This is a genomic window from Saccharothrix sp. ST-888 (assembly GCF_000955975.1).
Classification (GTDB): Bacteria; Actinomycetota; Actinomycetes; order Streptomycetales; family Streptomycetaceae; genus Kitasatospora.
In genome coordinates, this window is the sequence record NZ_JYJF01000021.1 from 1 (window position 1) to 57,671 (window position 57,671).

General features: G+C 72.1%; 46 protein-coding genes and 3 tRNA genes (1 of these 49 running past the window's edge). 35 read left to right on the forward strand and 14 right to left on the reverse strand.

Translation table 11 applies throughout. From position 1 onward, the window contains the following. From UK12_RS10280 to UK12_RS10320, 9 genes are all read left to right on the forward strand, one after another. Positions 1 to 3,210 (forward strand): Rne/Rng family ribonuclease (locus tag UK12_RS10280; RefSeq protein ID WP_045302060.1); only part of this gene is annotated, 3,210 nt, incomplete at its 5' end. A gap of 227 nt (positions 3,211 to 3,437) precedes the next feature. Beyond that, on the forward strand, positions 3,438 to 3,755 hold the full coding sequence (gene rplU / locus UK12_RS10285) for a 50S ribosomal protein L21 (RefSeq protein WP_045302063.1): 318 nt from the start codon (positions 3,438 to 3,440) through the stop codon (positions 3,753 to 3,755). A 12-nt stretch (positions 3,756 to 3,767) separates the two neighbouring features. Continuing rightward, positions 3,768 to 4,025, forward strand: coding sequence for a 50S ribosomal protein L27 (gene rpmA / locus UK12_RS10290; RefSeq protein ID WP_045302065.1), 258 nt, complete (start codon positions 3,768 to 3,770; stop codon positions 4,023 to 4,025). A gap of 113 nt (positions 4,026 to 4,138) precedes the next feature. Beyond that, positions 4,139 to 5,611, forward strand: coding sequence for a GTPase ObgE (gene obgE, locus UK12_RS10295; RefSeq protein WP_045302067.1), 1,473 nt, complete (start codon positions 4,139 to 4,141; stop codon positions 5,609 to 5,611). A 116-nt stretch (positions 5,612 to 5,727) separates the two neighbouring features. Then, positions 5,728 to 6,864, forward strand: a complete 1,137-nt coding sequence (proB, locus tag UK12_RS10300; RefSeq protein WP_045302069.1) for a glutamate 5-kinase — start codon at positions 5,728 to 5,730, stop codon at positions 6,862 to 6,864. A 107-nt stretch (positions 6,865 to 6,971) separates the two neighbouring features. After that, entirely contained in the window at positions 6,972 to 7,472 is a 501-nt protein-coding gene (locus UK12_RS10305; protein WP_045302071.1) for a hypothetical protein, read from the forward strand. Between the two features lie 244 nt (positions 7,473 to 7,716). Continuing rightward, positions 7,717 to 9,033: a glutamate-5-semialdehyde dehydrogenase gene (locus UK12_RS10310; RefSeq protein WP_045302073.1), complete on the forward strand. Its 1,317-nt coding sequence runs from the start codon at positions 7,717 to 7,719 to the stop codon at positions 9,031 to 9,033. A gap of 72 nt (positions 9,034 to 9,105) precedes the next feature. Then, positions 9,106 to 9,732: an SCO2584 family spore wall biosynthesis protein gene (locus UK12_RS10315; protein ID WP_045302074.1), complete on the forward strand. Its 627-nt coding sequence runs from the start codon at positions 9,106 to 9,108 to the stop codon at positions 9,730 to 9,732. 69 nt (positions 9,733 to 9,801) lie between these two features. Beyond that, positions 9,802 to 10,863 carry an SCO2583 family membrane protein gene (locus UK12_RS10320; RefSeq protein WP_045302077.1) on the forward strand — a complete coding sequence of 354 codons (1,062 nt, stop codon included), beginning with the start codon at positions 9,802 to 9,804 and terminating at the stop codon, positions 10,861 to 10,863. A 160-nt stretch (positions 10,864 to 11,023) separates the two neighbouring features. On the opposite strand, the gene UK12_RS10325 is transcribed toward UK12_RS10320, so the two are convergent. Further along, positions 11,024 to 12,064 (reverse strand): M48 family metallopeptidase, encoded by a 1,041-nt coding sequence (locus UK12_RS10325; RefSeq protein WP_045302080.1) that lies wholly within the window; start codon positions 12,062 to 12,064, stop codon positions 11,024 to 11,026. A 195-nt stretch (positions 12,065 to 12,259) separates the two neighbouring features. Here UK12_RS10325 and UK12_RS41110 point away from each other — a divergent pair, with 195 nt between their 5' ends. The 8 genes from UK12_RS41110 to UK12_RS10355 all read left to right on the forward strand — a co-directional run bounded on the left by UK12_RS41110 (position 12,260) and on the right by UK12_RS10355 (position 16,669). Continuing rightward, positions 12,260 to 12,409, forward strand: a complete 150-nt coding sequence (locus UK12_RS41110; RefSeq protein WP_197084725.1) for a hypothetical protein — start codon at positions 12,260 to 12,262, stop codon at positions 12,407 to 12,409. A gap of 146 nt (positions 12,410 to 12,555) precedes the next feature. Further along, the gene (locus tag UK12_RS41115; protein WP_197084726.1) at positions 12,556 to 12,702 is read left to right on the forward strand and encodes a hypothetical protein; all 147 of its coding nucleotides are present in this window, start codon (positions 12,556 to 12,558) and stop codon (positions 12,700 to 12,702) included. A 130-nt stretch (positions 12,703 to 12,832) separates the two neighbouring features. Continuing rightward, entirely contained in the window at positions 12,833 to 13,462 is a 630-nt protein-coding gene (nadD, locus tag UK12_RS10330; protein WP_045302082.1) for a nicotinate-nucleotide adenylyltransferase, read from the forward strand. A gap of 16 nt (positions 13,463 to 13,478) precedes the next feature. Then, positions 13,479 to 15,200, forward strand: coding sequence for a LytR C-terminal domain-containing protein (locus tag UK12_RS10335; protein ID WP_045302084.1), 1,722 nt, complete (start codon positions 13,479 to 13,481; stop codon positions 15,198 to 15,200). 99 nt (positions 15,201 to 15,299) lie between these two features. After that, entirely contained in the window at positions 15,300 to 15,737 is a 438-nt protein-coding gene (rsfS, locus tag UK12_RS10340) for a ribosome silencing factor (protein WP_045302086.1), read from the forward strand. Positions 15,738 to 15,760: 23 nt separating this feature from the next. Then, positions 15,761 to 16,381 (forward strand): histidine phosphatase family protein, encoded by a 621-nt coding sequence (locus UK12_RS10345; RefSeq protein ID WP_269432006.1) that lies wholly within the window; start codon positions 15,761 to 15,763, stop codon positions 16,379 to 16,381. A gap of 105 nt (positions 16,382 to 16,486) precedes the next feature. After that, a tRNA-Ala gene (locus tag UK12_RS10350) sits at positions 16,487 to 16,559 on the forward strand. A 37-nt stretch (positions 16,560 to 16,596) separates the two neighbouring features. Continuing rightward, positions 16,597 to 16,669 (forward strand) — tRNA-Ala (locus tag UK12_RS10355). A gap of 66 nt (positions 16,670 to 16,735) precedes the next feature. Here the strand turns inward: UK12_RS10355 and UK12_RS10360 are convergent. After that, on the reverse strand, positions 16,736 to 17,665 hold the full coding sequence (locus UK12_RS10360) for a helix-turn-helix transcriptional regulator (RefSeq protein ID WP_045302090.1): 930 nt from the start codon (positions 17,663 to 17,665) through the stop codon (positions 16,736 to 16,738). A 113-nt stretch (positions 17,666 to 17,778) separates the two neighbouring features. Here UK12_RS10360 and UK12_RS10365 point away from each other — a divergent pair, with 113 nt between their 5' ends. From UK12_RS10365 to UK12_RS10400, 8 genes are all read left to right on the forward strand, one after another. Beyond that, positions 17,779 to 19,299, forward strand: a complete 1,521-nt coding sequence (locus UK12_RS10365; protein ID WP_082119486.1) for an MFS transporter — start codon at positions 17,779 to 17,781, stop codon at positions 19,297 to 19,299. Between the two features lie 330 nt (positions 19,300 to 19,629). Next, positions 19,630 to 19,702: transfer RNA gene (locus tag UK12_RS10370), tRNA-Ala, on the forward strand. Between the two features lie 140 nt (positions 19,703 to 19,842). Next, on the forward strand, positions 19,843 to 21,141 hold the full coding sequence (locus UK12_RS10375; protein ID WP_045302092.1) for a hypothetical protein: 1,299 nt from the start codon (positions 19,843 to 19,845) through the stop codon (positions 21,139 to 21,141). A gap of 271 nt (positions 21,142 to 21,412) precedes the next feature. Then, positions 21,413 to 24,292, forward strand: coding sequence for a leucine--tRNA ligase (gene leuS, locus UK12_RS10380; protein WP_045302094.1), 2,880 nt, complete (start codon positions 21,413 to 21,415; stop codon positions 24,290 to 24,292). Between the two features lie 250 nt (positions 24,293 to 24,542). Then, entirely contained in the window at positions 24,543 to 25,364 is an 822-nt protein-coding gene (locus UK12_RS10385; RefSeq protein WP_197084727.1) for a hypothetical protein, read from the forward strand. Between the two features lie 182 nt (positions 25,365 to 25,546). Further along, positions 25,547 to 26,392, forward strand: a complete 846-nt coding sequence (locus tag UK12_RS10390; protein ID WP_045302098.1) for a DegV family protein — start codon at positions 25,547 to 25,549, stop codon at positions 26,390 to 26,392. 403 nt (positions 26,393 to 26,795) lie between these two features. Then, positions 26,796 to 27,809, forward strand: a complete 1,014-nt coding sequence (locus UK12_RS43150) for a ComEA family DNA-binding protein (protein WP_082119487.1) — start codon at positions 26,796 to 26,798, stop codon at positions 27,807 to 27,809. 36 nt (positions 27,810 to 27,845) lie between these two features. Then, positions 27,846 to 31,031, forward strand: a complete 3,186-nt coding sequence (locus tag UK12_RS10400) for a ComEC/Rec2 family competence protein (RefSeq protein WP_197084729.1) — start codon at positions 27,846 to 27,848, stop codon at positions 31,029 to 31,031. Here UK12_RS10400 and UK12_RS37740 read toward each other — a convergent pair. Continuing rightward, positions 30,920 to 31,183: a hypothetical protein gene (locus UK12_RS37740; protein WP_231591133.1), complete on the reverse strand. Its 264-nt coding sequence runs from the start codon at positions 31,181 to 31,183 to the stop codon at positions 30,920 to 30,922. The genes UK12_RS10400 and UK12_RS37740 overlap by 112 nt on opposite strands. An 84-nt stretch (positions 31,184 to 31,267) precedes the next feature. Between UK12_RS37740 and holA the strand changes: the two genes are divergently transcribed. After that, positions 31,268 to 32,263 carry a DNA polymerase III subunit delta gene (gene holA, locus UK12_RS10405; RefSeq protein WP_045302102.1) on the forward strand — a complete coding sequence of 332 codons (996 nt, stop codon included), beginning with the start codon at positions 31,268 to 31,270 and terminating at the stop codon, positions 32,261 to 32,263. A gap of 91 nt (positions 32,264 to 32,354) precedes the next feature. Here holA and UK12_RS10410 read toward each other — a convergent pair whose 3' ends face one another. The 3 genes from UK12_RS10410 to UK12_RS10420 all read right to left on the reverse strand — a co-directional run bounded on the left by UK12_RS10410 (position 32,355) and on the right by UK12_RS10420 (position 34,372). After that, entirely contained in the window at positions 32,355 to 33,035 is a 681-nt protein-coding gene (locus tag UK12_RS10410; RefSeq protein ID WP_156178642.1) for a hypothetical protein, read from the reverse strand. A gap of 502 nt (positions 33,036 to 33,537) precedes the next feature. Beyond that, positions 33,538 to 33,795 carry a 30S ribosomal protein S20 gene (rpsT, locus tag UK12_RS10415; RefSeq protein ID WP_045302106.1) on the reverse strand — a complete coding sequence of 86 codons (258 nt, stop codon included), beginning with the start codon at positions 33,793 to 33,795 and terminating at the stop codon, positions 33,538 to 33,540. Between the two features lie 271 nt (positions 33,796 to 34,066). Then, positions 34,067 to 34,372: an antibiotic biosynthesis monooxygenase family protein gene (locus UK12_RS10420; RefSeq protein ID WP_045302107.1), complete on the reverse strand. Its 306-nt coding sequence runs from the start codon at positions 34,370 to 34,372 to the stop codon at positions 34,067 to 34,069. 214 nt (positions 34,373 to 34,586) lie between these two features. Here UK12_RS10420 and lepA point away from each other — a divergent pair, with 214 nt between their 5' ends. Next, positions 34,587 to 36,437: a translation elongation factor 4 gene (gene lepA / locus UK12_RS10425; RefSeq protein WP_045302110.1), complete on the forward strand. Its 1,851-nt coding sequence runs from the start codon at positions 34,587 to 34,589 to the stop codon at positions 36,435 to 36,437. Positions 36,438 to 36,528: 91 nt separating this feature from the next. Here the strand turns inward: lepA and UK12_RS10430 are convergent, their stop codons facing one another. The 3 genes from UK12_RS10430 to UK12_RS10440 all read right to left on the reverse strand — a co-directional run bounded on the left by UK12_RS10430 (position 36,529) and on the right by UK12_RS10440 (position 38,756). Continuing rightward, positions 36,529 to 37,134: a hypothetical protein gene (locus UK12_RS10430; protein ID WP_052681784.1), complete on the reverse strand. Its 606-nt coding sequence runs from the start codon at positions 37,132 to 37,134 to the stop codon at positions 36,529 to 36,531. Positions 37,135 to 37,251: 117 nt separating this feature from the next. Continuing rightward, on the reverse strand, positions 37,252 to 38,145 hold the full coding sequence (gene sigJ / locus UK12_RS10435; protein WP_197084731.1) for an RNA polymerase sigma factor SigJ: 894 nt from the start codon (positions 38,143 to 38,145) through the stop codon (positions 37,252 to 37,254). A gap of 71 nt (positions 38,146 to 38,216) precedes the next feature. Then, positions 38,217 to 38,756: a MarR family winged helix-turn-helix transcriptional regulator gene (locus UK12_RS10440; RefSeq protein WP_045302114.1), complete on the reverse strand. Its 540-nt coding sequence runs from the start codon at positions 38,754 to 38,756 to the stop codon at positions 38,217 to 38,219. A 73-nt stretch (positions 38,757 to 38,829) separates the two neighbouring features. Between UK12_RS10440 and UK12_RS10445 the strand changes: the two genes are divergently transcribed. Further along, positions 38,830 to 39,801: an EamA family transporter gene (locus tag UK12_RS10445; protein WP_063838232.1), complete on the forward strand. Its 972-nt coding sequence runs from the start codon at positions 38,830 to 38,832 to the stop codon at positions 39,799 to 39,801. Here the strand turns inward: UK12_RS10445 and UK12_RS10450 are convergent. Together UK12_RS10450 and UK12_RS10455 are read right to left on the reverse strand one after the other, a co-directional pair. Beyond that, positions 39,777 to 41,675, reverse strand: coding sequence for an ABC transporter ATP-binding protein (locus UK12_RS10450; RefSeq protein WP_156178647.1), 1,899 nt, complete (start codon positions 41,673 to 41,675; stop codon positions 39,777 to 39,779). The two genes, UK12_RS10445 and UK12_RS10450, sit on opposite strands and share 25 nt — an antisense overlap. 119 nt (positions 41,676 to 41,794) lie before the next feature. Further along, the gene (locus UK12_RS10455; RefSeq protein WP_045302118.1) at positions 41,795 to 43,528 is read right to left on the reverse strand and encodes an ABC transporter ATP-binding protein; all 1,734 of its coding nucleotides are present in this window, start codon (positions 43,526 to 43,528) and stop codon (positions 41,795 to 41,797) included. A 306-nt stretch (positions 43,529 to 43,834) separates the two neighbouring features. On the opposite strand from UK12_RS10455, the gene UK12_RS10460 reads away from it, so the two are divergent. Together UK12_RS10460 and hemW are read left to right on the forward strand one after the other, a co-directional pair. Continuing rightward, positions 43,835 to 45,733, forward strand: coding sequence for an AMP-dependent synthetase/ligase (locus UK12_RS10460; protein ID WP_045302120.1), 1,899 nt, complete (start codon positions 43,835 to 43,837; stop codon positions 45,731 to 45,733). A 69-nt stretch (positions 45,734 to 45,802) separates the two neighbouring features. Then, positions 45,803 to 47,032: a radical SAM family heme chaperone HemW gene (hemW, locus tag UK12_RS10465; RefSeq protein WP_045302121.1), complete on the forward strand. Its 1,230-nt coding sequence runs from the start codon at positions 45,803 to 45,805 to the stop codon at positions 47,030 to 47,032. A gap of 72 nt (positions 47,033 to 47,104) precedes the next feature. Here the strand turns inward: hemW and UK12_RS10470 are convergent, their stop codons facing one another. Then, positions 47,105 to 47,953, reverse strand: coding sequence for a DUF3097 domain-containing protein (locus UK12_RS10470; RefSeq protein ID WP_045302123.1), 849 nt, complete (start codon positions 47,951 to 47,953; stop codon positions 47,105 to 47,107). Between the two features lie 144 nt (positions 47,954 to 48,097). Between UK12_RS10470 and UK12_RS10475 the strand changes: the two genes are divergently transcribed. After that, a complete protein-coding gene (locus tag UK12_RS10475; RefSeq protein WP_045302125.1) occupies positions 48,098 to 49,408 on the forward strand; it encodes a C2 family cysteine protease in 1,311 nt (436 codons plus the stop codon). Between the two features lie 39 nt (positions 49,409 to 49,447). Here UK12_RS10475 and pspAB read toward each other — a convergent pair whose 3' ends face one another. Both pspAB and htpX read right to left on the reverse strand, forming a co-directional pair. After that, positions 49,448 to 50,026: a PspA-associated protein PspAB gene (pspAB, locus tag UK12_RS10480; protein ID WP_045302128.1), complete on the reverse strand. Its 579-nt coding sequence runs from the start codon at positions 50,024 to 50,026 to the stop codon at positions 49,448 to 49,450. Positions 50,027 to 50,047: 21 nt separating this feature from the next. After that, complete coding sequence (gene htpX / locus UK12_RS10485; protein WP_045302130.1) at positions 50,048 to 50,971, reverse strand: zinc metalloprotease HtpX; 924 nt, start codon at positions 50,969 to 50,971, stop codon at positions 50,048 to 50,050. Positions 50,972 to 51,257: 286 nt separating this feature from the next. Between htpX and hrcA the strand changes: the two genes are divergently transcribed. The 4 genes from hrcA to UK12_RS10505 all read left to right on the forward strand — a co-directional run. Continuing rightward, the gene (gene hrcA, locus UK12_RS10490) at positions 51,258 to 52,280 is read left to right on the forward strand and encodes a heat-inducible transcriptional repressor HrcA (RefSeq protein ID WP_231591136.1); all 1,023 of its coding nucleotides are present in this window, start codon (positions 51,258 to 51,260) and stop codon (positions 52,278 to 52,280) included. 71 nt (positions 52,281 to 52,351) lie between these two features. Next, entirely contained in the window at positions 52,352 to 53,497 is a 1,146-nt protein-coding gene (dnaJ, locus tag UK12_RS10495; protein ID WP_045302132.1) for a molecular chaperone DnaJ, read from the forward strand. 111 nt (positions 53,498 to 53,608) lie between these two features. Then, complete coding sequence (locus tag UK12_RS10500; protein WP_045302134.1) at positions 53,609 to 54,358, forward strand: 16S rRNA (uracil(1498)-N(3))-methyltransferase; 750 nt, start codon at positions 53,609 to 53,611, stop codon at positions 54,356 to 54,358. A 172-nt stretch (positions 54,359 to 54,530) separates the two neighbouring features. After that, positions 54,531 to 57,671: the 5' portion of a S41 family peptidase gene (locus UK12_RS10505; protein WP_045302136.1), read on the forward strand. The gene runs 75 nt beyond the window's last position; only the first 3,141 of its 3,216 coding nucleotides appear in the window; the start codon lies at positions 54,531 to 54,533; the stop codon falls past the right edge of the window.

Sequence of the window (57,671 nt, forward strand, 5' to 3'; positions counted from 1 at the left end):
GTGGCCGAGAAGCCGGTGCGGGCCCGCCGTACCCGTAAGCGTGTCGAGTCCCCGGCCGGTGCGCCTGAGGCCGCCGAGGTCGTCGTGAGCGCCCCGGAGGCCCCCGCGCCGGTCGAGGCGCCCGCCGAGGCACCCGCCGCCGAGGAGTCCGCCGCGCCCGCGCGTCGTCGTCGTGCCCGCCGAGTGGTCGAGGCCGCGCCGGTCGCCGTCGAGGAGACCGAGGAGCAGCCGGAGGAGGAGGCCGCCGAGGCCCCCGCCGCCGTCGTGGTGGCCCCGGCCCCGGTCGAGGCGCCGAAGCCCGAGCCGGTGGCGGAGGAGCCGACGTCCGCCCCCCGGGCCCGCCGTCGCGCCGTGCGCCCGTCCACCGCGATCTTCCAGGCCCCGGTCTTCCAGGAGCCGGCGCCGTTCACCGCCCCGGCCCCGGCCAAGGCGCAGGCCCCTGCGCAGCCCCCCGTGCAGGCTCCGGCCCCGGCTGCTCCGGCGGCCGTCGAGGCCGAGGAGTCGCACGACGACGAGTTCGAGTACAGCGGTGTCGGCCGTCGCCGCCGCGTCCGTACGCCCGTCCGGGTGAGCACCCCGGGCCGGGCCGGCCGCCCCGCCGCCCGCGCCGCCGCCAAGCCCGAGCCGGTCGCCAAGCCCGAGCCGGTTGCCAGGCCCGAGCCGGTCGCCGTCGCGGAGCCGGCCGAGGAGGCCGCCGTCGCCGCAGGTCCCGAGGCCGAGGGCGAGTGGGAGGACGACCGTCCGTCCCGCCGCCGTCGCCGGGGCGGCCGTCGCCGCCGCCGTGGCGAGGCCGAGGACTTCGAGGCCGAGTCGGCGCAGGCCGAGGCCGAGCAGCCCGCCGAGGAGGAGGCCGCCGCCGAGGTGGACGAGGAGGACGAGGACGACCTGGCTGCGGGTCTGAGCTCCTCGCGTCGCCGTCGTCGCCGTCGTCGCCGGACCGGTGAGACGGGCGTCGAGATCGCCGCCGAGACCACCGAGGACGGCGTCCGCACCGTGGTCAAGGTGCGCGAGCCGCGCCGCCGCTCCACCGAGCCCTCCTTCGACCCGGACGAGGTGCAGTCCATCAAGGGCTCCACCCGTCTGGAGGCCAAGAAGCAGCGCCGCCGCGAGGGCCGCGAGCTGGGCCGCCGCCGGGTGCCGATCATCACCGAGGCCGAGTTCCTGGCCCGCCGGGAGTCGGTCGAGCGGGTCATGGTGGTGCGCCAGAACGGCCAGCGGACCCAGATCGGCGTCCTGGAGGACGGCGTGCTCGTCGAGCACTACGTCAACAAGGAGCAGGCCACCTCGTACGTCGGCAACGTGTACCTGGGCAAGGTCCAGAACGTGCTGCCGTCGATGGAGGCCGCCTTCGTCGACATCGGCAAGGGCCGTAACGCGGTGCTCTACGCCGGTGAGGTCAACTTCGGTGCGCTGGGCGGCCACGGCGGCCCGCGCCGGATCGAGTCCGTGCTGAAGTCCGGCCAGTCCGTGCTGGTGCAGGTCTCCAAGGACCCGATCGGCCACAAGGGCGCCCGCCTGACCAGCCAGATCTCGCTGCCCGGCCGCTACCTGGTCTACGTGCCCGAGGGCTCGATGACCGGTATCAGCCGCAAGCTGCCCGAGAACGAGCGCGCCCGCCTGAAGCAGATCCTCAAGAAGATCGTCCCGGACGACGCCGGCGTCATCGTGCGCACCGCCGCCGAGGGCGCCAGCGAGGACGAGCTGACGCGTGACGTGCAGCGCCTGCAGGCGCAGTGGGAGGAGATCCAGAAGAAGGCCGCCACCGGCAACGCCCCGGCGCTGCTCTACGGCGAGCCGGACATGACCGTCCGGGTCGTCCGCGACATCTTCAACGAGGACTTCACCAAGGTCATCGTCAGCGGTGGCGACGCCTGGAACACCATCCACGAGTACGTCTCCCACGTGGCCCCGGACCTCACCGAGCGGCTCCAGAAGTGGACGTCCGACGTGGACGTGTTCGCCACGTACCGGATCGACGAGCAGCTGATGAAGGCGCTGGACCGCAAGGTCTGGCTGCCCAGCGGCGGTTCGCTGGTGATCGACCGGACCGAGGCGATGGTCGTCGTCGACGTCAACACCGGCAAGTTCGTCGGTCAGGGCGGCAACCTCGAAGAGACCGTCACCCGGAACAACATCGAGGCGGCCGAGGAGATCGTCCGGCAGCTGCGGCTCCGCGACCTCGGCGGCATCATCGTGATCGACTTCATCGACATGGTGCTGGAGTCCAACCGCGACCTGGTGCTGCGCCGCCTGCTGGAGTGCCTGGGCCGGGACCGGACCAAGCACCAGGTGGCCGAGGTCACCTCGCTGGGCCTGGTACAGATGACCCGCAAGCGGGTCGGTCAGGGCCTGCTGGAGTCCTTCTCCGAGTCCTGCGTGCACTGCAACGGCCGCGGCGTGATCGTCCACATGGACCAGCCGCACACCCACGGCGGTGGCGGCGCTGCCGCCGTGACCGGCGAGGCCGTCTCGGGTGGCGGCAAGCGCCGCCGCCGGGGCAAGGGCGGCACCGGGCCGGAGGAGGCGCAGGCCGAGCTCCAGGCGGTCGAGGCCGCTGAGGCCGAGGCCGAGCAGCCGGTCGCGGTCGAGGAGGCCGCCGAGCAGCTGGAGATCGTCGTCCCGGCGCCGGTCGAGGCCGAGGCCCAGCCGAGCCTGGTCGAGATCCCGGCCGCCCCGGCCGCGGCTCCGGCCACCCGTCCCCGCCGCCGCGCGGTGCGCAAGGCGACGGCCCCGGCCGGTACGCCGGGCGAGGCGGAGATCGTGGTGCTCCAGGCTCGTGCCGAGGCTGCGGTCGAGGCCGCCTTCGCCGCGGCCGAGGCCGCGGTCAAGGGCGAGGCCGTCGAGGTCGCCGAGGCTGCCGAGGTCGCCGAGGTTGCCGAGACCCCCGCTGCCGTCGAGGCTGCCCCCGAGGTCCCGGTCGAGGCCGTGGCGGAGGAGGCCGTTCCTGCGGTCGAGGCCGCCGCCGAGGTCCCGGCCGAGCTTCCGGTCGAGGGTGAGGCCGCTGTCGAGGTCGAGGCGCCCGCGCCGAAGAAGCGCGCCGTTCGCAAGACGGCCGCGAAGAAGACCACGAAGACCGCAGCGAAGAAGACCGCCGCCGCCAAGACCACGGCAGCGGCGAAGAAGACCACCGCCCGCAAGACCGCGACCAAGCGGACCAGCGCGGCGGCCAAGAAGGCGGCAGCCGCCGAAAGTGATGGCGCGGCTGAGTGAGCCCACTGCCCGGGGACGGCGTTTCGGTCCGCCCCCGGGCACGTACGGGGTCCGGTTTGCCCATGTGGCGGCTGGTCCGTATTCTTGACCCTTGGCGTGTCTGACGCCATGCTCCCGAGCACATCACCTCCCGAACCTTCGTGAGAAGGGCCGGGAGAGGCCCCTGTGTCCGTACCCAGGCGGCTGGCATCGAGAGTTCCGCACCGAGTATGGAAAGCAGGTACCGCATGTACGCGATCGTTCGCGCCGGCGGCCGCCAGCACAAGGTCGCCGTCGGCGACGTGCTGGAGATTGACCGCATTGACGCCAAGCCGGGTGACTCGGTGGAGCTCTCGACCATCCTGGTCGTCGACGGTGACGCCGTCACCTCCGACCCGTGGGTGCTCGGCGGCGTGAAGGCCCACGCCGAGGTCGTCGACCAGACCAAGGGTGAGAAGCTCGTCATCCTGCGCTACAAGAACAAGACCGGCTACCGCCGTCGTCAGGGTCACCGCCAGCAGCACACCGCTGTGCGCATCACGAGCATCGACTCCGTCAGCAAGTAAGGGGATAGCGAGATGGCACACAAGAAGGGCGCAAGCTCTACCCGTAACGGCCGTGACTCGAACGCCCAGCGCCTCGGCGTGAAGCGCTTCGGCGGCCAGGTCGTCAGCGCCGGCGAGATCATCGTCCGCCAGCGCGGCACCCACTTCCACCCGGGTGCCAACGTCGGCCGTGGTGGCGACGACACCCTGTTCGCGCTGACCGACGGCGCCGTGCAGTTCGGCAGCCGTCGTGGCCGTCGTGTCGTGAACATCGTGGCCGTCGAGGCCTGAGTTCTCTGACACAGCGTCAAGACTCTCTGTGAGGGGTGGACCGGAATGTTCCGGTCCACCCTTCATGCTTTACCGCAGGAAACCTTTTCTTATCTCGTACTGGAGGCACACCAATGACCACCTTCGTGGACCGCGTCGAGCTGTACGTCGCCGCGGGTAACGGGGGCCACGGCTGCGCCTCCGTGCACCGGGAGAAGTTCAAGCCGCTCGGTGGACCCGACGGCGGCAACGGCGGTGAGGGCGGCAGCGTCATCCTCACCGTCGACGCCAACATCACCACCCTGCTCGAGTACCACCACTCGCCCAAGCGCAAGGCCACCAACGGCAAGCCGGGCGCGGGCGGTCACCGCACCGGCGCCACCGGCGAGGACCTGATCCTGCCCGTGCCGGACGGCACCGTGGTGCTGGACAAGCAGGGCAACGTGCTGGCCGACCTGGTCGGCCACGGCACCAGTTTCGTCGCCGCCGCCGGCGGCCGGGGCGGCCTGGGCAACTCGGCACTGGCCTCCGCCCGCCGCAAGGCCCCGGGCTTCGCGCTGCTCGGCGAGCCCGGTGAGTCCCGCGACATCGTCATGGAGCTCAAGTCCGTCGCCGACGTGGCGCTGGTCGGCTACCCGAGCGCCGGCAAGTCCTCGCTGATCTCGGTGCTCTCCGCCGCCAAGCCGAAGATCGCGGACTACCCCTTCACCACCCTGGTCCCCAACCTCGGTGTGGTCACCGCCGGGGAGACGGTCTACACCGTTGCCGACGTCCCCGGCCTGATCCCGGGCGCCAGCCAGGGCAGGGGCCTGGGCCTGGAGTTCCTGCGGCACGTCGAGCGCTGCTCGGTGCTGGTCCACGTGCTCGACTGCGCCACCCTGGAGCCGGGCCGCGACCCGCTCACCGACCTGGAGACCATCGAGGCCGAGCTGTCCCAGTACGGCGGCCTGGAGGACCGGCCGCGCCTGGTCGCGCTCAACAAGATCGACGTTCCGGACGGCCAGGACATCGCCGACCTGACCCGCACCTCCCTGGAGGAGCGCGGCTACCGCGTCTTCGAGGTCTCCGCCGCCTCCCGCAAGGGTCTGCGCGAGCTGAGCTTCGCGATGGCGCAGATCGTCGCCGAGGCCCGTGCCGCCAAGCCGATCGAGGAGGCCACCCGGATCGTGCTGCGGCCGCAGGCCGTGGACGACGCCGGCTTCACCGTCGTCGAGGAGGAGGGCGCCTACCGGGTGCGCGGCGTCAAGCCGGAGCGCTGGGTCCGCCAGACCGACTTCTCCAACGACGAGGCCGTCGGCTACCTCGCCGACCGCCTGGCCCGGCTCGGTGTCGAGCAGGAGCTGTGGAAGGTCGGCGCCAAGGAGGGCGACACCGTCATCATCGGCCCCGACGAGAACGCCGTGGTCTTCGACTGGGAGCCGACCATGGCCGCCGGTGCCGAGATGCTCGGCCGCCGTGGCGAGGACCACCGCTTCGAGACCCAGCGCCCGGCCGTCGACCGCCGCCGCGAGAAGCAGAAGGGCCGGGACGCGGCCGAGGAGGAGTACCTGGCCTTCGAGGCGCTCTCCAACAGCCGCCAGGCCATCGAGGGCGACGAGGACAACTGAGCCCGCCCCTCGGGCCTGCCGAGTCCACGGGCTGAGTGACGTCACGGGCCCGTCGTCGGATCGCGTACATTACGATCCGGCGGCGGGCCCGCCGCATGCACCAGCGGAGGCAAGTGATGACCGTTTCGACACTGCGTCAGGAGGTCCTGACCGCACGGCGGATCGTGGTCAAGGTCGGTTCCTCCTCGCTCACCACCGCGGCCGGCGGCCTGGACGCCGACCGGGTCGACGCACTGGTGGACGCCCTGGCCAAGGCCCGTTCGGGCCCGGACGCCCCGGAGATCGTGCTGGTCTCCTCGGGTGCGATCGCCGCCGGGCTGTCCCCGCTCGGCCTGGAGAAGCGGCCCAAGGACCTGGCCCGCCAGCAGGCGGCCGCCAGCGTCGGCCAGGGCCTGCTGGTGGCCCGCTACACCGCCTCCTTCGCCCGGTACGGCGTGCGGGTCGGCCAGGTGCTGCTGACCGCCGAGGACGCGAGCCGGCGGGCGCACTACCGCAACGCGTACCGGACCCTGGACCAGCTGCTGGCGATGGGCGCGATGCCGATCGTCAACGAGAACGACACCGTTGCCACCGCCGAAATCAGGTTCGGTGACAACGACCGGCTGGCCGCGCTGGTCGCCCACCTGGTCCGGGCCGACCTGCTGATCCTGCTCTCCGACGTCGACGGCCTCTACAACGGTGACCCCAGCAAGCCCGGCACCAGCCGGATCGGCGAGGTCGGCGGCCCGCACGACCTGGACGGCGTCGAGATCGGCACTGCGGGCAAGGCCGGCGTCGGCACCGGCGGCATGGTCACCAAGGTGGAGGCCGCCAGGATCGCCACCGGCGCGGGCATCCCGGTGGTGCTCACCGCCGCCAGCCAGGCCGCCGACGCGCTGGCCGGCCGCCCCACCGGCACCCTCTTCCTGCGTACCGGCAGCCGCTCCGCCGACCGGCTGCTCTGGCTGGAGCACGCCAGTACCCCCCGGGGCGCCCTGCAACTGGACGCCGGGGCGGTCGAGGCCGTGGTCTCGGGCGGGAAGTCGCTGCTGCCGGCCGGGGTCACCCGGGTGGACGGGGACTTCACTGCCGGTGATCCGGTGGACCTTCTTGGCGAAAACGGCCACATCGTCGCCCGTGGGCTGGTCAACTTTGATGCGAGGGAGTTGCCCCGTCTGCTCGGCCGGTCCACCCGGGAACTGGCCCAGGAGCTCGGCGCCGCCTATGAGCGTGAGGTCATCCACCGCGACGACCTGGTCATCCTGCGCGGCTGACCGCCCGTGGGGGCCTGCGTGCGGCCCAGGGGCGGCTCCCGCCAGGGGGAGGGCCGCGCGCGGTCGGCGCGGTCGGCCCGGACACGATGCCGAACAGGAGGCCGTCGGTGGGACGCACGCGCGGAGCGCTGCCCGAAGAGACGCCCCAGCGGAGGCTGACCAGCATCGCGGGCGGCCGGACCGAGGGCGGTCCGGTGGAGGAACGATCCGACAGTGCAAGGGAGTTGGGCCGGAAGTCGGGTGACGGAGAGTGCCCCGAGGCGGAGCAGGCCAGACTCTGGCACGTGGTGCTCAGCGTGGCCGGGCAGGTCACGCCGCTGGCGGAGCTGCGGGTGGCGCTCGAACGGCTGGCGCACGACCACTCCTTCTTCCTGACGGCCCGCTACGCGGCCGACCATGCCGAGATCCGCTACTGGGAGCAGGCCAGGGACCTGCACGACGCGGCGGCGATCGCGCTGCGGCTGTGGGGCGAGCACAAGGCCTCGGCGAACTTACCGCCGTGGGAGATCGTCGGCCTGGAGGTCGTGGACCGGCCCACCTACCACAAGCGGGTGGCGGAGGGCTTCGGCGATCCGCCACCGCAGTTGGGCGGGGTGCACCCGTACTGAGCGGCGGCCGGCGGCAGCGCCCGGGGCACGGGGGGAAGGCGGCGCGGGCCGGGTTCGCGGAGCGGGCGGACCTGGCGTTCCTGAGCCTGGCGCCCTTCAGGGGCAGGGGCCTTCCGTGCTGCGTGGTTCCCCGCCGCCTGAAGGAGGCCCGCCGGCACCGAAGGGGTCGTCTGGCTGCGGACGGCAGTCTCAGCGGCCGAAATGCGGATCGGGTCGGGCCGCCGCAGTCGCTACCCTTTCTCGCATGAGCAGCGACCACGCCACCACCGACAGTCCCGTCCTCGCCGTTGCGCGCCGAGCCCGTGCGGCGGCCGCCGTGCTCGCTCCGCTGCCGCGCCGGGCGAAGGACGCCGCGCTGTCGGCGATCGCCGATGCGCTGGTGGCCCGGAGCGCCGAGATCGCCGAGGCCAATGCCGAGGACGTGGCCCGCGCCCGGGAGGCGGGCACGGCCGAGTCGGTGATCGACCGGCTGACGCTGACCGAGGAGCGGATCGCCGCGATCGCCGCCGATGTGCGGAGCGTGATCGGTCTGCCCGATCCGGTGGGCGAGGTGGTGCGCGGCTACACCCTGCCCAACGGCCTCGACGTCCGGCAGATCCGGGTGCCGCTCGGCGTGGTCGGCATCATCTACGAGGCCCGGCCGAACGTCACGGTGGACGCCGCCGCGCTCTGCCTGAAGTCCGGCAACGCGGTACTGCTGCGCGGCTCGGCCTCCGCCTACCGCTCGAACACCGCTCTGATCGCGGTGCTGCGGGACGCCGCGGCCGCCGCCGGCCTGCCCGCGGACGTGATCCAGCTGGTCCCCGGCGAGAGCCGGGACTCGGTGCAGGAGCTGATGCGCGCCCGCGGCCTGGTCGACGTGCTGATCCCGCGCGGCGGCGCCTCGCTGATCCGTACCGTCGTGGAGGGCTCCACGGTGCCGGTGATCGAGACCGGGACCGGCAACTGCCACGTCTACGTGGATGCCAGGGCCGACCTGGCGATGGCCGTCGGCATCCTGCTCAACTCCAAGGCCCAGCGGGTCAGCGTCTGCAACAGCGCCGAGACCCTGCTGGTCCACCAGGACATCGCGGACGTCTTCCTGCCGCTCGCCCTCGACGCCCTGGCCGAGGCCGGGGTCACCGTGCACGGCGACGAGGCGGTGCTGAAGGCGGCCGAGGGCGGCCGGGCCACCGTCGTCCCGGCGACCGAGGAGGACTGGGAGACGGAGTACCTCTCCTACGACCTCGCCGCCGCCGTCGTGCCCTCGCTGGACGCCGCGGTGGAGCACATCCGCCGCTGGTCCTCCGGGCACACCGAGGCGATCGTGACCACCTCGCAGGCGGCCGCCCGCCGCTTCACCCAGCTGGTGGACTCGACCACGGTGGCCGTCAACGCCTCCACCCGGTTCACCGACGGGAGTGAGTTCGGGTTTGGTGCGGAGATCGGCATCTCCACCCAGAAGCTGCACGCCCGGGGCCCGATGGGCCTGCCGGAGCTGACCTCGACCAAGTACATCGTCACTGGTGACGGGCACGTGCGCGGCGAGCGGACGCAGACCGTGGGCTCGGCCGAGGGCTGAGCCCGGCGGTTCGTCCCAGCCCAACTGACGGGAGCCACAGACAAACGGCGCGCCCGGTAATACCCTGAGTCCGTGGCTGAGGATGTGGGGGGCTCACCGTACCCCGACGGCGCCGACCACGGTGGTGCGGACGACGAGTTCGCCACCGTGGTACTCGACGAGGCTTTCGTCCGGTCCGCCGCCGTACACGAGCCGAGCGCCAGGGAACGCCAGCTCGCCGCCGCCGAGGCGAGGTTCGAACCTGACACCGGCCTGCTCGGCCGGGGCTACGAGCTGACCGTCAGCGGGGAGGGGCTCCCGCTGGAGCTGCGCCCGCACCCGAGCAGCCTGGACGACGACCGCCTCTACCCTGACCCCTGGTCAGCTCCGGGGCGGGCCGGGCGGGCCGCGCGGTGGCGTCGCCAGACCCGGGCCTTCGGGTACGCCCCCGGCGGGCCGGCCCGTGGCCGGTACGTTGCGCAGCAGCGCTGGCACCGTCCGGTGGCCTGGGTGCTCGCGGTGGTGATGGTGATCGGGGTGGCGGCCCTGGCGGTCGCCGCGATCTACCGGGGTGCCGGTGGGGCCGCCGACTCGCCCCGCCGCCCGGAGACCGGCACGAGCCGTCCCGAGAGCGGTACGGCCGTCCCCGGCGGAGCCGGTCCCGGTGCGACGTCGAGTGCCCCGGTGGGCTCCCCGCCGATGGCGTTGCAGACCGGGTGACGACCACCGCCGGGGGAAGTTGCGTCCCAGCCCTCGAAGCGGGCCGCATCCCGGTCTTACTCTGGTGTTATGGGTGACCCGCGCGAACCTCCGGAGGGTACGCCCGACGGAGGTTCCGGAAACGAGGACGAGTACCGATCCGTCGTGTTCGACGAGTCGTTCGTCCGGGCTGCCCGGATCCAGGAGCTGTCGGCCAGCGAGCGGCTCGGCGGTTACTCGCGCGGGGTGCGGCCGAGGTTCGGATTCGGACAGATCGGTTCGCTGCCCCGGCAGGCGGTGGCGCTGCTGCTGATCGTCGTGATGGCCTTCGCGGCGGCCGTCTACTTCGGTGTGAGCTCACCGCGCCGGATCGGGGTCCAGCCGACCGGCAACCAACTGACCGTCAGTGTGGTCGCACTCAGCCCGAGTTCGCCGGTCTCCGCGGTGGCGGACCCGAAGAACCCGTTCGCCGCGCTGCCCTCCGGCTACGCGGACGGCGCGGCCGGTCTCGGCACCCCGGCGGGCGCGGCCACGGCCCACTTCACCCGGGTCGAGGTCACCCGGGCGCTGGACACCGTCCAGCGCTTCCTGGTCGCCTCCTCGATGGACCCCGCGACCCTGGAGCAGGAGGCGACGGGTGCGGTTCGCACCCTGGTGACGCCCGGCGAGCAGGCGCAGTACGACCAGAGCCTGAACTCGCCGAACGACGACCAGCACCACGCCGCCACCGGTTGGCTGGTCCGCTTCGACCCGGGCAGGGTGGCGCTGGCCGTCGACTCGGTCAAGGTCTCCGGTGGCATGAAGGTCACCGAGGCGGACAGCGGGACGCTGGAGATCGACACCGACCACACCTTCGTCTACGCCCTGCGGACCGCCGGGACGGACACCTCCGGGCCGGTGAGCCTGTTCAGTGTCCGCCGCGAGCTGCGGTTCGAGTTCGACCACACGGACATCGGCGCGGCCAGGGTGCGGCTGGTCGACTCCGTCCTGCAGGCCGGGCCCACGGCGTGCGGAGTGCAGCTGGCCGACCACCTGCAGCCGCTGCTGGCCGGGCAGTCGGCCGGCCCGCCGCCCGCGGTGAACCCGGGGGACCACTCGGTGCCGGCCTGGCAGCAGTGCGGGGTGCTCGCGCCGATCACCGCCGAGCACTGACCGCCGCTGTACCGACCGCCGAGCCCTGGCGCCGAGCCCCGGCGGTGCAGGGCCCGGAGCGCGGGGAACGCCGAAGCCCACGGACCGGCCGGGTGCGCACGCAGTCGGTCGAGCGGTTCCCCGCGCCCCTGGGGCGCTGCCTGGTCGTGTGCTGCGGGTGTCAGTCCTGGTCGGAGTTGCGGGAGCCGGTGAAGGTGTCGCGGAGCTTTCCGCCGACGTTGCCGACGCCGCCCGCCACATCGCGGAGCAGGCCCATCAGCGGGTCCTTGCTCTCCTTGACGCTCTTGGAGTACGAGTCCGCGGCGGCCTTCCACTGCTCGCCGACCGAGGCGTCCGGGTCGTCCGCGCGGCGCGGGTAGGCACCGGCGAGGATCGAGCGGTACTCCTCGCTCTCCGCCCACTTCTTCAGCTTGGCCACCCGGACCACCGCGAAGGGGTGGGTCTGCGGCAGCACCTGGAGGAGCTTGAGCACGCCGTCGCGCAGGTCGCCGGCCTTCTCGTACTCCTCGGCCTGCTCCAGGAAGGCGTCCACGTTCATCTCGGCCAGGTTGTGGCCGCCGGCCAGCTTCATCAGACCGCGCATGGAGGCCTGGAGGTCCTGGCCGGCCAGCAGTCCGGCCCGGTCGCAGGAGAGCTCCGCCTTGCGGAACCACTCCTTGAGCGCGGTGATCACGGCGGTGATGGCCAGGTTGCCGAGCGGGAGCCAGGCGATCCTGGTGGCGATGTTGGTGAGGATCAGCAGCATCGTCCGGTAGACCGCGTGGCCGGACATCGCGTGGCCGACCTCGTGGCCGATCACGGCCCGCAGCTCCTCCTCGTCGAGCAGCTCGACCAGGCCGCTGGTCACCACGATGACCGGGGTGTCCATGCCGATGCACATGGCGTTCACCGCAGGGTCCTGGGTCACGTACAGGTCGGGCACCCGCTCCAGGTCCAGGACGTACGCCGCGTCGCGGACCATGGCGTGCAGCTCGGGGAACTGCCGCTCGCCGGTCCGCACGGCGGTGGCCAGGAACATCAGGCGGATGCTGCGCTCGGAGACCAGGCCGGCCAGCTTCTTGAGGACCTCGTCGAAGCCGGAGAGCTTGCGCAGGGAGACCAGGGCGGAACGGTCCGCCGGGTGCTCCCAGGCCCGGGTGGAGATCCCGGGGAAGCGCTCGCGGCGGCGGCTCGGCGTGTTCGGCTTGGTCATGTCGGTCATGTGAGTACCTCCTGGTCGATGCCGGCACCGGTTCCCGTCCGGCCCCCGCTGCTGTTGGCTACAACGCCCGTTCGTCCGTACTCGTCCCCGCCGCCCACGGTACGCCGGGGGTCCCGTCCGCTGTCCGCGTGTGCGGGTCTACGCTGGCTCTACCGGAGGTCCTGCGGGACCGCCCCCTGCCCTGAGGAGCCCACCATGTCCCCTGTCGAGAGCCTGACGCAGCTGGCCGGGCCGATCTCCAGCGAAGCGGGACCGGGGCTGTTCCTGCGGATCGTCCTGGTGGCGTCGTTCGTGGGCGTCGGACTGCTGGTCTGGATCATGGCGCGGGCCTTCCGCAACGACTGAGCCGGCGACCGGCCTTCGGCGGACGCCTACGAGGGGTCAGACGCGGTGGGCCGCCGAGCGGTTGCCGTAACGCCACCCGTACGATAGGGATGCAGGCCACCGGCCCGCGTCCTGGTCCCTCACCGAGCCGAGAAGGTCCGCCGACCATGAGCAATAACGTTCTGCCCGCCGTATCCCGGATCGCCGAGGGTGGCAACCACGAGAGCCTCAACCCGCTGCTGACCGGCGGCTGCGCCTTCCTGATCCTCCTGCTGCTGCTCTACGTGACCACGCGTTTCAACCGCGACCGCTGAGCAGCGCGGGTACCACTGATCGGTGGCGAGGAGCGCCCGGCGGCCGCCGGGCGCTCCTCGCCGTTGCCCCGATATCCGCGGATATCCGCGCGTGTCCGGCGGTAACGAGCGTCGCGTAAGGTGTGGCGGCATGGGACAGCAGGCCGAGACCCCCGGCGGACTGGTGAAGAAGCGCCTCGGCGTGATGGGCGGCACCTTCGACCCGATCCACCACGGGCACCTGGTCGCCGCCAGCGAGGTGGCGAGCGCATTCCACCTCGATGAGGTGATCTTCGTACCGACCGGACAGCCGTGGCAGAAGAGCCACCGCGAGGTGACCTCCGCCGAGGACCGCTATCTGATGACGGTCATCGCCACCGCGGAGAACCCGCAGTTCTCGGTCAGCCGGATCGACATCGACCGCAAGGGCCCCACCTACACCGTGGACACCCTGCGGGACCTGCACGCCCTGCACCCGGACGCCGAGCTGTTCTTCATCACCGGCGCCGACGCACTCGCCCAGATCCTCTCCTGGCGCGATTCGGAGGAGCTTTTCGAGCTCGCCCACTTCATCGGATGCACCCGGCCGGGGCACACTCTGTCGGACGCCGGGCTTCCGGTGGGCGGGGTCTCCCTGGTGGAGGTGCCCGCGCTGGCCATCTCCTCCACGGACTGCCGGATACGGGTCGCCAAGGGCGAGCCGGTCTGGTACCTCGTCCCGGACGGCGTGGTCCGTTACATCCACAAGCGGGCGCTGTACGCGCCGGCCCAGCAGCCTTGATCCCGGGAGGGGCCGCGTGACCGGAACGGCAGACCGCAGGGGACCGGAGGACGGCGGCTGGTACCAGCAGCCGGGTTACGACGGGTACGGGCAGCCGGTGCACGGCCAGGGCCAGGGACAGCAGGACCAGGGGCGGGACCCGTACGGGTACGGGCAGCAACAGGGGTACGCCCAGGAGCAGTACCAGGACTACCAGCAGCCCCAGCCGTACGAGCCGCAGCCGCAGGAGTACTACTACCAGCAGCAGCCGGTGCACGACCCGTACGCGCAGCCCCAGCAGCCGTACCAGCAGCAGCCTCAGCAGCCGCAGGAGTACTACTACCAGCAGCAGCCGGTGGCCCAGCCCGTCGTTCAGCCGGTCGCCGCGCCGCCGCGTCCCGCGGAGCCGGTCGCGGAGCCGGTCCCGCCGCAGGCCCGGCGGCCCGTGCCGCAGCCCGTGCAGCCGGCGGTGAAGCCGCAGGCCGAGCGGGTCGGGGCGGCGCCGGACGACGCCTACGCGACGGGCGAGTTCACCTTCGTCGACGAACCGGCGGAGGAGACCGAGGACGTCATCGACTGGCTGAAGTTCGCCGAGTCCCGCAGCGAGCGCCGCGACGAGCGCAAGCGCAGGCTGCGGACCCGGCTGATCGCGGCCGTGGTGGTGCTGGTCCTGATCGCGGGCGGCGGGGCCGGCTACCTGTGGTGGAGCGGCAAGCTGGGCGGGCCCAAGACCGCGGCGGCGGCGGCCGGGCCGCGGCAGGTGAACGTGGTCCAGCTGCGGGAGCTCAACGGCAAGGTGAGCAGCGCGCTGCTGGTCGACGACGCGTCCGGGCACAAGGGTTCGGTCCTGCTGCTGCCGGACACCCTCAAGCTGCCCAGCAGCGGGGAGTCCGCGACCACCTCGCTCGGGCAGGCGATGGACTCGATCGGCGCGTCCGGCACCAGGGACGGTCTCAGCACCGTGCTCGGCGCGACCGTGGCCGGCACCTGGCGGCTGGACACCCCCTATCTGAAGCTGCTGGTGGCCCAGCTCGGCGGTGTGAAGGTGGACACCAACGTCGAGGTGAAGGGCCCGGACGGCAAGGTGGCCGCCCCGGTGGGCAAGGGCGTCACGCTGAACGGCGACGCCGCCGTCACGTACGCCACCACCCAGGCGCCCGGAGAGGGCCGGGACGCCCAGCTGGCCCGGTTCGGGCAGGTGCTGGACGCGCTGGTGCGGACCATGCCGACCGATCTGTCCGAAGCGCAGGACGACGTGCACCGGATGAACGCGGTGCTCGACCCCTCGCTGCCCGAGCAGGCGCTGGCCGGGGTGCTGGCGCAGCTCGCCAAGCTGGCCAAGGACGGCAGCTTCGGCACCAGCACGCTCAAGGTGCAGCCGGACGGGACGCTGGACGAGGCCACCGCGGGCGCGCAGGTCAAGGAGGTGCTCGGCGGCACCGTGCACAAGGCCCAGAGCAGCGGCGGGACCGCCCGGGTCAGCATCGTCAACGCTTCGGGCAGCGACCAGTCGGCGAACACCGCGCTGGTGGCGGTCGCCAACGCCGGTCTGGACGTGATCCCGAGCGGGGGCAAGGCGAACAGCACCCAGGCGCTCAGCGAGGTCCGCTACACCGACGACTCCAGGGCGGCCGCCGCGAAGTCGCTGGCGATCACGCTCGGGCTGAAGGAGTCGGCGGTGAAGAAGACCACCGACGCGCAGAACGCCGACCTGGTGGTGGTCCTGGGCAAGGACTACCAGCCGGGCAAGGGCCAGTAGCCGCCCGCGACCGAGGGCCCCGGAGAACTCCGCCGGGGCCCTCTCGCGTTCATGAGATCCTGGAAACCGTATCTGTGTACATCGAGCGGGAAGAACACCGTGACTGCCACTGACCGGAGCCAGGAACTGATCACCGTCGCCGCCCAGGCGGCGGCCGACAAACTGGCCCACGACATCATCGCCTTCGACGTCAGCGAGGTGCTGTCGATCACCGACGCCTTCCTGATCGCGTCGGCCTCCAACGACCGCCAGGTCAAGTCGATCGCCGAGGAGATCGAGGACCAGCTGCGCGAGCAGCTCGACATCAAGCCGGTGCGCCGCGAGGGCGAGCGCGAGGGCCGCTGGATCCTGCTGGACTACCTGGACATCGTGGTCCACGTCCAGCACTCCGAGGAGCGCTCCTTCTACTCGCTGGACCGGCTCTGGAAGGACTGCCCCGAGCTGCCGCTGCCCGCCGACGCGCTGGCCACCCGGAACCGCCCGGAGAACGTGATCACCGACGCCGCGGGCAACGCCGTCGCCGAGGACGAGCGCTGAGCGGCGCCGCGGGGGGCCCGCGCATCGTCTTCTGGCGGCACGGTCAGACGTCCTGGAACCTGGAGTCCAGGTTCCAGGGCACGACCGACATCGACCTGACCGATCAGGGCATCTTCCAGGCCCAGCGGGCGGCCAAGCTGCTCGCCGGCCTCCGGCCCGACCTGCTGATCTCCTCCGACCTCACCCGGGCCCGGCGCACCGCCGTCGAGCTGGCCCGGCTCACCGGCCTGGAGGTGGACCACCACGAGGGTCTGCGGGAGACGTACGCGGGTGAGTGGCAGGGCCTGACCAACGCCGAGATCCGGGCGCGGTTCCCGGAGCAGTACGAGGCGTGGGCCAAGGGCGAGCCGGTCCGGCGCGGTGGCGGGGAGCTGGCCACCGAGGTGGCGGACCGCTCCGTCCCGGTGGTGATGGCGGCGGTCGAGAAGCTGCCCGTGGAGGGCACGCTGGTCGTGGTCAGCCACGGCGGCACCATCCGCACCATGATCGGTCGGCTGCTCGGCATGGAGGCGGAGCAGTGGGAGCGCTTCGGCGGTCTCTCCAACTGCTGCTGGTCGGTGCTGGGCCAGGGGGCGCGCGGCTGGCGGCTGCTGGAGCACAACGCGGGCACCCTCCCGCAGCCGGTCATCGGGGACGAGACCTGAGGGCGCCGGTACGACGGGATTTCGCAGTTCCGGGCCTGACCAGCTAGAGTCTTCCTCGTTCGCAGGAAAGAACGCCGCCCGAGAGGGAGGCGGGAAGTCCTCCGAGGGGCTGTAGCTCAGTTGGTAGAGCGCTTGCATGGCATGCAAGAGGTCCGGGGTTCAATTCCCCGTAGCTCCACTCCGCATCGGTGGTCCGTCAGGGCTGCCCGGTTCGCGGGGCTGTAGCTCAGTTGGTAGAGCGCTTGCATGGCATGCAAGAGGTCCGGGGTTCAATTCCCCGTAGCTCCACAACAGACGCCGAAGGGCGCCTTCCCGGTCGGGAGGGCGCCCTTCGGCGTTGTGGTCCCGCTCCGCTCAGCGGGTGTGCACGTGGCCGGGGTCGGTGGCCCGGGCGCTCGGGTTCGCGACGAGCTGCTCCACCAGCTCGCGGTCGCGCGGGCTCTCCGGGGTGTAGACCACCAGGTACGCCTCGGGGGCGGCGGGAATGGTCAGGTACGAGGCCTGGAAGCACATCTCGCCGACCAGGGCGTGCCGGAAGACCTTGCGGGACGTCCGGGGCGGGGCGACCTCCTGGCGGGCCCACAGCTCGCGGAACTCGGGGCTGGCCGCCGCCAGGTCCCGGATGTACTCCTCCCAGGCGGGCTCGCCGACGTGGCGCCCGTACGCGCCGCGCAGCACGCCGACCATCCGGGGCAGCTCCTCGTCCCGGTTCAGGAAGGGGTTGCAGCAGGCCGGGACGGTGAAGGCGCACCACATGCTGTTGCGGCGGCCCTGCGGCGCGCTCGGGCGGGTCGCGCCGGGGAACAGGGCGTCGTACGCGCTGTTGAAGCGCAGCAGGTCGTAGCGGCTGTTGCAGATCGCGGCGGGCAGCGGGCTCAGCTCGTCCAGGATCACCTGGCTGACCGGGTCCAGGATCGGGCAGGGCGTCTCGCCTCGGCGGCTCGGGGTGAGGCCGGCCAGCCGGAACAGGTGCTCGCGCTCGGTGCTGTCCAGCCGCAGGGTGCGGGCCACCGCCTCCAGCACCTGCTCGCTCGCGTTGATCGGCCGCCCCTGCTCCAGCCACGTGTACCAGGTCACCCCGACACCGGCGAGCTGGGCCACCTCCTCGCGGCGCAGCCCCGGGGTGCGGCGGCGCGGCCCGGCGGGCAGGCCGACCGCCTCGGGGCTGACCCGGGCCCGGCAGGCCTTGAGGAAGTTGGCCAGCTCGGAACGGCGCTGGTCCCGGTTGGTGGCAGCGGCGGCGGTCGCGTCGGCGGGTTCGGTACGGGTGTCCAGCACGGTCATTCCCCCATCGTGACGGATCCTCGGACCGGACGGCAGCCCGGTGGGGGGTGCTGCCAGTACCAGGATCAACAGGCTCTAACCACCAGTATCCGCAAGCCAGCACGCTGGTACCCATGACGGATCTCCAGACCCGAACGACCATCGCCGCGACCGCGGCCCCGGGCACGCAGCCCCCGGGCACGCAGTCCCCGAGAACGCAGTCCCCGACCGGCCGGTCCTCCGGCGGCCCGGCCCCGGCCGCGCGCGGCGTCGTCCGCCCGGGGCTGCTGCTGGCCCTCGTCCTGACCGGCCAGTTCATGGCCCTGCTCGACGTCTCCATCGTCAATGTCGCCGTGCCGACCATCCGCACGGACCTGCACGCCTCCGGCGCCGCCCTCCAGCTGGTGATCGCCGGGTACACCATCGCCTACGCGGTGCTGCTGATCACCGGCGCCCGGCTGGGGGCCCGGTTCGGCTACAGCCGGCTGTTCCAGTACGGCCTGGTCGGCTTCACCGCCGCCTCACTCGCCTGCGGGCTGGCTCCCTCCACCGGGGCGCTGATCGGCTTCCGGCTGCTCCAGGGGGTGGGCGCGGCGCTGATGGTGCCTCAGGTGATGAGCCTGATCCAGCGGACCTTCACCGGCGCCGCCAGGACCCGGGCGCTCGGACTGTACTCGGCCGTGCTGGCGGGCGGCATGGCGATCGGGCAGGTGGTCGGCGGGGTGCTGGTGAGCGCGGATCTGTTCGGCAGCGGCTGGCGGCCGGTGTTCCTGGTGAACGTGCCGATCGGCCTCGCCCTGCTGGCCTTCAGCCGGCGGCTGCTGCCGGTGATCCCCGGGGACGCCTCCCGCCGCTTCGACGTGGCCGGCCTGCTGGTGCTGGCGGCGGCGCTCGGGCTGCTGGTGGTGCCGCTGGTGCTCGGGCACGAGCTGGGCTGGCCCGCCTGGGGCTGGGCGATGCTGGCCGGGAGCGTGCTGATGTTCGGGCTGTTCGGCCTGGTCGAGTGGCGGATCGCCGCGCGCGGCGGCCAACCGCTGGTCCCGGCCCGGGTGCTGCGCGCCCCCGGGCTGCTCCCGGCCTCCGGGGCGATCTTCCTGATCATGGCGGGCTTCTCCGGCTTCATGTTCTCCTTCGCCCTGCACCAGCAGGCCGGTCTCGGCCACAGTGCGCTGCGGGCGGGGCTGCTCTCCGCGCCGGTCGCGGTCGGCTTCGGCCTCTCCAGCCTGCACTGGCAGCGACTGCCGCAGCGGCTGCACCGTCCGCTGCCGACGCTGGCCCTGGCCGTGGTGGCGCCCGGCTACCTGGTCTTCGGACTGATGCTGCGCGGCGGCGGCGAGATCGGTCTCGGCTCCGAACTGGTGCTCACGGCCGTGGGCCTGGCGGCCGGGTGCGCGTACAGCCCGCTGTTCGCCCGGGCGCTCGGCCGGGTCGACCCTGCGGACGCCGCCGACGGCAGCGGGGTGATGGTGACGCTGATCCAGCTCGGCCAGGTGGTCGGGGTGGCACTGCTCGGCACGGTCTTCCTCGGCCAGGTCAACTACCCGTCCTCGCACGGCACTTCGGGGCACGCCCTGCTGGTGGCCACGGCGGCGATCGCAGCCGCCTTCGCACTGGCCACGGTCTTCTCGCTGCGCACCCGGCGCGCCGCCGTCTGACGGGCGGCGGATCCGTCACGCCGGCCGGCGCTGCTCCATGGGGGTGAGCAGCGACGGCCGGCGGCATTCCGGGTGGCCCCCCGGCGTGGCGGTCAGCCGGGGGTCCGGGAAGCGTACGGGGGTCGGTCGGGTAAACGGAAGGCACTCCTCCGTGAAGCTTTCATGGTGATTTCCGGGGTGGCCGTGCGGCGACCGTCCGTGACCGCCCGCGCGCCGGAGCCCGTGGCGCCGGGCCGAAGAGCGGATTAGGGGACTGCCCGCAGGAACGTGTACAGTTGTCCACGTCGCCGAGGGAGACCGCAGGGAAACCGCCGGAGACAAGAAGAACAAGGGGCTGTAGCTCAGTTGGTAGAGCGCTTGCATGGCATGCAAGAGGTCCGGGGTTCAATTCCCCGTAGCTCCACAGTTGGAAGGCCGCCTCCCGGACCGGGAGGCGGCCTTCCGCGTTGTGTCCCCGGGCTCGGCCGAAGTCCCGTACCGCGCCGCCGCGTTCAGTCCGCGGTGGCCTACCCGGCTGCCCGGCTCGGCAGTTACGGTCGTGCCATGGCGGATCTGGCGCGCAAGCGGAACGAAGAACTGGCCCGGATACTCCACCAGCTCGGCTGGAGCCCCGAACGCCTCGCCCGCGAGGTCAACACCGGCCTCCCCGCCCAACTGGCGATCAGCTCGACCGCCCCCTACAAGTGGCGCGACCGCGGCATGGTCCCCAGGGCGCCGCACGACCAGACGGTCTGCGAGGTGCTCAGCCGGGCCGTCGGCATCGCGGTGACGTACGAGCAGCTCTGGGGCCGGATGGGCAGCGGGCGCGGCGCCAAGATCCTCTCGCCCCGGCTGCTCACCGACCCGTGGACCGCGGACACCGCCCAGACCGCCCTGCACGAGGCCGGCGCCGACACCACGCCGGTCCGCCTCACCGACCTGTTCCGCGGCGCCGAGCTCGAACAGGCCGCCCGCCACTGGGCCTCCCCGCCGCCCGAGGTCACCGGCGGCGAGGGCGCCCTGCGGATCGCCCCCGCGCACCTGGCCGACCTGCGGATCTCCTACGACAGCAAGCAGCGGCTGGAGCGCACCTACGGCGGCGGACTGATCCTCGGCCCCGCCAAGGCCGAACTGGCGCTGGTGGGCAAGCTGCTGGAACTCGGCTCCTATGACGAGCAGCTCGGCCGGGACCTGTACGGCGTGGCGGGCCGACTGGCCAGGCTGGTCGGCTGGGCCAGTTACGACCTGGGCAACGATGCGGCCGCCCAGCGTGCCTTCGTCGCCGCACTGCGGGCCGCCCACGTCTCCGGCGACCCCAGGCTGGGCGTGAGCGTGGTGGGCTGCCTGGCCGCGCAGGCCACCCACAACTCCGGCGGGCGGGGCCTGGACCCGGTCGCGATGCTCTCCACCGCGCTGCGCGCCGCCGACGAGGTGCTGACCCCGGCCGAACGGGCGCTCCAGCTCGGCCGGATCGCGCGGGCGCACGGCAAGAAGGGTGAGCCGATCAGCGCCGAGGCGGTCGCCGAACGGGCCTTCCAGGCGCTGGAGGAGGCGGAGGCGGGCGAGGACGACCGCCAGGAACGCGCCGACCTGGAGGGCATGGTGGGGGAGGGTTACCTCTTCCTCGGCGACCACGAGCGGGCCCGCTACCTGCTGCTGGCCGCGACCGGCGCGCTCGCACCGGACCGGGCCAGAACCAAGGCGCTGCTGATGGTCCGGCTGGCCGACTCCTACCGGCGGACCGGCGAGCACGGGGCCGCCGCGGAGACCGCCGACCAGGCGAGGATGCTGGCGGCGGGCATGCAGTCCGGGCGGGTGGCCGCGGCGCTGCGCGAGTTCGACGCGGCGGTCAAGGCCGGATAACCCGACGGGCGCCGCTTGACCGTGCGGTACCCTGAGCCCATGCGAACCGTGCGCCTGCTCCTTAGCCGGCCGCGCTGACCAGGACCGGCTGAGCCTTCGGGCGGTTGCCGGAGTCGGCGTGGCGTCCCCTCCTGCGAGGGGCTTTTTTGTTTTACGGCTTTGTTCTACGGCTTTGCTTTACGGCACCGCCCGGTTTTACGGCGCCGCCCGCTTCCCGGGCTGCCGCTCGGCTGACGATTCGCTAACCGACATCGATGGAGCTTGAAGGACCATGAGCGAGACGACACCTGCTTCCGCCGCCGTCGAGGCTGCCGGCGAGCCCTTCCGGTACAGCGCGGCCCTGGCCGCGGAGATCGAGTCCCGCTGGCAGGACGTCTGGGAGAAGGAGGGCACGTTCAACGCCCCCAACCCGGCCGGTGCGCTGGCCGACCCGACCGCCGGTGACGTCACCGCGAAGCCGCACAGCTTCATCATGGACATGTTCCCGTACCCCTCCGGCGCCGGTCTGCACGTCGGCCACCCGCTGGGCTACATCGCCACCGACGTGTACGCCCGCTACCAGCGGATGACCGGCCACAACGTGCTGCACACCCTGGGCTACGACGCCTTCGGCCTGCCCGCCGAGCAGTACGCGGTGCAGACCGGCACCCACCCCCGGGTGTCCACCGAGGCGAACATCGCCAACATGCGCCAGCAGCTGCGCCGCCTGGGCCTGGGCCACGACTCGCGCCGCTCGATCTCCACGATCGACCCCGAGTACTACCGCTGGACCCAGTGGATCTTCCTGCAGATCTTCAACTCCTGGTACGACGCGGACGCGGCCAAGGCCCGCCCGATCGCCGAGCTGGTCGCGCAGTTCGAGGACGGCTCGCGCGAGGTTCCGGGCGGCCGTGCCTGGTCCGAGCTGTCCGGTGCCGAGCGCGACGACATCCTGGGCGAGTACCGCCTGGCGTACGCCAAGGAGGTGCCGGTCAACTGGTGCCCCGGCCTGGGCACCGTCCTGGCCAACGAGGAGGTCACCGCGGACGGCCGCTCCGAGCGCGGCAACTTCCCGGTGTTCAAGTCCAACCTGCGCCAGTGGATGATGCGGATCACCGCGTACTCCGACCGGCTGATCAAGGACCTGGACCTGCTGGACTGGCCCGAGGCCATCAAGCTGCAGCAGCGCAACTGGATCGGGCGCAGCGAGGGTGCCCGGGTCGACTTCGCCGTCGACGGCGACGCGATCACCGTCTTCACCACCCGTCCTGACACCCTGTTCGGCGCCACCTACATGGTGCTGGCGCCCGAGCACGGCCTGGTCGACTCGATCGTCCCGGCCGCCTGGCCCGAGGGCATCCGCGAGGACTGGACCGGAGGCGCCGCCACCCCCGCCGAGGCCGTCGCCGCCTACCGTGCCGAGTCCGCCGCCAAGTCCGACGTCGAGCGCCAGGTCGACGCCAAGATCAAGACCGGTGTCTTCACCGGCGCGTACGCGGTGAACCCGGTCAGCGGCGAGGACGTTCCGGTCTTCATCGCCGACTACGTGCTGATGGGCTACGGCACCGGCGCCATCATGGCCGTCCCCGCCCACGACCACCGCGACTTCGCCTTCGCGCGCGCCTTCGGCCTGCCGATGCGCTGCGTGGTCGAGCCGACCGACGGCCGCACCGAGAACCCGGCCGAATGGGACGACGCCTTCGACACCTACGACTCCGTCATCGTCAACTCCGCCCACGACGGCCTGGCCCTGAACGGCCTGAGCGTCGTCGAGGCCAAGGCCGCGGTGACGTCCTGGCTGGCCGAGCAGGGCATCGGCGAGGGAACGGTCAACTACCGCCTGCGCGACTGGCTGTTCAGCCGCCAGCGGTACTGGGGCGAGCCCTTCCCGATCGTCTACGACGAGGACGGCGTGATGCACGCGCTGCCCGAGTCGATGCTGCCGGTCGAGGTCCCCGAGGTCGACGACTACTCGCCGCACACCTACGACCCCTTCGACTCCACCTCCTCGCCGAAGACCCCGCTGTCCCGCAACGAGGACTGGGTCACCGTCGAGCTGGACCTGGGCGACGGCGTGAAGACGTACCGCCGCGAGACCAACACCATGCCCAACTGGGCCGGTTCCTGCTGGTACGAGCTGCGCTACGTCGACCCGGTCAACGGCGAGCGCGCGGTCGACCCGGCCAACGAGCAGTACTGGCTGGGCGCCACCGCCGAGAAGCCCGCCGGTGGCGCCGACCTGTACGTCGGCGGTGCCGAGCACGCCGTGCTGCACCTGCTGTACGCCCGGTTCTGGCACAAGGTCCTGCACGACCTGGGCCACGTCTCCTCGGTCGAGCCGTTCCACAAGCTGTTCAACCAGGGCATGATCACCGCCGACGTCTACCGCGACGAGCGGGGCTTCCCGGTGCCCGCCGCCGAGGTCGAGGAGCGCGACGGCAAGTACTTCTGGCAGGGCGAGCCGGTCAAGCGCGAGGCCGGCAAGATGGGCAAGTCGCTGAAGAACGCGGTCGCCCCGGACGAGATCGCCGACGAGTACGGCGCCGACACGCTGCGCCTGTACGAGATGTCGATGGGCCCGCTGGACGTCTCCCGCCCGTGGGACACCCGGGCCGTGGTGGGCTCGTACCGCTTCCTGCAGCGGCTGTGGCGCAACATCGTCTCCGAGGACACCGGCGAGCTGGTGGTGACGGACGAGCCGGCCGACGAGGCCACCCTGCGCGCGCTGCACAAGGCGATCGACGGCATCCGCGGCGACATGGCCAACCTGCGCTTCAACACCGCGGTCGCCAAGGCGATCGAGCTGAACAACTTCCTGGTGAAGCGCGGCTCCACGCCCCGCGCCGTGGCCGAGCAGATCGTGCTGCTGGTCGCCCCGCTGGCCCCGCACATCGCCGAGGAGCTGTGGCGCAGGCTGGGCCACAACGGCTCGCTGGCCTACGCCGACTACCCGGTCGCCGACCCGGCGTACGTGGTGGACGAGACGGTCACCTGTGTGGTCCAGATCAAGGGCAAGGTCAAGGCCCGGCTGGAGGTCGCGCCGTCGATCTCCGACGCCGAGCTGGAGACGCTGGCACTGGCCGCCCCGGCCGTCGTCGCGGCGATCGGTGACGCGCCCGTGCGCAAGGTCATCGCGCGGGCACCGAAGCTGGTGAACATCGTCACGGGCTGACGGGTTCGGCTTGTTCGAAGGGTGGCCCTTCCCGGGTGCTTGGTCTCCGGGGGAGGGTCACCCTTCTTGCTCGCCTGCGTTCTCTCCGTGGGTGTTCTGTGTGAGGTGTTCTCCGGGGACGGCTGTCGTTGCCGTGGGGGATGTCCCTGAAGGTTCCCTGATCTCGGGTGGAATGTCCGTTCTGTGGAGGCCTGCGGACAAGGGTGCGGCTACCGTGGAAGCCCTTGGTGGGTGGCGGAAGGTGGCTGGTGTGATGGACGCGATCGGCATGGTGTTCGGCGTGGTTCTGCTCTTCGTGGTGGCTGCCTTGGCCATGCTGGTCGTCGGGGCGGTGAAGGCCACCAGGCGGGTGGCGGCGAGGGTCGGCGAGCACGAGGCGAACGCCCGTCGCGCCGTCGAGAACGCCGCGCTGAAGGCCAAGACCTTCACCAAGCCCGGCCCCGTGGGCAGGATCTCCGCAGTCCGCCTCTCACTGCGGACCTCGCTGGAGGGCACCCGCAAGGTGTTGGAGGCCGGTCTGCCCGAGGACGGCCAACTCGCCGAAGCCCTCCAGCTGCTGACCAGGCTCGAGGCGCACGCGGCCGAGCTGGACGGTGAGTTGCGGATCCTGGAGCGCGAGCCCGACCAGGGCCGGGTCGCCGCCAAGCTGCCCGAACTGGCCGAGCGGGCCGAGCGGATCACCCACTCTGCGGAGTCGATGCGCTGGGCTGCACAGGACCGGATGCACCGTTTCGCGGACGACGAGCTGGCGCGGCTCAGCGAAGCGTGTGAGACCGAGGCGGGGTCGTTGCGGCACTGGGAGTCGGCTGGTGGTGCTGGTGGTGCCGGTGGTGCCGGTGGTGCTGCGGGTGCAGGTGGTGGCGATGGCTCGGTGCCGGCCGGGGGTACGGGGTTCACGCCCTCCGCTCAGGGGCAGGCGGGGCGCGGCGCGGAGCGCAAGGGGCTGGGCGCAGGGCGTCAGCAGAGTGCCGAGGACGTGCTCGGGCTGGCCGCCGAACCGCTCGCCCGGCTTGCCCAGCGGCTGCGCAAGCCCTCGGCCGGTCCTTCGGCCGGGAACCCGTCCGCCGGCTGAGCCCTGTTTCCGGCCGGCCGGCGGGCCGCTGCCGGGGCACGGGGCCGGCCGTGTGCCCGGCCGTATGCCGGGTGGCACGGGTCGCGCGGGGTGTGTGGGGCCGGCCGTGTGCACGGTCCGGGCACGGTGCTCGCGAGTGGTAGCGCTGTCTTCTGTGCCGGACGGGGAGTAACCTCCGGCTCATGCCCGACCGCCTCGCACTCGTCACCGACTCGACGGCCTATCTGCCGCAGGAAGCCATCGACCGGCATCGGATCGCGGTGGTCCCACTCAGCGTCGCCGTGGGCGACGAGGTGCTGGCGGAAGGCGTGGAGATCTCCCCGAAGGACGTCGCCGAGGCGCTGCGCGCCAAGCGCAGGGTCACCACCTCCCGCCCCAGCCCGGAGACCTTCGCCGCCGCCTACCGTGCCGCCGCCGAGGCGGGTGCTTCCGGGGTCGTCTCGGTGCACATCTCGGGTGAGCTCTCCGGTACGTACGAGGCCGCCCGGCTCGCCGCCGGCGAGGCCGGGATCCCGGTCCGGGTCGTCGACAGCCGTCTGGTCGGCATGGCCCTCGGACATACCGTGCTGGCCGCCGCCCGGGCACTGGAAGCAGGTCTGGGTCTGGACGAGACGGTTGCCGCCGCCACCGCCCGTGCCGCGACGACCAGCAGCTTCTTCTACGTGGACACCCTCGAGTACCTCCGGCGCGGCGGCCGGATCGGTGCCGCACGGGCGCTGCTCGGCTCGGCGCTCGCGGTGAAGCCGCTGCTGCACCTGTCCGGCGGCCGGATCGAGCCGCTGGAGAAGGTCCGCACCGCCTCCCGGGCAATCGCCCGGCTGGAGGAGCTCGCGGTCGAGCAGGCGGGGACTGCCGAGGTCGACATCGCGGTACACCACCTGGCCGCCGAGGAACGGGCGGAACCGCTGGCCGAACGTCTGCGGGAGCGGGTCCCCGGCCTCAGGAACCTCTACGTGGGCGAGGTCGGCGCGGTGATCGGCGCGCACGTCGGCCCTGGGCTGCTCGCGGTCGTCGTCTCGCCGCGCTGAAGCTTCCGACCGCCGCATCCCGCTTGAAACTCACTCGTTCGGGCGACCGGAGTTATCCACAACCCCGAGTTGTCCACAGGAATTCGATGGGTTCGGGGCGGGGCGCGGATCTGCTCGTACCGTCCTCGGCATGAGGACGATGACACCGGGCGCCGCCCGCCGCCGTGAGACCGCCGAAGCCGCCCGGGACCGGATGGCCAACCTGTTCCCGACCGACCAGCAGCCGCAGCAGCAACCGGCCCCGGCCGGACGCCACCGCCCACCGGGCGGAGCGTCGGTGCCTCGGGGCACCCGGAGGACGCTCTCGCCGCCTCGGCCCGGCTCTTCGCCGGGCCGGCAGGGGCCGCCCTTGGACACTCCCGAGCCGCCACAGCCGGAGGAGTCGCTCGAATCGAGCCGGTCCATGGAGTCGGACGAGCTGTCAGCGGACTCGGACTCGGACTCGGTCTCGGATGTGGACTCGGGCTCGGACGAGCCGGACGAGTGGTCGGAGCCGGGGCGACCGCCCGGGGCTTCGAAGGCGGGGGGCACCGCAGTTGCCGGGCGGACGCCGTCATCCGATGCCGTTCTGCGTGAGCGCAGCCCCACATCACTGCTGCGGTTGTACGAGCGTGCTGCGGCTGGCCCGCCAGTAGCGCCGTCCGCAGCCCACGAGACCGATGAACAACGGGAGGCTGAGCCGGACGCCTCCGACCGAGCCGACCGAGCGTCGGCAGCCGTCGACCGTCTACCGACGTCACCCGATGCGATTGCCCGGCCAACCGGGCTGCGGCACCGACGGCTACGGCTACCGGCGCTCCATCCCGGTCTGGCACTCGACCGGAGGGCGGTGCTCGGGCTGACCGTGCTGCTCCTGCTCGCTGTCGGCTACGCCGTGCAGCATTTCTGGCTCGGGCGCCCGGAGCCGGTGCCGATCCCAGCCGCTGTGCCCGTCGCAAGCCCAGTGTCGGCGGCACACAGCGGTGCCGATCCGCCGGCGTCGTCCGCTGCGGGGCCGTCGGGTGCAGTGGTGGTCGTGGAGGTGGCCGGGAAGGTCCGACACCCCGGGTTGCGCACGCTGCCCAGTGGTTCGCGGGTCTCCGACGCTGTGAGTGCCGCAGGCGGCCCGCTGCCCGAGACCGACACCACCGGTCTCAACCTCGCCCGGCTGCTGACCGACGGCGAGCAGATCGTGGTCGGTGCACCGGCCGGTCAGCCTTCCCCCGCCGCCGCCGGCGGACCGAAGGGACCGCTCAGCCTGAACCAGGCCACCATCGAGCAGCTCGACGCACTGCCCGGAGTCGGCCCGACACTGGCCGAGCGGATCGTCCACTTCCGCCAGGAGCACGGCGGATTCCGTTCCGTCGACCAGCTCCGACAGGTCAGCGGCATCGGCGCCCGTAAGTTCGGCGAGCTCCGCCCCTTGCTCACGCTCTGATGCACCATCGTCCGTCATCCGGTCATCCTCTGGCCGTTGGTCGCTGTCCGCCGCTACCGCTCGCAGATCGTCCGAGGGAGGTGCACCACGATCACCTTGTCCGAGGCCTCGGGCCTGTCCCGCTCACCCACCTGCCCTGAACCGGCCGATTTCCGGCTCATCCTCCCGGCTCTCGCTGCCTGGGCAGCCGCCTTCACCGTCCTCGGTCTGGCTCCGGAGCACCGACCACTGTGCCTGCCTCTCGCCGGGCTCGCGGCGGCCGTCGCCCTGCTGCTCCTCGTACGGTCGGCCGGGCAGTACCGGCGTCCGTCCGTCCTGCTGGCCGCCGTCCTGCTCACCGCAGCTGCCGGGACCACCACCACCCTGCTGCACACGGCCGACCTCCACCGGGGGCCGCTGCCCGGGCTCGCTCACCCGCAGACCTCCGCCCCCGTCGACGGTCCTGGCTCCGTTGACGGTCCGGACCCCACCGACTCTGCCGACCCCACCGACCCCGCCGATCCTGCCGACCCCGGCGGCGCCGTTGAATCCGCCGCTCCTGCTGTCCCGTCGAGCAAGTCGGGCTCCCAGAGGGCGGGGCCGCCACCGGAACTGACCGTCAGCCTCACCATCGCGGGAGATCCCAGGGGGCACACCTCCCACGCACGTGGCACAGCCCCGGGCCAGTTCCTGCTGACCGTGGACGCCATCGTCGACAGCGTCACCCTCCCGCAGCCCGCGAGCCCGGCCGATGCTCGGGCCGGCTCCGCACCCGTACCCTCCAGCACGGCGCAGACCCCCGCTTCCCGCACCGTCCGAACCCGGACTCCCGTGACCGTCATGGTCCGCGCCCAGGATGCCGACGGCTGGCGCGATCTGATCCCGTCCACCCGGCTGCGTACGGACGTACGCGTGGTCCCCGCACACGAAGGCGTCCAGACCGCCGCCGCCGTCCTGCTGGCGCGCGGCCGACCGGTCCTGCTCGCCCCGCCGAGCGTGCCGCAGCGGCTGGCCGGCCGACTGCGCTCCGGCCTCCGCGCTGCCTGCGAGCATCTGCCCGCCGACATCCGAGGTCTGCTGCCCGGGCTCGTCGTCGGTGACACCTCCCGGCTTCCCGACGACCTGGACGAGGCTTTTCGTGCCACGGACCTCGGCCACCTGACCGCCGTCAGCGGCGCGAACCTGATGATCGTGCTGACCGTCCTGGTCGGCGTGCCCGGCCAAGCCGGCACACCTGGACGCGGTGGGCTGGCCGGACGCCTCGGCCTGCCGCTGCGCACCACCGCCGTACTCGGCACCGGGCTGACGCTGGCGTTCGTGACGGTCTGCCGACCGGATCCCAGCGTGCTCCGGGCCGCCGCCTCGGGTCTGGTCGGGCTGCTCGCCCTTGGTACCGGACGGCCACGCCGGGCGCTCCCGGCGCTGTCCGCAGCCGTACTCGCCCTGGTCCTCCTCGACCCCTACCTCGCGCGCTCCTACGGGTTCGTCCTGTCGGTGCTCGCCACCACCGGTCTGCTCACCCTGGGCCCGCGCTGGACGGCGACGCTGCTCGAACGGCGCTGGCCGCACCACCTGGCCACCGCCGTCGCTGCCACGGCCGCTGCCCAGGCACTCTGCGCGCCGGTCACGATCCTGCTGGCGCCCCGGGTCAGCCTGGTCGCGATCCCCTGCAACCTACTGGCCGAGCCCGCCGTCGTACCGACCACGCTGCTCGGGTTCGCCGCCCTCATCGCCGACCCGCTCTCCCACGCGGCAGCCCGCTTCCTGGCCGATCTGGCTGCGCTCCCCGTCGGCTGGCTGGCGGGCGTCGCCCGGTCGGGGGCTGCCGTCCCGGGTGCGCAACTCGCCTGGCCTGAAGGTGCGTTCGGAGCCGCCCTGCTCGCCGTTACGACGCTCGCCCTCGTCTGGGCGGCCCGGCCCTTCCTGCTCCCCGCCGGCTCCCGGGCTGTCTCGCTCACCCGCACCCGGCTCCCGGGCACCGCCCGAGCTCTGGTTCCGCCGACCCGTGCCCTGGCTCCGCCCGCCGGTACTCGGCCGACCCGGTTCGCCGGACGCCGCGTCAGAGCCGCCCTGGCGGCAGTCCTCGGTCTGCTCCTGCTGCTCGTCCTGCTGCGCCCGCCGCTGCTCACCAGGATCGCCACGGGTTGGCCGCCGAAGGGCTGGCAGCTCGTCATGTGCGACATCGGTCAGGGGGACATGACCGTTCTGCCCATTCGCGCAACCGGCGACGAGACACCGGACAGCGCGATCGTGGTGGACACCGGACCGGACCCGCACGCCGCCGACAGCTGCCTGCGCGACCTCGGTATCACGCGGATTCCGCTGCTGGTACTGAGCCACTTCCACGCGGACCACGCGGAGGGGCTGCCCGGGGTGCTACGCGGCCGCCGGGTGGGGGCGCTCCAAGTCACCACCCTGGACACGCCGGTGGGGGAGTACGCCCGGGTGCTCGCCTGGGCGGCGGCCGCCGGTCTGCCGGTCCAACGCGCCCAGCGTGGTGAACACCGTTCCGCGGGGCCCGAACTCTCCTGGGACGTCCTGTGGCCCGACGGCACCCTCGGACCTGCCACTCCGGGAGCGAACAACGCCAGCATCGCCTTGCTGGCCTCGGTCGGTCCGTCCACCGGTTCGCTGCGGATCGCCCTGCTGGGCGATCTGGAGCCCCCGGCCCAGGCGGCTCTGCGCGCTCGGCTGACACCGCCCCGGGTGGACGTCCTCAAGGTGGCCCACCACGGTTCGGGCAATCAGGACTGGGAGTTCACCGCAGCCCTGCACCCCCACCTCGCGCTCATCTCCTGTGGGAGCGACAACCCGTACGGGCATCCGGCACCCCGGACCGTCGCCCGGCTGCGTGCCCTCGGTTCAACGGTCCTGCGCACCGACCAGGTTGGCGACATCGCGATCCTCGGCACCTCTGCCGCTCTCAGGGTGGCGACGCATCCCCACCGTCAGGGGTCCATGGCGCGAGCTCCGCCGCTCCGGTTCGGAGGCGCCGTACCGGGAGCCTTCACCCCCGGCACAGCGCCCGTCGGACAAGATGGACAACGCTCCGCCGGACCGGGCGACGCCCCCTGGCCTGCGTGCCTCGACCGCTCCGGCAACGGGATGCGGGGCGCTGGAATGAGGCCGGGTCAGCCTTCCTCGCGCCAGCCGTCCTGGTCGGCGGCGAGGGTGTCCAGCGCGGAGAGCAGCTCAGGGGTCCAGCCGGTCTCCTCCGGCGGGTCCACGACGACCAGCCACTGAGCGTCCTCGGCGTCGTCCTCGCCGGCCAGCGAGTCCCGGACTACTTCGAGTTCGCCCAGGTCGGGCCAGCGGGCGGAGAGCTCCTCGGCCACCTCGTCGGCGGCGTCGCGGTCGGGAAGAACGAGGAGTTGACGGGTGAAGTTCGTGGTCACCCGCACCATTGTGCAGATCCCATGGCCCGCTGGGGAGAGCGGGTCCGGACGTTGTTGTCGGCACAGCGTGCGATGCTGGTAAGGATGGCCAGGAAGAGTGCACCCGACGATCTGCTCGCCCCGCTGACCCTTGCGGTCGGCCAGGAGGAGCTGCTGCTCGACCGTGTGGTGGCCCAGGTGGTGGCCGCTGCCAGGGCGGCCGATCCGGACACCGATGTACGCGATCTGGCTCCCGGTGCTCTCCAGCCCGGCGGTCTGGCCGAGTTGACCACACCCTCGCTCTTCGCCGAGCGGAAGGTCATCGTGGTCCGGGCCGCGCAGGATCTCTCCGCCGACTCGGTGAAGGAGGTCAAGGCGTACATCGAGGCGCCCGCCGACGAGGTGATCCTGGTGCTGGTGCACGCCGGTGGCGCGAAGGGCAAGGGCCTGTTGGACGCGGGCCGCAAGGCCGGTGGCCGCGAGGTGCAGTGCGCCAAGCTGACCAAGGCCGGTGACAAGCTCGCCTTCATCCGTGGCGAGTTCCGCACCCTGGGCCGCTCGGCATCGCCGGAGGCGTGTCAGGCCCTGCTGGATTCGCTCGGCAGCGATCTGCGCGAGCTGGCCGCCGCGTGCAGTCAGCTCACCGCCGATGTCGAGGGCACCATCGACGAGACGGTGGTGGCCCGTTACTACAGCGGCCGGGCCGAGGCGACGGGTTTCGAGGTCGCGGACCTCGCGGTCACCGGCCGGGCTGCCGAAGCACTGGAACGGCTCCGCTGGGCGCTGGCGGTCGGCCAGCCACCCACCGGCATCACGTACGCCCTGGCCTCGGGTGTCCGCAGCATCGGCCGGTTGGCGACGACCGGCCGGAACATGCGCCCGGCCGATCTGGCCCGGGAGTTGGGCATGCCGCCGTGGAAGGTCGAGCGGGTCCGTCAGCAGATGCGCGGCTGGACGGGCGACGCGGTCGCCACGGCGTTGACGGCGATCGCCAAGGCCGACGCGGCGGTCAAGGGCGGCTCGGACGACCCGGCGTACGCGCTGGAGCGTGCCGTGGTCGCGGTGGCCCGCGCCGCCCGCTCCGGCGCCCGCCCGTACTGAGCCGTCGGCCCGCCCGTACCCGGGCGCCCCGGCCCCTGCCGAACGGGCCGTTCCAGGCCGAGTGAGCCCGCCCGGTCCGAGCCGCTGAGGGTCAGGCTCCGGCGGCTCCGCCGATGGCCTTGAGCACGTGCCGACTGTCCATCAGCAGTGCCTGTCGGATGCTGTCCTGGTCCGGCGGAGGCGTCTTGCCCACCTGGTACGAGCCCGACCAGCTCAGGTAGTACGTCAATGCGCCGTCGCGCACGTACAGCACCTGGGTGAGGTAGTGCCAGGACCGATCGATGCTGCTGGGATCGTCCAGGAAGCCGACGTACGCCTCCTGGCCCAGGTCGGGCACCCCGGCGATCCGGTACCGGCGCTGTCCCAGGCCGGCCCGCTGGGCCGCGAACTCCGGGCGCGGGTCGGTCACCTTGTGCAGCTGTGCCTCCAGGAAGAGCGAGGAGTACTCGCTGTCGCCGTCGGTCTTCTTCAGGTACTTGCTGCAGTACATGTCGTCGAGGGCCGAGTGCCGGGTCGAGTAGTGGTACGGCGTGCCGGACTGGGCCGGGTAGAGCTGGCTGAAGCGGCTCAGCCGGGCCGCGCCGCAGAGATCGTCCACCACGCGGTAGCCGCCCGGGTTCAGCGGCCCGGTTCCCCCGCCGCTCACCAGGCCCGGCACGGTGATCACCGCCGCCGCCCACACCGCCGAGGCCACCAGAGTGCCCGCCAGGCCCCACCACAGCGCCCGGCGCGGCCGCTGTCCGGGGGGTGGCGCGAAAACAGGCGTCGGCACGGGAACGGGCGTCGGCGGCGACGGGGACAGGCCGGCCGGCGGAAGCCCGTAGGCGGCCGGGGGCCCTGGGTAGCCGTAGCCGGAACCGAATCCGGACCCGGCATCGGTCGGCGATGACATCGGATGCGCCCCCAGAGGGTGTGCTGCGTGATCGGTCCACCGAACGATATCGGTGATCGACCGACTGCACGGAGTGACGGCTGGGCGCGTTTCGACGTCACATCGAAGATCCGAGGCCCAAGGCCCTGTGTCCGAAGGCCCCAGGCCCGGAAACGCCGACAGGCGCCACAGTCGCCCGGTGTGGGCTGGACTGTGGCGCCTGTCGGTTCTGCTGCGAGTACCGCACCCGCGTGGCGAACGCAGGCCGCGTGCGGTACGGAGTCTTGTGCCTCAGCGCACCGGGTAGAGGGCCGGTCTGCGAGCTGAGGAAGGTGGTCGGGTGGAAAGCGGGTAGAGGGCCGCAGGTTCACGCCGACCGGTCCGGGCGAGGCCCGGAGTCGAATCAGGCAGCGACGCGCTTGGTGATCGCGGACTTCTTGTTGGCAGCCTGGTTCTTGTGGATGATGCCCTTGCTCGCGGCCTTGTCGAGAGCCTTGGAGGCGGCGCGAGCGAGCTCGACGGCCTTCTCGGTCTCACCGGCGGCAGCGGCCTCACGGGCCTTGCGCAGAGCGGTCTTCAGCGAGGACTTGACGGCCTTGTTGCGCAGGCGCGCCTTCTCGTTGGTCTTGTTGCGCTTGATCTGGGACTTGATGTTCGCCACGAAGGAGCCTCAGTCTGTGATGGATCGGTCTCGGGTGCGCACCCGGTGCTCCTCGGTCTGCTGAGAGGGCATGCCGAGGCCAGGTGCAGCGCCCTACGCTACCAGGGGCGCCCGTAGCAGCCCAAACCGGCGGCCCCGGCCCCACTCGCCTCACCAGTCTCACCAGTCTCATCGGCCGACCCTGTCTACCCCACCGGCCCCACCGGCCCCACCGGTTCTGCCCGGCTCCCGCAGCCCCCGCAGCTCCGACAGCTCCGGCGGGAGTCGCGGCTCACGCGCTGACCAGCGGCTCCCCGTAGTGCTCGACCTCGGGGAACGGCGCGTAGTAGTGGTGCAGCAGGGCCCGCCACTCCCGGTACTCCGGTGATCCCCGGAAGCCCTCGGTGTGGTCGGCCAGGGTCTCCCACTCGACCTGGAGCAGAAAGCGCGAGCCGTGCCCCTCGTCCAGGCAGCGCCGCAGTTCCAGTGTGCGGAAGCCCCGTTGGACCGCGATCAGCGGCCTGGCCTGGGCAAACGCCGCGAGGAACTCCTCCTCGCGGCCGGGCAGGACATCCAGCAGCGCACTCTCCAGGATCATGGGCACTGATCCTTCCCCACGCCGTGCCCTCCACGGAAGAGTTCAGGGGGAAGAGCTGGACGGCGCACAGGTCCGGCGTCGTGGGAAGATGGATGGAACCATTTCGATCGGACGAGACCGTCCGGTCCCCGGGAAGCCGGTCAGCGATGACCCGGACACCCCGGCCCCCGGACCAACGGAGAATCGGACCAAGGTGCCCGCGACCCCCAGCAATGTGCCAGAGCCCAGCCGTACCGACCCGGCGGTGATCCGCAACTTCTGCATCATCGCCCACATCGACCACGGCAAGTCCACGCTCGCCGACCGGATGCTGCAGATCACCGGTGTGGTGGACCCGCGCCAGATGCGTGCCCAGTACCTCGACCGGATGGACATCGAGCGCGAGCGCGGCATCACCATCAAGTCGCAGGCGGTCCGCCTCCCGTGGGCGCCGCGGACCGGTGAGAACGCGGGCACGACGCACATCCTCAACATGATCGACACCCCGGGCCACGTGGACTTCACGTACGAGGTGTCCCGCTCCCTCGCCGCCTGCGAGGGCACCATCCTGGTCGTGGACGCGGCCCAGGGCATCGAGGCGCAGACCCTCGCCAACCTCTACCTGGCGCTGGAGAACGACCTCACGATCATCCCGGTCCTCAACAAGATCGACCTGCCGGCCGCCCAGCCCGAGAAGTACGCCGCCGAGATCGCGCACATCATCGGCTGCGACCCGGCGGACGTCCTCAAGGTCAGCGCCAAGACCGGTCTCGGCGTCGAGGACCTGCTCGACCACGTGGTCGACCGGATCCCCGCCCCGGTCGGCGTCAAGGACGCCCCGGCCCGCGCGATGATCTTCGACTCGGTCTACGACTCCTACCGCGGCGTGGTCACCTACGTCCGTGTGGTGGACGGCCAGCTCACCAAGCGTGAGCGGATCGCGATGATGTCCACCGGCGCCACCCACGAGCTGCTGGAGATCGGCGTCATCTCGCCGGAGCCGAAGGTGGCCGAGGGGCTCGGCGTCGGCGAGGTCGGCTACATCATCACCGGTGTGAAGGACGTCCGGCAGTCCAAGGTCGGTGACACGATCACCTCGATGCACAAGGGTGCGACCGAGGCGCTGGGCGGCTACAAGGACCCGCGCCCGATGGTGTTCTCCGGCCTCTACCCGCTGGACGGCTCCGACTACCCGCTGCTGCGCGACGCCCTGGACAAGCTGCGCCTGAACGACGCCGCGCTGGTCTACGAGCCGGAGACCTCGGTCGCGCTCGGCTTCGGCTACCGCTGTGGCTTCCTCGGCCTGCTGCACCTGGAGATCATCCGGGAGCGCCTGGAGCGCGAGTTCAACCTCGACCTGATCTCCACCGCGCCGAACGTCATCTACCGGGTGGTCATGGAGGACGGCAGCGAGCACACCGTCACCAACCCGAGCGAGTTCCCGACCGGCAAGATCGCCGAGGTGTACGAGCCGATCGTGCGCGGCACCATCCTGGCTCCGAACGAGTTCGTCGGCGCGATCATGGAGCTCTGCCAGGCCCGCCGCGGCAACCTGCAGGGCATGGACTACCTCTCCGAGGACCGCGTCGAGCTGCGCTACACCCTGCCGCTCGCCGAGATCGTCTTCGACTTCTTCGACCAGCTGAAGTCCAAGACCCGCGGCTACGGCTCCTTCGACTACGAGCCCATCGGCGAGCAGAGTGCCAACCTGGTCAAGGTCGACATCCTGCTGCACGGTGACGCGGTGGACGCGTTCTCCGCGATCGTGCACAAGGACAAGGCGTACAACTACGGTGTGATGATGGCCGGGAAGCTCCAGAAGCTGATCCCGCGCCAGCAGTTCGAGGTGCCGATCCAGGCCGCCATCGGCTCGCGCGTCATCGCCCGTGAGACGGTCCGCGCGATTCGCAAGGACGTCCTCGCCAAGTGCTACGGCGGTGACATCTCCCGTAAGCGGAAGCTGCTGGAGAAGCAGAAGGAGGGCAAGAAGCGGATGAAGATGGTCGGCCGCGTGGAGGTCCCGCAGGAGGCCTTCATCGCCGCGCTGTCCACCGACGCGGACGCCCCGAAGAGCGAGAAGAAGTAGCACCACCGCAGGCGGGCCCGGAGCAGCAGCTCCGGGCCCGTCGGCGTACCGTCACCCTGGACCGCCGCGTCGTACCGCTGCCGCGCGGACGTCACCGCACGGTGGCGAGCACCCCGCCGGCGATGGCGGTCTTGGCCAGCCGGGCCGCCGTCCCGGTGAGGACGGTCGGCCGCATCGAGTCGTCCGGGTGGATCAGCTGGAGCAGCCCGTCCCGGCGGCCGAGGCTGAGGCACTGCACGGCATAGCGGTAGCCGAACGGCTTCACGGTCTGCCCGACGAGCAGCCTGCCCAGGTACCGGCCCTGCGGCAGGGCGGTGGCGCAGCCCATCCGGAGGGTGCCGATGCCCGGCACGGTGACCGCGGCGGCGTCGCCGATCACATGGACGTCCGGGTGCGAGACGGAGCGCAGCCGGTCGTCCACCACTGCCCGGCCCGCGCCGTCGACGGTCAGTCCGGCCTCGGCGGCCAGCTCGGGGACGGCCCTGGCCTGACGGTGCTCCACCTGGCGGCCGCGCAGGAGATGGGCGACGGTGGGCCACTGGCCGCCGCGGCCGGCGGCGGTCTCGTGCCGGCGGATCCGGTGGACGAAGCGCTCCTCGGGGGCGACCAGGGTGACCCGGTGGGTCCGCCCGGCCCGGGTGGCGGCGGCAAGTCCCGCGTAGCCCGCGCCCAGTACGACGATCTGCTTGCCCGTCATGGTGTCCTCCCGCTGTGCGATTGCCCTACGTGCGGATTCCGCGCGTTCGCCGAGAGGACGAGGTACTCCGCCCGAGCGTGACCGTGACCTGCGTCACGGGCCTCGGGCGGAGACGCGTCACGACAGGTGGGCGAGCTTCTCCGGGTTGACCACGGCGTACGCCTCGGTGATCCGTCCGCCGGTGACGGCGAAGGCCACCACGGCGGCGATCCGGCCGTCCGCGGTGCGCAGCGCCAGGCCGGGCTCGCCGTTGACCTGGACGGAGTCCAGGGCGGCGCCCCCGTGCATGCCGGGCCACTTCCGGGCCAGGCCGGCGACCAGCCGGGAGACCTTGTCGGCGCCGAGGACCGGCCGGACCGCGGCCGAGACGACGCCGCCGCCGTCGGCGTGCCAGACCACGGCGGGGTCGAGGACGGCGAGCAGCGCCTGGATGTCACCGCCGGCGGCCGCGGCCGCGAAGGCGTGCACCGCCTGCCGGTGTTCGGTCGCGTCGACCCGGCCGCGTCCCCGGGCGGGGCCGGTCCTGACCCGGCGGCGGGCGCGGGAGGCCAGTTGGCGGGTGGCGTCGGGGGTGCGGTCGAGGGTGGCCGCGATCTCGTCGAAGCCGATCGAGAAGACGTCGTGCAGCACGAAGGCGGCGCGTTCGGCCGGGGTGAGCTGCTCCATTACGGCGAGCAGCGCGAGGGAGACCTCCTCGCCGAGTTCGGCCAGCCGGTCCGGGGTGCGGTCGTCGGTGAGCAGGGGCTCGGGGAGCCACTCGCCGAAGTACGACTCGCGGCGGACCCGGGCCGAGCCCAGCTGGTCGTAGCAGAGCCGGGTCACGATGGTGGTCAGGTAGGCGCGGGCGTCGGCGACCTGGGTCTGGTCCACGGCGCGCCAGCGCAGCCAGGCCTCCTGCAGCGCGTCCTCGGCGTCCGCGACCGAGCCGAGCAGCCGGTAGGCGACCGAGCCGAGGTAGCGCCGATTGGCCTCGAACGCGTCCGGGACTGCCACTGAGCCTTCGTCACTCACCCGCACACCGTAGCGTGTCGGCGGTTCGCCCTCGGGGGTGCGGTCCGCCGTGCAGCAGTTGGGCGCGCGGGTCAGCGCCGGTCCGGTCCGGCGGTGGTCATCAGGTGGCGCAGCAGGTCGTTGAGGGCGGCGGCCTGGTCGGGGGAGAGGCCGCCGAGGGCCTCCTGCTGGACGGCGAGGCCGGCGGTGACGGCGCGGTCGACCAGGTCGATGCCGGTGTCGGTGAGGGTGATCCGCAGGGCGCGCCGGTCGTTCGGGTCGGGGGAGCGGGTGACCAGGCCGGCCCGTTCCAGCTTGTCCAGGCGGCCGGTCATACCGCCGCTGGTGAGCATAAGGGTGGCGCTGAGCTCGCGGGGCGAGAGGGTGTACGGGGCGCCGGAGCGGCGCAGTGTGGCGACCACGTCGAACTCGCCGAGGCCGATGCCGAAGGGCGCGTAGGCGGCCTCCATCCGGTCGCTCATCGTGCGTGCGATCCGGTAGATCCGGCCGAAGGCGGCCATCGCGGTGGTCTCCAGGTCGGGACGGACCTGGGCCCACTGGGCGGCGATGGCGTCCACGGCGTCGGCTGCCCCGGCGGGTCCGGCGGGCGCGGCGCTCTGGCGGTGGTTCATGGAGCCGAGTCTGGCACAGATCGCTTGGCGCAAAGTGGCTTGACGTTGATTAGCTTAGTGTTAAGTTATTTGCATGCTCTCCACTTCGACGCGGACGATCGCACTCACGGCTCTCGCCCCGCTCTCCTGGGGCTCCACCTACTTCGTGACCTCCGAGTACCTCCCCGCCGAGCGGCCGTTCCTCGCCGCCACGCTGCGGGCCCTGCCGGCCGGACTGGTGCTGCTGGCGGTGGGCGGGAAGCTGCCCCGGGGCAGCTGGTGGTGGCGGGCGGCGGTGCTCGGGGCGCTCAACATCGGGGTGTTCTTCGCCCTGCTGTTCATCGCGGCCTACCGGCTGCCGGGCGGGGTCGCGGCCGTGCTCGGCTCGGCGCAGCCGCTGGTGGCCACCGGGCTCGCGGTCCTGCTGCTGGGCGAGCGGCCCGGGCGCCGGGCGGTGGTCGCCGGGGTGGCCGGGGTGCTCGGAGTCTCCCTGGTGGTGCTGCGCTCGACCGCCAGGCTGGACACCATCGGCATCCTGGCCGGTCTCGCCGGCGCGGCCTGCATGGCGGCCGGGACCGTGCTGACCAAGCGCTGGGGCCGCCCCGAGGGTGTCGGTCCGCTCATCCTGACCGGCTGGCAGCTGACGGCGGGCGGGTTGATGCTGCTTCCGGTCGCACTGCTGGCCGAGGGCGCGCCGCCCGCGCTGACCGGGACCAATCTGCTCGGCTACGGCTACCTCGCGGTGCTCAACACGGCTCTCGCGTACTGGCTCTGGTTCCGCGGCATCGGCCGGCTGCCCGCCACCTCGGTGGCCTTCCTCGGTCTGCTGAGCCCGCTCTCCGCCGCCGCGATCGGCTGGATCGCCCTGGACCAGTCGCTGACCGCGATCCAACTGCTCGGCATGGCCGTCGCGTTCGGCAGTACGCTGCTCGGCCAGCGGCGCGCCCCGAACCTCGGTACGCAGGGCCTGAAGCGCAGTGAGGGGGAGCCGAAGCTCCCCCTCACCAGGCCGGCTCCGGACGGCGGGCCGGACCAGGGCCGTCAGTCCACCTCGGCGACCGCCTGAGCGAACTGGGCCTGGTAGAGCCGCGCGTAGGCACCCTCGGCGGCGATCAGATCGTCGTGGGAGCCCTGCTCGACGATCGAGCCGTTCTCCATCACCAGGATCACGTCGGCGTCCCGGATGGTGGAGAGGCGGTGGGCGATCACAAAGCTGGTCCGCCCGCTGCGCAGCCGGGCCATGGCCCGCTGGATGAGCACCTCGGTCCGGGTGTCCACCGAGCTGGTCGCCTCGTCCAGGACCAGGATGCTGGGCTGGGCGAGGAAGGCCCGGGCGATGGTGATCAGCTGCTTCTCGCCCGCGCTGACGCCGGTGCCCTCGTCGTCGATGACGGTGTCGTAGCCCTCGGGCAGGGTGCGCACGAAGCGGTCCACGTGGGCGGCCTTGGCGGCGGCGGTGACCTGCTCGCGGGTGGCGCCGGTGGCGCCGTAGGCGATGTTCTCCGCGATGGTGCCGCCGAACAGCCAGGTGTCCTGGAGGACCATGCCGATGCCGGCCCGCAGTTCCTCGCGGGACATCGCGGCGATGTCCACCCCGTCCAGGGTGATCCGGCCGCCGCTGACCTCGTAGAACCGCATCAGCAGGTTGACCAGGGTGGTCTTGCCGGCCCCGGTCGGGCCGACGATGGCCACGGTGTGGCCGGGTTCGACCTTCAGCGAGAGACCGTCGATCAGCGGCTTCTCCGGGTCGTACCGGAACGAGACCTCCTCGAAGGCGACCCGTCCGCGCAGCTCGGCGGGGCGCTCCGGCATGGCGGGTTCGGGCGTCTGCTCGGGGGCGTCCAGCAGTTCGAAGACCCGCTCGGCCGAGGCGACCCCGGACTGCACCAGGTTGGCCATCGAGGCGACCTGGGTGAGCGGCTGGCTGAACTGCCGGGAGTACTGGATGAACGCCTGCACGTCGCCGATGGTCAGCGCGCCGCTGGCCACCCGCAGACCGCCGATCACCGCGACCAGCACGTAGTTGAGGTTGCCGATCAGCATCATCGCGGGCTGGATGATGCCGGAGATGAACTGCGCCCTGAAGCTGGAGCTGTAGAGCGCCTCGTTCTCCCGCGCGAAGACCTCGGCGGCCTGCTGCTGCCGGCCGAAGACCTTGACCAGCGCGTGCCCGGTGTACATCTCCTCGATGTGCGCGTTCAGCGCGCCGGTGGTCTTCCACTGGGCGACGAACTGCGGCTGCGCCCGCTTGCCGACCTTGGCGGCGACCACCACCGAGACCGGGACCGAGATCAGTGCGACCAGCGCGAGCAGCGGCGAGATCCAGAACATCATCGCCAGTACGCCGACGATGCTGAGCAGCGAGTTCACCACCTGGCCCATGGTCTGCTGCATGGACTGGCCGATGTTGTCGATGTCGTTGGTGACCCGGCTGAGCACCTCGCCGCGCGGCTGCCGGTCGAAGTAGCTCAGCGGCAGCCGGGAGATCTTCGCGTCGACGGATTCCCGCAGCCGGAAGACCGTCCGGTTGATGGCGCGGGCGGCGAGTCTGCCCTGGACGACGCCGAAACAGGCGGAGGCGAGGTAGATCGCCAGCACCCAGAGCAGCACGGTGCCGATGGCGTTGAAGTCCATCCCGTGGCCGGGGGTGAAGTTCACGCCGGAGAGCATGTCGGCGACGCCGCCCTTGCCCTGGTGGCGCAGGCCGTCGATCACCTGGTCGTGGGTCAGCCCCGCCGGCGACTGGCGGCCGACCACCCCGGCGAAGATCAGGTCGGTGGCGTGCCCGAGCACCTTGGGCCCGACCACGGCGCAGCCGACGCTGAGCACGCCGAGCGTGAGGACGGCGCCCAGGGTGGTCCGCTCGGGGCGCAGCAGGTTCAGCACGCGCTTGCCGGAGTTCTTGAAGTCCAGCGACTTCTCCTGGCCCTGGCCGCCCATGAACCGGCCGGGGCCCGCCGGGCCGCGCCGGGCCGCAGCCTCCTGTGAGGCGGAGTTCCGGCCGCCGCCGCCCGCCGGGGCGTTCTGCGGGGCGGCGGTCGAGGTCTTCTCGGGGGTGGTCACGCCGCCTCCTGCTCGGTGAGCTGGGAGAGCACGATCTCCCGGTACGTCGGGTTGTCGGCCATCAGCTCCTGGTGGGTGCCGCTGCCGACCACGGCGCCCTCGTCCAGCACGATGATCCGGTCGGCGTCCCGGATGGTGCTGACCCGCTGGGCGACGATCACCACGGTCGCTCCGGCGGTCTCCCGGGAGAGCGCCTTGCGCAGCCTGGCGTCGGTCGCGTAGTCGAGGGCGGAGAAGGAGTCGTCGAAGAGGTAGATCTCCGGGCGGCGGACCAGCGCGCGGGCGATGGCCAGGCGCTGGCGCTGGCCGCCGGAGACGTTGCTGCCGCCCTGGGCGATCGGGGCGTCCAGGCCCTCGGCGAGCTTCTCGACGAAGTCCTTGGCCTGTGCGGTCTCCAGCGCCTGCCAGAGTTCCTCGTCGGTGGCGTCGGGGCGGCCGTAGCGGAGGTTGCTGGCGACCGTCCCGGAGAACAGGTAGGGCTTCTGCGGGACCAGCCCGACGGTCTCGGCGAGCAGCGCGGGGGAGAGTTCGCGGACGTCGACGCCGTCCACCAGCACCTGGCCGCCGGTCGCGTCGAAGAGCCGGGGGACCAGGCCGAGCAGGGTGGACTTGCCGCTGCCGGTGGAGCCGATCACGGCGGTGGTCTCGCCGGGCCGGGCGAGGATGTCGATACCGCGCAGCACCGAGGCCTCGGCGCCGGGGTAGCAGAAGTCGACGCCGCGCAGCTCCAGATGGCCGCGGCGGGGCAGTTCGGTGACCGGGGCGGCGGGCGGCACGACGCTGGACTCGGTGCCCATGACCTCCTCGATCCGCTCGGCGCAGACCTCGGCACGCGGCACCATCATGAACATGAAGGTGGCCATCATCACACTCATCAGGATCTGCATCAGGTAGGAGAGGAAGGCGGTCAGCGCGCCGACCTGCATCCCGCCGCTGTCGATGCGGTGTCCGCCGAACCACATCACGGCGACGCTGGAGACGTTCACCACCAGCATCACGGTGGGGAACATGTAGGCCATCAGCCGGCCGGCCCGCAGGGAGACCTCGGTCAGTTCGGTGTTGGCACCGGCGAACCGGTCCTGCTCGTGGCCGTCCTTGACGAAGGCGCGGATGACCCGGATGCCGGTGATCTGCTCGCGCAGGATCCGGTTGACGCCGTCGATCCTGGTCTGCATGGCGCGGAACTGCGGGCGCAGCCGGCGCACCAGCAGGGTGACCACGATGCCCAGGACGGGGACCGCGACGAGCAGCAGGCCGGAGAGCGGCACGTCCTGGTTGAGCGCCATGATGATGCCGCCGAAGCACATGATCGGCGCGGCCACCATCAGCGTGAACCCCATCAGGGTCAGCATCTGGACCTGCTGGACGTCGTTGGTGGTGCGGGTGATCAGCGAGGGCGCGCCGAAGCCCGCGAGCTCCCGGGCGGAGAAGCTCTGCACCCGGTCGAAGACGGCCGCGCGGATGTCCCGTCCGACCGCCATGGCGGTGCGCGCCCCGAAGTACACGGCGCCGATCGAACAGACCGCCTGGACCAGCGTGACGGCGACCATGATGCCGCCGGTCCGCATGATGTAGCCGGTGTCGCCCTTCACCACCCCGCTGTCGATGATGTCGGCGTTGAGCGTCGGCAGGTAGAGCGCGGCGATCGTGGCGATGAGTTGGAGCAGGACTAGCAGTGAGATCGGTTTGGAGTAGCGGCCCAGATGGGCACGCAGGAGTTGGATCAGCACCTGGACACTCTCGTTGTCGGCATGAGGGGTTCGCACCCTATTTTCAGGTCTTCCACGGGCCGGTGCGGGGGTTTGGCGCCTTGGGGCCCGGCGGATTTCGTGTGCATCCGTACCGTCACCCCGCTGTGGGGCTGCACTGCAGGTCCGTCGGTGTGCCAGCCTGCCGAACCCTCTTACGGAATGGCGCGCTTACGCCTAGGCTGCGTATTGCCCTCTTGTTACTGGCAAGTTAATAAGGCGGGCCGGTCGGCTTGCCCCCACAGCCACCGCCCTCACCCTCGGCCACCCGCCCCCCGGAGGTCCTCGTTGAGCACCGCGCAGACCATGATCGAGCGACGTCCGCCCTCTGTGGCCCACCTCTTCCTGGACCGGGTCGCGGCCACCCCGGACGCCGAGGCGTACCGCTTCCCGGCGCCCCTGGACGAGCACGCCGCCGACGGCGCACCCGGCGCCGAGCAGTGGCGCTCGCTGACCTGGGCGCAGACGGCCGAGCGGGTCAAGGCGGTGGCGGCGGGCCTGATGGCGCTCGGCGTCCAGCCCGAGGAGCGGGTCGCGATCGCCGCCTCCACCAGGGTCGAGTGGATCATCGCGGACCTCGGCAACATGTGCGCGGGCGCCGCGACCACCACGGTCTACCCCAGCACCAACGCCGAGGAGACCGCCTTCATCCTGGCCAACTCCGCCAGCACGGTGCTGTTCGCCGAGAACGCCGCGCAGCTCGCCAAGGCCGTCGCCGAGCGCGCCAAGCTGCCCGAGCTGCGGGCCGTCGTCCTCTTCGACGGCACATCCGAGCGCCCCGAGGACGAGGGCCTCGAAGTACTCACCCTGGCCGAGCTGGAGCGGCGCGGCACCGAGTACCTCGCCGAGCACCCCGACGCGGTCACCAAGGCGGTCGACGCGCTCGACCGGGAGCAGCTCGCCACCCTGATCTACACCTCCGGCACCACCGGCCGCCCCAAGGGCGTGCGCCTGGTGCACGACTGCTGGGCGTACCAGGGCGTGGCCCAGCAGGAGAGCGGGCTGCTGCGCTCCGACGACGTGCAGTTCATGTGGCTGCCGCTCTCGCACGTCTTCGGCAAGGCCATGATCTCCGGCCAGATCGCCACCGGCCACGTGATGGCCGTGGACGGCCGGGTGGACCGGATCATCCACAACCTGCCGGCCATCAGGCCGACCGTGATGTGCTCCGCGCCGCGCATCTTCGAGAAGGTCTACAACGGCATCGCCGGGAAGGCCAGAGCGGAGGGCGGCGCCAAGTACAAGATCTTCCTGTGGGCGGCCAAGGTCTCCCGCGACTACGCCAGGGCCACCCAGGCCAGCCTCGTCGCCACCGGCAAGGCCGGCGCGCCCTTCGCGCTGAGCCTCCAGCACGCCGTCGCCGACAAGCTGGTCTACGCCAAGATCCGGGCCGCCTTCGGCGGGCGGCTGCGCGGTTCGGTGTCCGGCAGCGCGGCGCTGGCCCCTGAGATCGGGTACTTCTTCAAGGGCGCGGGCGTGCCGGTCCTGGAGGGCTACGGGCTGACCGAGACCAGCGCGGGTACCAACGTCAACCCGGCCGAGGACTACCGCATCGGGACCGTCGGCCTGCCGCTGCCCGGCACCGAGGTCCGGATCGCCGAGGACGGCGAGATCCTGCTGCGCGGCCCCGGCGTCATGCGCGGCTACCACGACCTGCCCGAGCAGACCCGGGAGGTGCTGGAGTCGGACGGCTGGTTCCACACCGGCGACATCGGCGAGCTGGTCGAGGACGGCTACCTGCGGATCACCGACCGCAAGAAGGACGTCTTCAAGACCTCCGGCGGCAAGTACGTCGCCCCCACCGAGATCGAGAGCAAGTTCAAGGCGATCTGCCCGTTCATCAGCAACGTCCTGGTGATCGGCAACGGCCGCAACTTCTGCACCGCGCTGATCGCCCTGGACGAGGGCGTGATCATGCCCTGGGCGAGCGAGCGCGGCCTCGGCGGCAGGTCGTACGCCGAGGTGGTCGCCACCCCGGAGGCCAGGGAGCTGGTCGACGGCTACGTCCGGAAGGTCAACGCCGAGCTCCAGCGCTGGCAGACGATCAAGAAGTTCTCGCTGCTCCCGCGCGACCTGGACGTCGAGCACGGTGAGCTGACCCCGAGCCTCAAGATCAAGCGCCCGGTGGTCGAGCGGGTCTACGCCGACGCGGTCGCCGAGATGTACCAGGGCGCCAACGAGGCGTGACGCCGCCCGGTCCGGTCCGGCTCCCGTCCTGATTTCAGGGTGTCGTGAGCCGTACCGGACAATGGGGGCATGCCCTCCGCACTTCCCGACGGCGAACCCGTGCCGTCCGACGGTTCCCTGCCCGACCACGCCCTCGTCGGTCTGGGCCGGCGGCCGTTCGGCTTCTACGTGCACGTGCCGTACTGCGCCACCCGCTGCGGCTACTGCGACTTCAACACCTACACCGCCACCGAGCTGCGCTCGTCCGGCGCGGTGGCCTCCCAGGAGACGTACGCCGACAACCTGATCGCGGAGATCCGGCACGCCCGGCGGGTCCTGGGCGACGCCGAGCTGCCGGTGCAGACGGTGTTCCTCGGCGGCGGCACGCCGACCCTGCTGCCCGCGCGGGACCTGGTGCGGATGCTGGCGGCGATCCGGGACGAGTTCGGTCTGGCCGCCGACGCCGAGGTGACCACGGAGGCCAACCCGGAGTCGGTGAACCCCGCCTACCTCGCCGAGCTGCGCGAGGGCGGCTACAACCGGCTCTCCTTCGGCATGCAGAGCGCCCGCCCGCACGTCCTGACGCTGCTCGACCGGCACCACACGCCGGGCCGTCCCGAGGCGTGCGTCGCCGAGGCGCGCGCGGAGGGCTTCGAGCACGTCAACCTCGACCTGATCTACGGCACCCCCGGAGAGTCCGACGACGACTGGCGGGCCTCCCTGGACGCCGCGATCGGCGCCGGGCCCGACCACGTCTCGGCGTACTCGCTGATCGTCGAGGACGGCACCAAGCTGGCCGCCCGGATCAAGCGCGGCGAACTCCCCATGGTGGACGACGACGTGCACGCCGACCGCTACCTGATCGCCGAGGAGGCGCTCGCCGCCGCCGGCTACTCCTGGTACGAGGTCTCCAACTGGGCCACCACCGACGCGGGCCGGTGCCGCCACAACGAGCTCTACTGGACCGGCGCCGACTGGTGGGGTGCCGGCCCCGGCGCGCACAGCCACGTCGGCGGTGTCCGCTGGTGGAACGCCAAGCACCCCGCCGCGTACGCCCGGGCCCTCGCCGAGCAGCGCACCCCCGCACAGGGCCGCGAGGTCCTGCCGGACGAGGACCGCCGGGTCGAGCGCATCCTGCTCGAACTGCGCCTGCGGGAGGGCTGCCCGCTCTCGCTGCTCGCCGCCGACGGCCGGCGCGCGGCCGAACGGGCCCTGGCGGACGGGCTGCTGGACGCGGGTGCGTTCGCTGCGGGGCGGGCCGTGCTCACGCTCCAGGGACGGCTGCTGGCCGACGCGGTGGTCCGCGACCTGGTCGACTGACCGAACGGGCCTCCGGCAGGGCTCAGGGCAGGGGAGGACAGCCCTGGGCTCCTGCGGGCAGGCCGCTCGCGCCTAAAGGGTTTCGGGGACGGTGACGAAGTCGATCAGCTCTTCGACCTTGGCGAGGAGTTGGGGCTCCAGGTCCTTGTAGCTGTGGACCGAGGCGAGGATGCGCTTCCAGGCGGCCGGGGTGTCGAGGGGCCAGCCGAGGCGGCGGCAGATGCCCTCCTTCCACACCTCGCCGCGCGGGACGGTGGGCCAGCCCGGGATACCGACGCTGCCCGGCTTCACGGCCTGCCAGATGTCGATGTACGGGTGGCCGACGACCAGCACGCCGTCGCCGGTGACCTGGGCGGCGATCCGCTGCTCCTTGGTGCCGGGCAGCAGGTGGTCGACCAGGACGCCGAGGCGGCGGCCCGGTCCCGGGGCGAACTCGGCGACGATCGCGGGGAGATCGTCGATCCCCTCCAGGTACTCCACGACCACGCCCTCGATCCGCAGGTCGTCGCCCCAGACCCGTTCGACCAGCTCCGCGTCGTGCCGCCCCTCGACGTAGATCCGCGACTCCCGGGCCACCCGGGCCCGTGCACCGGGCACCGCGATCGAACCGGAGGCGGTACGCCCCGCCTCCGCCCCGGCGGCCTGCCGGGCGGGCGCCGGGCCGGCCGGGCGGACCAGCGTCACCACCCGGCCCTCCAGCAGGAAGCCACGGGGCGTCAGCGGGAAGACCCGGTGCTTGCCGAACCGGTCCTCCAGGGTGACGGTCAGGCCCTCGGCGGTCTTCTCGCACCGCACCACGGCCCCGCAGAACCCCGTACTCACCTCCTCGACCACCAGATCACGCTCGGCGGCCACCTCCGGCGCGGGCTGCTGCCGCTTCCACGGCGGGGTCAGGTCGGGTCCGTACTGCCTGCTGTGCATGCGGCCGACTATATGAAACCTGCTGCGGTGTCAGGGACCGGGTGCGCGCCGAGGGGTACCGGCCCTGGTGGCGGAGGTGTCGGGGGAGCCTCGTATCCTCTTACGCGCCCGTGGCGAGGCATGGGCATGCGACGGGGAGGGCAAGTGGGGTACCACCGCAACAACTGGCAGCAGGCGGCCAACAACGTGGCCGGCTATCTCCCGTTCGGCCGCGAGGTCATGGCGGTGGTGAACATCACCAAGGCGTTCACCGACGAGGTCGGCCTGGAGCGGCTGAACCACGTCCCCGACGGCCACCCCGTGGTGGAACTCCCCTGGCAGCCGCCCGGCCCGCCGCCGAACCCGGCCCGGGTCGAGGCGGTCGGCCGCCAGGCCTGGGAGGCGCTCTTCGCCGACACCGACCGCTTCGGGGCCCGTCCGTTGCTGGACCAGGTCGGCAACCTGCTGGTGCCGCTGCCGCCCGCCGAACTCGACCTGGTGATCCGCCGGTTCGGCCCGCAGGGGCTGCTGCGCTGGGACGAGCTGATGCACGTCACCGACGCGAACGAGGAGGAGGCGTACGACTTCTTCCGGCAGCAGGAGGTCTTCAACTGGCTGCTGCGCACGGTCAGTCCGTACGCGACCATGCTGATCGGCGACTCCATGCCGTGCACCCAGCCGACGTACCGGCTGCTGCCGGAGGACGAGCGCGCGGGCAGGAGCGCGGGCTGGGTGCTCCCCGAGGGGCCGTTCGCCCAGGTCGACGGCGCCTACCTGACCGAGAACTGGCAGCGGGTCTCGGCCTCCACGGAGGCGATGAGCTGGCAGGACATGGACCAGGGCCGGTTCGGCACCTGCTGGATGCTGACGTCCATGCAGGCCGTGCTGCAGGCCAACCCGAACTACGCCCCGCGCCATCTGCGCCAGGAGGCCAACGGCTCGGTCACCTTCACGCTGTACGAGAAGGGCCGGCCGTACGACGTGACGGTGGTCGCCGACCTGCCGATGGTCGGCAACGACCTGTACGGGGCCAAGGGGCACAGCAGCGACCCGCGCTACGCCGAGACCTGGCCCGGCTACTACGAGAAGGCCGTGGCCCAGTGGTACCGGGGGTACGAGGAGATCGCCCACGGCGGTCTCGCCGCGCGGGCGCTCGCGTTCCTGACCGCCAGGCCCGTGCAGGACATCGACATCAGCTCGCCCTGGGTGATCCACGAGATCGCCGACCGCAGGGCGCAGGGCCAGGCGGTGACCGTCGGCACCAAGGGCGAGGGCAGCGACCGGGACACCCTGATGGGTGGCCGACTCGCCACCAGCCACGCCTACTTCGTCAAGGACGTCGACGTCCCCGGCGGCCGGATCTGCCTCGGCAACCCGTGGGGCGACGGGGCCTCCCGCACGATGTGGGAGGCCTGGCTCGGCTTCCACGACATCCAGCGCTACCTCTCGAACGCGGAGGCGGCCTTCACCTGGTAGTCCCCTGGTAGTCCCCGGCCCGGCCGGCAGGCGCGGGAGTCAGAGGCCGGGGGCACCCCAGACCGGGAACCAGCGGGAGAGGTCGGACTCGATCCGCAGGTCGTCCGCGAGCATCGCCTTGACCTGGATCTCCACCGGGCTGTTGCGCTTCTCGCCGGGGAGCGGCGCGAACGGGTAGAAGGTGCCGCGCTTGTAGAGGTAGACCAGGCCGAGCGGCTGGCCGCTCTCGTTGCGGAAGGCCACGATCGAGCAGAGCAGCTGCGGGCCGAAGCCGTTGGCCTCCAGTTCGCTGTTGACCGCGTGCAGGTCGTTGACCAGCTCCGGCAGTTCCTCGGGGGTGTGCCGGGCGAGCAGCCAGGAGTAGCCGTAGGAGTCCTGGCTGGCCTCGACCGGGGCGCCGCCGCGCTCGGTGTCGGCGTCGAGCAGTGCCCGGACCTGCCGCTCCACCTCGCCGAACGCGCCGCCCTCCACGGCGGCGAAGCACACCGAGCCGAGCCCGGTCGGACGGAACCCGGCCGCCGCCTGGAGGGTGAGCGCCGCCGAGGGCACGGCGAAGAGCTGGTCGAGATCGGGCCTGACCGGCTTGGTGCGGCCGAAGAGGGCGTCCAGGAATCCCACGGTGGTCCTTTCGAGTAGCGGTCAGCGGCCGAGCTGGGCGGAGATCTTGGCGAGTTGGGCGAGCCGCTGCTCCAGCGACGGGTGGGTGGACAGCAGCTGGCTCGCGGTCTCCCGGGCACTCAGCGCGGGCGCGAAGTAGAAGGCGTTGTACGGCTGCGCCTGGCGCAGGTCCTTGCTCGGGATGGCCGCGATCTGGCCGGTCACCTTGGTGAGCGCCGAGGCCAGTGCGCTCGGACGGCCGGTGAGCTGGGCGGCGGCCCGGTCGGCGGCCAGCTCGCGGTAGCGGGAGAGCAGCCTGGTGAGCAGGAAGCTGATCGCGTAGACCACCACACTGACCAGCGGGATGATCAGCATCGCGATGGCCGCGTTGCTGTCGTTGTTGTTGCGGTTGCCGCCGCCGATGAAGCCGCCGTACAGGGCGATCCTGGTCATCATCCCGGCGAGTACGCCGAGGAATCCGGCGATCGTCATCACGGCGACGTCCCGGTGCGCGACGTGCGAGAGCTCGTGGGCGAGGACGCCCTCCAGCTCCTCCGGCTCCAGCCGGCGCAGCAGCCCGGTGGTGACGCAGACCACGGCGTTCTGCGGGTTGCGGCCGGTGGCGAAGGCGTTGGGCATGTCGTTGTCGGCGACCGCCACGCGGGGTTTGGGCATGTCGGCCAGGGCGCAGAGCCGGTCGATGGTGCCGTGCAGCTGCGGATACTGCTCCGGGGTCACCGCCCGGGCGCCCATCGCCCGCTCGGTGATCTTGTCGCTGAACCAGAACTGGGCCACGAAGAGGCCGCCGGAGATCAGTACGATCAGCGGCCACGCTCCGCGCAGCAGGACGATCAGCACGCCCGTGAACCCGACGTAGAGCAGCCCGATGAAGAACATCGTGACCACCATCCGCCCGGTCAGGCCGCGGTCGGGTGCGAAGCGGGAGTGCTGGGATGAAGCCGACATATCTGCTCCTTCGTTACCGTCGCTCGCCTTCGATGCTGCCACTCGCGGAGCCCCGGGGCACCGGCTTCACGCCGGAGATCCGGCAAGGATCACCGGGGCGGCCCGTTCCTGCCGTCGGACCCGGGCCGTACACTGGCAGGTACGGTTCTGGCACTCTGCCTTCCAGAGTGCCAAGAGGGTCGGGCAGCCATCGGTTCAACGGACGAAGACGGAGGTGCGTGCCGTGTACAGCGAGCGCAGTGCTGACGAGCGCAAGGCAGACGCGCGCCGCCTCGACCGTCGCGAGATCCGTCCGCTGGACGAGCGCAGGCTGGCCGTGCTGCGCGCGATCGTGCAGGACTACGTGGGCACCGAGGAGCCGGTCGGTTCCAAGGCCCTGGTCGAACGGCACAACCTGGGCGTCTCCCCGGCCACCGTACGCAACGACATGGCGGCCCTGGAGGACGACGGCTTCATCCACCAGCCGCACACCAGCGCCGGCCGGATCCCGACGGACAAGGGCTACCGCCTGTTCGTCGACCGGCTGGCCGAGGTCAAGCCGATGAGCGCGCCGGAGCGCCGGGCGATCCGGCACTTCCTGGACGGCGCGGTCGACCTGGACGACGTGGTGGCCCGCACGGTCCGGCTGCTCGCGCAGCTGACCAGACAGGTCGCGGTGGTCCAGTACCCCTCGCTGTCCCGGTCCACGGTGCGGCACATCGAGCTGGTGGCGCTGGCCCCGGCCAAGGTGATGCTGGTGCTGATCACCAACACCGGCCGGGTCGAGCAGCGGCTGGTGGACTGTCCGGGCACGGTCGGCGAGAGCGTGCTGGCCGAGCTGCGGTCCCGGCTCAACGCCGGCGCGGTCGGCCGACCGCTGCCCGAGGTCCCCGGCACGCTGGAGGAGCTCCCGGGCGCCTTCGAGCCGGAGGACCGCCCGACGGTCAGTGTGGTTCTCGCCACGTTGTTCGAGACACTGGCCGAGCAGAACGAGGAGCGGATCATGCTGGCCGGCACGGCCAACCTGACCCGCTTCGGACACGACTTCCCGCTCACCATCCAGCCGGTGCTGGAGGCACTGGAGGAACAGGTCGTCCTGCTCCGTCTGTTGGGTGAGACGGCGGACGCCGGGATGACGGTCCGGATCGGTCACGAGAACGAGTACGAGGGGCTCAATTCCACCTCTGTCGTCTCGGTCGGTTACGGTTCCGGCGACCAGAGTGTCGCAAAACTCGGGGTGATCGGCCCTACCCGGATGGACTACCCGGGCACAATGGGGGCGGTGCGAGCGGTGGCACGGTACGTGGGTCAGATCATGGCCGAGTCGTAGCAGAGGCCGCTGGTTGAACCGGCGGTGACCAGTCGCAAGCACTTCTACAGGCGGAACAAGCGGAGCATTTGGTGGCCACGGACTACTACGCGGTACTCGGCGTCCGACGGGATGCGGGGCAGGACGAGATCAAGAAGGCGTTCCGGCGCCTGGCACGCGAACTGCACCCGGACGTCAACCCGGACCCGAAGACGCAGGAGCGGTTCAAGGAGATCAACGCCGCCTACGAGGTGCTCTCCGACCCGCAGAAGCGGCAGGTGTACGACCTCGGCGGCGACCCGCTGTCGCCCAACGGCGGCGGCGGTGGAGCGGGCGGCTTCGGCGCCGGTGCGGCGGGCTTCGGCTTCTCCGACATCATGGACGCCTTCTTCGGCGCCGCCTCCGGCCAGCGCGGCCCGCGTTCGCGGACCCGGCGCGGCCAGGACGCGATGATCCGCCTGGAGATCACCCTGGAGGAGGCCGCGTTCGGCACCACCAAGGAGCTCCAGGTCGACACCGCGGTCACCTGCACCACCTGCTCCGGCGAGGGCGCCGCACCCGGCACCTCCGCGCAGACCTGTGACATGTGCCGCGGCAAGGGCGAGGTCTCCCAGGTCACCCGGTCCTTCCTGGGCCAGGTCATGACCTCCCGTCCCTGCCCGCAGTGCCAGGGCTTCGGTACGGTCGTCCCGACCCCGTGCCCCGAGTGCGCGGGCGACGGCCGGGTCCGCGCCCGCCGTACCCTCACGGTCAAGATCCCGGCCGGTGTGGACAACGGCACCCGGATCCAGCTGGCCGGCGAGGGTGAGGTCGGCCCCGGCGGCGGCCCCGCCGGTGACCTCTACGTCGAGATCGCCGAGACCGCGCACCCGACCTTCCAGCGGCGCGGGGACGACCTGCACTGCACCGTCACCATCCCGATGACGGCCGCCGCGCTCGGCACCCAGGTGCCGCTGCAGACCCTGGACGGCCTGGAGGAGGTGGACATCCGGCCCGGCACCCAGTCCGGGCAGTCCATCCCGCTGCACGGGCGCGGTATCACGCATCTGCGCGGCGGCGGCCGGGGCGACCTGATAGTGCATGTCGAGGTGCAGACGCCCACCAAGCTCGAACCCGAGCAGGAGGAGCTGCTGCGCAGGCTCTCGGCGCTGCGTGGCGAGGAGCGCCCCTCCGGGCAGTTCGCGCCGGGGCAGCAGGGGCTGTTCTCGCGGCTGAAGGATGCCTTCAACGGCCGCTGAGCCGGTGACTGTCGAGCCCGCCGGCCGGTGAGGCTCCCGGCGCCCGGCGACTCCCACGGAGTCGCCGGGCGCCGCTGTGATACCGCTACTCGAGATTTCCGAGGAAACGTCATGACCGCGCCCGTGTTCGTCGTCGAGACCGACCGGCTGGCCGCCGCCGTTCCCGGGTCGCTGGTCCGGGTCGACGGCCCCGAGGGGCGGCACGCCGTCGCCGTGAAGCGGCTGGAGACCGGCGAGGCGGTGACGCTCGCGGACGGCCTCGGCCTCGGTGTGGACGGTACGGTCACGGCCGTCCAGGGCAAGGACGTGCTGGAGGTCACGGTGGAGGCCGTGCGCCGGGAGGCGGAGCCCGCGCCCAGGATCGTGGTCGTCCAGGCGCTGCCCAAGGGTGACCGCGGCGAACTCGCCGTCGAGACCATGACCGAGGTCGGCGTGGACGTGGTCGTCCCGTGGGCCGCCGCCCGCTGCATCACCCAGTGGAAGGGCGACCGGGGCGCCAAGGCTCTCGCCAAGTGGCGGGCCACCGCGCGCGAGGCCGGGAAGCAGTCGCGTCGGCTGCGCTTCCCCGAGGTGCGCGAGCTGATGACGACGCGCCAGCTGGCGCCGCTGCTCGGGCAGGCGGCGCTTGCCGCGGTGCTGCACGAGGAGGGCGCGGAGCCGCTGGCGAGTGCGCAGCTTCCGTCCAGCGGGGACATCGTGCTGATCGTCGGTCCCGAGGGCGGGGTGTCGCCGGACGAGCTGGCCGCCTTCGCCGAGGCCGGGGCGAAGCCCTACCGGCTGGGGTCCTCGGTGCTCCGGACCTCCACCGCGGGGGTGGCGGCGGGAGCGCTGCTGCTCGGGCGCACGGGCCGCTGGGGCTGATCCCCCGGCCCCGGGCCTCCCGGTGGGGCCGGTGCGAGGGCGCTCCGCGAGCGCCGGTGCGACGCCGTGGTGCGCGGGCGGTCTCGCCGTGCTCCCGGGCGCCGCGGGGCGGCGGGTTCGCTCGGGACGAAACCCGTCGCGCGGGGTGGGGACCGTGCGTAGGGTGACGGCCGTGACTGATGCCCAGAGCACCTCAGCAGGCGCCTATCTGCGCCATCCGCACCTGCACGGCGACCTCGTGACCTTCGTGGCCGAGGACGACATCTGGCTCGCGTCGATCGGTGGCGGCCGGGCCTGGCGGCTGACCGCCGATCAGACGCCGGTCAGCCACCCCCGGTTCTCGCCGGACGGGCGGCACATCGCCTGGACGTCGACCCGCGACGGCGCCCCCGAGATCCATGTCGCCCCCGCCGAGGGCGGTCCCGCCCGCAGACTCACCTACTGGGGCAGCGCCCAGACGCTGCTGCGCGGGTGGACCGAGGACGGCCGCCCGGTCGCGATCACCACCGCCGCCCAGGCGACCGTCCGCCGCACCTGGGCGTTCGCGATCCCGCTGGACGGCGGCGAGCCGGCCCGGCTGCCGTACGGGCCGATCGGGGGCCTGTCCTTCGAGCCGGGCGGTGCGCGGGCCCTGCTGGCCAGCGCCTCCAACCGCGAACCGGCCTGGTGGAAGCGCTACCGGGGCGGCCGGGCGGGCAAGTTGTGGATCGGCGACCGGGAGTTCGACCGGGTGCACGCCGACCTGGACGGCAACATCGAGTCCCCGCTCTGGGTGGGCGGCCGGATCGCGTTCCTCTCCGACCACGAGGGCGTCGGGCAGCTGTACTCCAGCCTGCCGGACGGCACCGACCTGCGACGGCACAGCGACGGGGAGTTCTACGCCCGCAACGCCGCCACGGACGGCACCCGGATCGTCTGGCACAGCGCCGGCGACGTGTGGATCCTGGACGGCCTGGACGGATCCGCGCCGCGCCGTCTGGAGATCGTGCTGGCCGGTCCGCGCACCGGCCGCGCCCCGCACCCGACCCCGGCCGCCGGCCAGTTGGAGACCGTCGCCCCCGACCGAACCGGCCGGGCCAGCGCCGTGGTGGTGCGCGGCAGCGTGCACTGGCTGACCCACCGTCAGGGCCCGTCCCGGGTGCTGGCGGAGACGCCGGGAGCGCGGGCCAGGCTGGCCTGCGTCGTGCCCGGCACGGACGGTGCGCAGGGCGCGCTCTGGGTCACCGACGCCGAGGGGGACGACGCACTGGAGTACGCCCCCGCCGTGCTGGGCGCCGAACGCCGTCGGCTGGCGTCCGGAGCGCTCGGCCGGGTCCGTGACCTGGCGCTCTCCCCGGACGGACGGCAGGCCGCGGTCGCCGCGCACGACGGCCGGGTGCTGCTGGTCACGCTGGCCGACGGCGCCGTCCACGAGCTGGCCCGCAGCGAGCAGGGCGAGGTCAGCGACCTGGCCTTCGCCCCGGACTCGCGCTGGCTGACCTGGTCCCAGCCGGTCGTCGACACCGGCTCGCTGCGGCAGATCATGCTGGCGGACCTGACGGACCGTACGGTCAGCGAGGCCACCCAGCCGCGCTTCATCGACTACTCGCCGGTCTTCACGGCGGACGGCAGGTACCTGGTCTTCCTCTCGGTGCGCAACTTCGACCCGGTCTACGACGCGCACATCTTCGACCTGTCCTTCCCGACCGGCACCCGGCCGTTCCTGATCACGCTGGCCGCGGACACCCCCTCGCCCTTCGGCCCGCAGCGCGCCGGCCGGCCGCTCGGCGGCGAGGAGGAGCCCGAGGCGGCCAGGAAGGACGGCTTGGCGGAGGGCGCCGAGCCGGCCCCGGTCACCCGGGTCGACCTGGAGGGCATCGCCGACCGGATCGTCCCCTTCCCGGTCGAGGGCGGGAGCTTCGGCAGCCTGCGGGCCGCCAAGGACGGCGTGCTCTGGACCAGGCAGCCGCTGCTCGGCAGCCTCGGCGACAATGCCGCCTCGCTGGAGGACGTGCAGCCGCGCGCGGCGCTGGAGCGCTTCGACTTCAAGAAGCTGCGCACCGAGCTGCTGGTGGCCGAGGTGGACGGCTTCACCGTGAGCGGCGACGGCACCCGGGCCGCCGTGCTCGACCGGGGCGGCCTGCGGATCGTGCCGGCCGACCGGAAGGCCGGTGAGGACGAGGACCTCGCGGTCGACCTCGACCGGGTCCGGGTCACCGTGGACCCGGCCGCCGAGTGGCGTCAGATGTTCGACGAGAACGGCCGGCTGATGCGCGACAACTACTGGCGCGCGGACCTGGGCGGCCACGACTGGGCCGGGACGCTGGAGCGCTACCGGCCGCTGGTCGACCGCTGTGGTTCGCACGACGACCTGGTCGACCTGCTCTGGGAGACGGTCGGCGAACTCGGCACCTCGCACGCGTACGTGATGCCGAACGGGCGGGGCGCCCACGACGCCCACCGGCAGGGGCTGCTCGGCGCGGACCTGGTCAAGGACGGCGAGCTGTGGCGGGTCGAGCGGATCCTGCCCGGCGAGTCCTCGGACCCGCGGGCCCGGTCCCCGCTGGCCGCGCCCGGCGCCGCCGTCCGGCCCGGGGACGCGGTGCTGGCCGTCAACGGCCGTCCGGTGGACCCGGCCACCGGCCCCGCCCCGCTGCTCGCGGGCACCGCGGGGCAGCCGGTCGAGCTCACCGTCGCCGGGAAGGACGGGTTCGAGCGCCACCCGGTGGTGGTCCCGCTGGCCGACGACGAGCCGCTGCGCTACCACGACTGGGTGGCCGACCGGCGGGCCGCGGTCCGGGAGCTCTCGGCCGGCCGGCTCGGCTACCTGCACATCCCGGACATGCAGAGCAACGGCTGGGCCCAGATCCACCGCGACCTGAAGGTCGAACTGGCCAAGGAGGGCGTGATCGTCGACATCCGGGAGAACCGGGGCGGCCACACCTCCCAGCTGATCATCGAGAAGCTCAACCGGAGGATCGTCGGCTGGGACCTCACCCGCGACGTCGCCGGGGGCATCTCCTACCCGAGGGACGCGCCGCGCGGTCCGGTGGTGGCGCTGGCCAACGAGATGTCCGGCTCGGACGGCGACATCGTCAACGCGGCGATCCAGGCGCTCGGGATCGGCCCGGTGGTCGGCACCCGCACCTGGGGCGGCGTGATCGGCATCGACAGCAAGTACCACCTGGTGGACGGCACCCTTGTGACCCAGCCCAAGTACTCCTTCTGGCTGGAGGGCTACGGCTGGGGCGTGGAGAACCACGGGGTGGACCCGGACGTCGAGGTGCCGATGCCGCCGCACGCCTGGGCTGCCGGCGAGGACCCGCAGCTCGCC

Coding starts and splice junctions, on each gene's coding strand:
- UK12_RS10445 (WP_063838232.1), top strand. CDS start 38,830: ATGCTCTCCACTTCGACGCGGACGATCGCACTCACGGCTCTCGCCCCG.
- UK12_RS10365 (WP_082119486.1), top strand. CDS start 17,779: ATGACGGATCTCCAGACCCGAACGACCATCGCCGCGACCGCGGCCCCG.
- holA (WP_045302102.1), top strand. CDS start 31,268: ATGGCCAGGAAGAGTGCACCCGACGATCTGCTCGCCCCGCTGACCCTT.
- UK12_RS10360 (WP_045302090.1), bottom strand. CDS start 17,665: ATGACCGTGCTGGACACCCGTACCGAACCCGCCGACGCGACCGCCGCC.
- UK12_RS10430 (WP_052681784.1), bottom strand. CDS start 37,134: ATGACGGGCAAGCAGATCGTCGTACTGGGCGCGGGCTACGCGGGACTT.
- UK12_RS10470 (WP_045302123.1), bottom strand. CDS start 47,953: ATGCACAGCAGGCAGTACGGACCCGACCTGACCCCGCCGTGGAAGCGG.
- UK12_RS43150 (WP_082119487.1), top strand. CDS start 26,796: ATGGAGTCGGACGAGCTGTCAGCGGACTCGGACTCGGACTCGGTCTCG.
- hemW (WP_045302121.1), top strand. CDS start 45,803: ATGCCCTCCGCACTTCCCGACGGCGAACCCGTGCCGTCCGACGGTTCC.
- UK12_RS10500 (WP_045302134.1), top strand. CDS start 53,609: ATGACCGCGCCCGTGTTCGTCGTCGAGACCGACCGGCTGGCCGCCGCC.
- obgE (WP_045302067.1), top strand. CDS start 4,139: ATGACCACCTTCGTGGACCGCGTCGAGCTGTACGTCGCCGCGGGTAAC.
- UK12_RS10375 (WP_045302092.1), top strand. CDS start 19,843: ATGGCGGATCTGGCGCGCAAGCGGAACGAAGAACTGGCCCGGATACTC.
- leuS (WP_045302094.1), top strand. CDS start 21,413: ATGAGCGAGACGACACCTGCTTCCGCCGCCGTCGAGGCTGCCGGCGAG.
- proB (WP_045302069.1), top strand. CDS start 5,728: ATGACCGTTTCGACACTGCGTCAGGAGGTCCTGACCGCACGGCGGATC.
- UK12_RS10390 (WP_045302098.1), top strand. CDS start 25,547: ATGCCCGACCGCCTCGCACTCGTCACCGACTCGACGGCCTATCTGCCG.
- UK12_RS41115 (WP_197084726.1), top strand. CDS start 12,556: ATGAGCAATAACGTTCTGCCCGCCGTATCCCGGATCGCCGAGGGTGGC.
- UK12_RS10325 (WP_045302080.1), bottom strand. CDS start 12,064: ATGACCGACATGACCAAGCCGAACACGCCGAGCCGCCGCCGCGAGCGC.
- rplU (WP_045302063.1), top strand. CDS start 3,438: ATGTACGCGATCGTTCGCGCCGGCGGCCGCCAGCACAAGGTCGCCGTC.
- UK12_RS10310 (WP_045302073.1), top strand. CDS start 7,717: ATGAGCAGCGACCACGCCACCACCGACAGTCCCGTCCTCGCCGTTGCG.
- nadD (WP_045302082.1), top strand. CDS start 12,833: ATGGGACAGCAGGCCGAGACCCCCGGCGGACTGGTGAAGAAGCGCCTC.
- UK12_RS10450 (WP_156178647.1), bottom strand. CDS start 41,675: ATGGGCGGCCAGGGCCAGGAGAAGTCGCTGGACTTCAAGAACTCCGGC.
- UK12_RS10420 (WP_045302107.1), bottom strand. CDS start 34,372: ATGATCCTGGAGAGTGCGCTGCTGGATGTCCTGCCCGGCCGCGAGGAG.
- UK12_RS41110 (WP_197084725.1), top strand. CDS start 12,260: ATGTCCCCTGTCGAGAGCCTGACGCAGCTGGCCGGGCCGATCTCCAGC.
- UK12_RS10440 (WP_045302114.1), bottom strand. CDS start 38,756: ATGAACCACCGCCAGAGCGCCGCGCCCGCCGGACCCGCCGGGGCAGCC.
- htpX (WP_045302130.1), bottom strand. CDS start 50,971: ATGTCGGCTTCATCCCAGCACTCCCGCTTCGCACCCGACCGCGGCCTG.
- rpmA (WP_045302065.1), top strand. CDS start 3,768: ATGGCACACAAGAAGGGCGCAAGCTCTACCCGTAACGGCCGTGACTCG.
- UK12_RS10320 (WP_045302077.1), top strand. CDS start 9,802: ATGGGTGACCCGCGCGAACCTCCGGAGGGTACGCCCGACGGAGGTTCC.